48 protein-coding genes, 1 tRNA gene and 2 pseudogenes are annotated in these 57,671 nt (G+C 67.6%); 20 read left to right on the top strand and 31 right to left on the bottom strand.

What is annotated here, in order from left to right; translation table 11 throughout:
- Positions 1 to 157 precede the first annotated feature (157 nt).
- Positions 158 to 1,663: a glycosyltransferase family 2 protein gene (locus tag AB0I77_RS31230; protein ID WP_363286098.1), complete on the top strand. Its 1,506-nt coding sequence runs from the start codon at positions 158 to 160 to the stop codon at positions 1,661 to 1,663.
- Here the strand turns inward: AB0I77_RS31230 and AB0I77_RS31225 are convergent.
- From AB0I77_RS31225 to AB0I77_RS31215, 3 genes are all read right to left on the bottom strand, one after another.
- Complete coding sequence (locus tag AB0I77_RS31225) at positions 1,656 to 2,693, bottom strand: PQQ-dependent sugar dehydrogenase (RefSeq protein WP_363286073.1); 1,038 nt, start codon at positions 2,691 to 2,693, stop codon at positions 1,656 to 1,658. The genes AB0I77_RS31230 and AB0I77_RS31225 overlap by 8 nt on opposite strands.
- 77 nt (positions 2,694 to 2,770) lie before the next feature.
- Positions 2,771 to 3,853, bottom strand: coding sequence for a PQQ-dependent sugar dehydrogenase (locus AB0I77_RS31220; RefSeq protein WP_363286072.1), 1,083 nt, complete (start codon positions 3,851 to 3,853; stop codon positions 2,771 to 2,773).
- 58 nt (positions 3,854 to 3,911) lie between these two features.
- Positions 3,912 to 4,844, bottom strand: a complete 933-nt coding sequence (locus AB0I77_RS31215) for a glycoside hydrolase family 5 protein (RefSeq protein WP_363286071.1) — start codon at positions 4,842 to 4,844, stop codon at positions 3,912 to 3,914.
- A 337-nt stretch (positions 4,845 to 5,181) separates the two neighbouring features.
- Here AB0I77_RS31215 and AB0I77_RS31210 point away from each other — a divergent pair, with 337 nt between their 5' ends.
- Positions 5,182 to 5,883 (top strand): CDP-alcohol phosphatidyltransferase family protein, encoded by a 702-nt coding sequence (locus AB0I77_RS31210; RefSeq protein WP_363286097.1) that lies wholly within the window; start codon positions 5,182 to 5,184, stop codon positions 5,881 to 5,883.
- A 27-nt stretch (positions 5,884 to 5,910) separates the two neighbouring features.
- Here AB0I77_RS31210 and AB0I77_RS31205 read toward each other — a convergent pair.
- The 5 genes and pseudogenes from AB0I77_RS31205 to AB0I77_RS31185 form a co-directional block, all read right to left on the bottom strand.
- Positions 5,911 to 6,324, bottom strand: a pseudogene (locus AB0I77_RS31205) (adenylyltransferase/cytidyltransferase family protein); the annotation flags it as partial.
- The gene (locus tag AB0I77_RS31200; protein ID WP_363286070.1) at positions 6,324 to 7,865 is read right to left on the bottom strand and encodes a fibronectin type III domain-containing protein; all 1,542 of its coding nucleotides are present in this window, start codon (positions 7,863 to 7,865) and stop codon (positions 6,324 to 6,326) included. The pseudogene AB0I77_RS31205 and the gene AB0I77_RS31200, both read right to left, overlap by 1 nt.
- A gap of 75 nt (positions 7,866 to 7,940) precedes the next feature.
- A complete protein-coding gene (locus AB0I77_RS31195; RefSeq protein ID WP_363286069.1) occupies positions 7,941 to 9,488 on the bottom strand; it encodes an oligosaccharide flippase family protein in 1,548 nt (515 codons plus the stop codon).
- The gene (locus AB0I77_RS31190; RefSeq protein ID WP_363286068.1) at positions 9,485 to 11,080 is read right to left on the bottom strand and encodes a hypothetical protein; all 1,596 of its coding nucleotides are present in this window, start codon (positions 11,078 to 11,080) and stop codon (positions 9,485 to 9,487) included. The genes AB0I77_RS31195 and AB0I77_RS31190 overlap by 4 nt, the downstream gene beginning before the upstream one ends.
- Positions 11,064 to 12,530 carry a hypothetical protein gene (locus AB0I77_RS31185; RefSeq protein ID WP_363286067.1) on the bottom strand — a complete coding sequence of 489 codons (1,467 nt, stop codon included), beginning with the start codon at positions 12,528 to 12,530 and terminating at the stop codon, positions 11,064 to 11,066. The genes AB0I77_RS31190 and AB0I77_RS31185 overlap by 17 nt, the downstream gene beginning before the upstream one ends.
- Before the next feature lie 137 nt (positions 12,531 to 12,667).
- Here AB0I77_RS31185 and AB0I77_RS31180 point away from each other — a divergent pair, with 137 nt between their 5' ends.
- A complete protein-coding gene (locus AB0I77_RS31180) occupies positions 12,668 to 13,909 on the top strand; it encodes a glycosyltransferase (protein ID WP_363286066.1) in 1,242 nt (413 codons plus the stop codon).
- On the opposite strand, the pseudogene AB0I77_RS31175 reads toward AB0I77_RS31180, so the two are convergent.
- A pseudogene (locus AB0I77_RS31175) lies at positions 13,903 to 14,493 on the bottom strand (sugar transferase); the annotation flags it as partial. The gene AB0I77_RS31180 and the pseudogene AB0I77_RS31175 sit on opposite strands and share 7 nt — an antisense overlap.
- Before the next feature lie 205 nt (positions 14,494 to 14,698).
- On the opposite strand from AB0I77_RS31175, the gene AB0I77_RS31170 reads away from it, so the two are divergent.
- Positions 14,699 to 15,697: a UDP-glucuronic acid decarboxylase family protein gene (locus AB0I77_RS31170; protein ID WP_363286065.1), complete on the top strand. Its 999-nt coding sequence runs from the start codon at positions 14,699 to 14,701 to the stop codon at positions 15,695 to 15,697.
- 42 nt (positions 15,698 to 15,739) lie between these two features.
- On the opposite strand, the gene AB0I77_RS31165 is transcribed toward AB0I77_RS31170, so the two are convergent.
- The 4 genes from AB0I77_RS31165 to AB0I77_RS31150 form a co-directional block, all read right to left on the bottom strand.
- On the bottom strand, positions 15,740 to 16,762 hold the full coding sequence (locus tag AB0I77_RS31165; protein WP_363286064.1) for an NAD(P)-dependent oxidoreductase: 1,023 nt from the start codon (positions 16,760 to 16,762) through the stop codon (positions 15,740 to 15,742).
- A 44-nt stretch (positions 16,763 to 16,806) separates the two neighbouring features.
- On the bottom strand, positions 16,807 to 18,033 hold the full coding sequence (locus AB0I77_RS31160; RefSeq protein ID WP_363286063.1) for a nucleotide sugar dehydrogenase: 1,227 nt from the start codon (positions 18,031 to 18,033) through the stop codon (positions 16,807 to 16,809).
- A gap of 106 nt (positions 18,034 to 18,139) precedes the next feature.
- Positions 18,140 to 19,273, bottom strand: coding sequence for a glycosyltransferase (locus AB0I77_RS31155; protein ID WP_363286062.1), 1,134 nt, complete (start codon positions 19,271 to 19,273; stop codon positions 18,140 to 18,142).
- On the bottom strand, positions 19,270 to 19,857 hold the full coding sequence (locus tag AB0I77_RS31150; RefSeq protein WP_363286061.1) for a putative colanic acid biosynthesis acetyltransferase: 588 nt from the start codon (positions 19,855 to 19,857) through the stop codon (positions 19,270 to 19,272). Before AB0I77_RS31150 ends, AB0I77_RS31155 begins: the two co-directional genes overlap by 4 nt.
- Before the next feature lie 105 nt (positions 19,858 to 19,962).
- On the opposite strand from AB0I77_RS31150, the gene AB0I77_RS31145 reads away from it, so the two are divergent.
- The 8 genes from AB0I77_RS31145 (at position 19,963) to pqqE (ending at position 26,317) form a co-directional block, all read left to right on the top strand.
- Positions 19,963 to 20,946, top strand: a complete 984-nt coding sequence (locus AB0I77_RS31145; RefSeq protein WP_363286060.1) for a GDP-L-fucose synthase — start codon at positions 19,963 to 19,965, stop codon at positions 20,944 to 20,946.
- A 179-nt stretch (positions 20,947 to 21,125) separates the two neighbouring features.
- Positions 21,126 to 21,638 (top strand): hypothetical protein, encoded by a 513-nt coding sequence (locus AB0I77_RS31140; protein WP_363286059.1) that lies wholly within the window; start codon positions 21,126 to 21,128, stop codon positions 21,636 to 21,638.
- A 201-nt stretch (positions 21,639 to 21,839) separates the two neighbouring features.
- Complete coding sequence (locus tag AB0I77_RS31135) at positions 21,840 to 22,982, top strand: PQQ-dependent sugar dehydrogenase (protein WP_363286058.1); 1,143 nt, start codon at positions 21,840 to 21,842, stop codon at positions 22,980 to 22,982.
- Positions 22,983 to 23,034: 52 nt separating this feature from the next.
- A complete protein-coding gene (pqqA, locus tag AB0I77_RS31130) occupies positions 23,035 to 23,175 on the top strand; it encodes a pyrroloquinoline quinone precursor peptide PqqA (RefSeq protein ID WP_363286057.1) in 141 nt (46 codons plus the stop codon).
- A 16-nt stretch (positions 23,176 to 23,191) separates the two neighbouring features.
- Positions 23,192 to 24,100 (top strand): pyrroloquinoline quinone biosynthesis protein PqqB, encoded by a 909-nt coding sequence (gene pqqB / locus AB0I77_RS31125; protein WP_363286056.1) that lies wholly within the window; start codon positions 23,192 to 23,194, stop codon positions 24,098 to 24,100.
- Between the two features lie 11 nt (positions 24,101 to 24,111).
- On the top strand, positions 24,112 to 24,834 hold the full coding sequence (pqqC, locus tag AB0I77_RS31120) for a pyrroloquinoline-quinone synthase PqqC (protein WP_363286096.1): 723 nt from the start codon (positions 24,112 to 24,114) through the stop codon (positions 24,832 to 24,834).
- A complete protein-coding gene (gene pqqD / locus AB0I77_RS31115; protein WP_363286055.1) occupies positions 24,831 to 25,103 on the top strand; it encodes a pyrroloquinoline quinone biosynthesis peptide chaperone PqqD in 273 nt (90 codons plus the stop codon). The genes pqqC and pqqD overlap by 4 nt, the downstream gene beginning before the upstream one ends.
- Complete coding sequence (gene pqqE, locus AB0I77_RS31110) at positions 25,100 to 26,317, top strand: pyrroloquinoline quinone biosynthesis protein PqqE (protein WP_363286054.1); 1,218 nt, start codon at positions 25,100 to 25,102, stop codon at positions 26,315 to 26,317. The genes pqqD and pqqE overlap by 4 nt, the downstream gene beginning before the upstream one ends.
- A gap of 180 nt (positions 26,318 to 26,497) precedes the next feature.
- On the opposite strand, the gene AB0I77_RS31105 is transcribed toward pqqE, so the two are convergent.
- The 6 genes from AB0I77_RS31105 to AB0I77_RS31080 form a co-directional block, all read right to left on the bottom strand.
- The gene (locus tag AB0I77_RS31105) at positions 26,498 to 27,670 is read right to left on the bottom strand and encodes an acyltransferase (protein ID WP_363286053.1); all 1,173 of its coding nucleotides are present in this window, start codon (positions 27,668 to 27,670) and stop codon (positions 26,498 to 26,500) included.
- A 339-nt stretch (positions 27,671 to 28,009) separates the two neighbouring features.
- Positions 28,010 to 29,203 (bottom strand): elongation factor Tu, encoded by a 1,194-nt coding sequence (tuf, locus tag AB0I77_RS31100; protein WP_363286052.1) that lies wholly within the window; start codon positions 29,201 to 29,203, stop codon positions 28,010 to 28,012.
- A 157-nt stretch (positions 29,204 to 29,360) separates the two neighbouring features.
- The gene (gene fusA, locus AB0I77_RS31095) at positions 29,361 to 31,487 is read right to left on the bottom strand and encodes an elongation factor G (protein ID WP_363286051.1); all 2,127 of its coding nucleotides are present in this window, start codon (positions 31,485 to 31,487) and stop codon (positions 29,361 to 29,363) included.
- Between the two features lie 39 nt (positions 31,488 to 31,526).
- Entirely contained in the window at positions 31,527 to 31,997 is a 471-nt protein-coding gene (rpsG, locus tag AB0I77_RS31090) for a 30S ribosomal protein S7 (protein ID WP_007384059.1), read from the bottom strand.
- A 2-nt stretch (positions 31,998 to 31,999) separates the two neighbouring features.
- A complete protein-coding gene (gene rpsL, locus AB0I77_RS31085; protein ID WP_003948652.1) occupies positions 32,000 to 32,371 on the bottom strand; it encodes a 30S ribosomal protein S12 in 372 nt (123 codons plus the stop codon).
- 269 nt (positions 32,372 to 32,640) lie between these two features.
- Positions 32,641 to 33,105, bottom strand: coding sequence for a DUF1707 and DUF4190 domain-containing protein (locus tag AB0I77_RS31080; protein ID WP_363286050.1), 465 nt, complete (start codon positions 33,103 to 33,105; stop codon positions 32,641 to 32,643).
- A gap of 212 nt (positions 33,106 to 33,317) precedes the next feature.
- Here AB0I77_RS31080 and AB0I77_RS31075 point away from each other — a divergent pair, with 212 nt between their 5' ends.
- The 6 genes from AB0I77_RS31075 (at position 33,318) to AB0I77_RS31050 (ending at position 39,686) form a co-directional block, all read left to right on the top strand.
- Positions 33,318 to 34,034: a Crp/Fnr family transcriptional regulator gene (locus AB0I77_RS31075; protein ID WP_363286049.1), complete on the top strand. Its 717-nt coding sequence runs from the start codon at positions 33,318 to 33,320 to the stop codon at positions 34,032 to 34,034.
- A gap of 115 nt (positions 34,035 to 34,149) precedes the next feature.
- Positions 34,150 to 34,893 carry a hypothetical protein gene (locus AB0I77_RS31070; RefSeq protein ID WP_363286048.1) on the top strand — a complete coding sequence of 248 codons (744 nt, stop codon included), beginning with the start codon at positions 34,150 to 34,152 and terminating at the stop codon, positions 34,891 to 34,893.
- Positions 34,890 to 37,010, top strand: a complete 2,121-nt coding sequence (locus AB0I77_RS31065) for a hypothetical protein (RefSeq protein WP_363286047.1) — start codon at positions 34,890 to 34,892, stop codon at positions 37,008 to 37,010. The genes AB0I77_RS31070 and AB0I77_RS31065 overlap by 4 nt, the downstream gene beginning before the upstream one ends.
- 20 nt (positions 37,011 to 37,030) lie before the next feature.
- Entirely contained in the window at positions 37,031 to 38,110 is a 1,080-nt protein-coding gene (locus tag AB0I77_RS31060) for a hypothetical protein (protein ID WP_363286046.1), read from the top strand.
- The gene (locus tag AB0I77_RS31055; RefSeq protein ID WP_363286045.1) at positions 38,107 to 38,625 is read left to right on the top strand and encodes a Pycsar system effector family protein; all 519 of its coding nucleotides are present in this window, start codon (positions 38,107 to 38,109) and stop codon (positions 38,623 to 38,625) included. Before AB0I77_RS31060 ends, AB0I77_RS31055 begins: the two co-directional genes overlap by 4 nt.
- Before the next feature lie 68 nt (positions 38,626 to 38,693).
- Positions 38,694 to 39,686, top strand: coding sequence for a M48 family metalloprotease (locus tag AB0I77_RS31050; protein ID WP_363286095.1), 993 nt, complete (start codon positions 38,694 to 38,696; stop codon positions 39,684 to 39,686).
- Between the two features lie 59 nt (positions 39,687 to 39,745).
- On the opposite strand, the gene AB0I77_RS31045 is transcribed toward AB0I77_RS31050, so the two are convergent.
- The 11 genes from AB0I77_RS31045 to AB0I77_RS30995 all read right to left on the bottom strand — a co-directional run bounded on the left by AB0I77_RS31045 (position 39,746) and on the right by AB0I77_RS30995 (position 53,877).
- Positions 39,746 to 43,645 (bottom strand): DNA-directed RNA polymerase subunit beta', encoded by a 3,900-nt coding sequence (locus tag AB0I77_RS31045; RefSeq protein ID WP_363286044.1) that lies wholly within the window; start codon positions 43,643 to 43,645, stop codon positions 39,746 to 39,748.
- Positions 43,646 to 43,745: 100 nt separating this feature from the next.
- Complete coding sequence (gene rpoB / locus AB0I77_RS31040) at positions 43,746 to 47,231, bottom strand: DNA-directed RNA polymerase subunit beta (protein WP_363286043.1); 3,486 nt, start codon at positions 47,229 to 47,231, stop codon at positions 43,746 to 43,748.
- A 614-nt stretch (positions 47,232 to 47,845) separates the two neighbouring features.
- Complete coding sequence (rplL, locus tag AB0I77_RS31035; protein WP_363286042.1) at positions 47,846 to 48,229, bottom strand: 50S ribosomal protein L7/L12; 384 nt, start codon at positions 48,227 to 48,229, stop codon at positions 47,846 to 47,848.
- Positions 48,230 to 48,343: 114 nt separating this feature from the next.
- Positions 48,344 to 48,874, bottom strand: a complete 531-nt coding sequence (gene rplJ, locus AB0I77_RS31030; RefSeq protein ID WP_363286041.1) for a 50S ribosomal protein L10 — start codon at positions 48,872 to 48,874, stop codon at positions 48,344 to 48,346.
- Positions 48,875 to 49,157: 283 nt separating this feature from the next.
- The gene (locus AB0I77_RS31025; RefSeq protein ID WP_363286040.1) at positions 49,158 to 50,003 is read right to left on the bottom strand and encodes a DUF1396 domain-containing protein; all 846 of its coding nucleotides are present in this window, start codon (positions 50,001 to 50,003) and stop codon (positions 49,158 to 49,160) included.
- A 90-nt stretch (positions 50,004 to 50,093) separates the two neighbouring features.
- A complete protein-coding gene (locus AB0I77_RS31020; protein WP_363286039.1) occupies positions 50,094 to 50,951 on the bottom strand; it encodes a hypothetical protein in 858 nt (285 codons plus the stop codon).
- A gap of 124 nt (positions 50,952 to 51,075) precedes the next feature.
- Positions 51,076 to 51,801 carry a 50S ribosomal protein L1 gene (gene rplA, locus AB0I77_RS31015; RefSeq protein ID WP_363286038.1) on the bottom strand — a complete coding sequence of 242 codons (726 nt, stop codon included), beginning with the start codon at positions 51,799 to 51,801 and terminating at the stop codon, positions 51,076 to 51,078.
- A gap of 78 nt (positions 51,802 to 51,879) precedes the next feature.
- The gene (gene rplK / locus AB0I77_RS31010) at positions 51,880 to 52,314 is read right to left on the bottom strand and encodes a 50S ribosomal protein L11 (RefSeq protein ID WP_363286037.1); all 435 of its coding nucleotides are present in this window, start codon (positions 52,312 to 52,314) and stop codon (positions 51,880 to 51,882) included.
- A gap of 144 nt (positions 52,315 to 52,458) precedes the next feature.
- On the bottom strand, positions 52,459 to 53,334 hold the full coding sequence (nusG, locus tag AB0I77_RS31005; protein ID WP_363286036.1) for a transcription termination/antitermination protein NusG: 876 nt from the start codon (positions 53,332 to 53,334) through the stop codon (positions 52,459 to 52,461).
- A 77-nt stretch (positions 53,335 to 53,411) separates the two neighbouring features.
- Positions 53,412 to 53,699 (bottom strand): preprotein translocase subunit SecE, encoded by a 288-nt coding sequence (gene secE / locus AB0I77_RS31000; protein WP_363286035.1) that lies wholly within the window; start codon positions 53,697 to 53,699, stop codon positions 53,412 to 53,414.
- A gap of 105 nt (positions 53,700 to 53,804) precedes the next feature.
- Positions 53,805 to 53,877, bottom strand: a tRNA-Trp gene (locus AB0I77_RS30995).
- 249 nt (positions 53,878 to 54,126) lie between these two features.
- Here AB0I77_RS30995 and AB0I77_RS30990 point away from each other — a divergent pair.
- Both AB0I77_RS30990 and AB0I77_RS30985 read left to right on the top strand, forming a co-directional pair.
- The gene (locus AB0I77_RS30990) at positions 54,127 to 55,353 is read left to right on the top strand and encodes a pyridoxal phosphate-dependent aminotransferase (RefSeq protein WP_363286034.1); all 1,227 of its coding nucleotides are present in this window, start codon (positions 54,127 to 54,129) and stop codon (positions 55,351 to 55,353) included.
- A 123-nt stretch (positions 55,354 to 55,476) separates the two neighbouring features.
- Entirely contained in the window at positions 55,477 to 56,505 is a 1,029-nt protein-coding gene (locus tag AB0I77_RS30985) for an adenosine deaminase (RefSeq protein WP_363286033.1), read from the top strand.
- 81 nt (positions 56,506 to 56,586) lie between these two features.
- Here AB0I77_RS30985 and AB0I77_RS30980 read toward each other — a convergent pair whose 3' ends face one another.
- A complete protein-coding gene (locus AB0I77_RS30980; RefSeq protein ID WP_363286032.1) occupies positions 56,587 to 57,642 on the bottom strand; it encodes a UDP-N-acetylmuramate dehydrogenase in 1,056 nt (351 codons plus the stop codon).
- Positions 57,643 to 57,671 lie beyond the last annotated feature (29 nt).

Below are 57,671 nucleotides of genomic sequence, written 5' to 3'. Positions count from 1 at the left end.
GGCGATCCCTCCGACAGCCACCCCGACAGCCACTCGGCACATAGCCCGCCGGTCCGCGCAGACCACCTGCGTGCTCCCCGAGCCCCCGGACGACGAGGAGAAGTACTCCTACGTCAGACGTCACCTCTGGGTACTCACGGCCGCCTCGCTCATCAGCATGAGCTGTCTCGTGCTCAGCCAGTTCAGGCTGATCCAGTCGTCACCGTGGCTGATCGTCCTGCTGCCGTTCCTGGGCTTCACCGTCCTCTATTACGTCACCTCGCTACGGGTGAACGCCTTCACCGCCGACTTCGACCTGAAGGCCCACCGCCGGCTGGTCCAGGACTGGCGCCCGAAGGCGTACCCCACGGTCGCGGTCTTCCTGCCGGTGTGCGGGGAGCCCGCCGACGTCCTGCGGAACACCTGGACACATGTACGCCGGCTCGCCGACCGCTACCCCGGCAAGGCCACCCCTTATGTACTCGACGACTCCGCCAACCCGGAGCTCGCCGCCCTGGCCGAGGAATTCGGCTTCGTCTACGGGAGCCGGCCCAACCGCGGCTGGTACAAGAAAGCCGGCAACCTCCATTACGGGCTGAGCATCTCCGACGAGGAGTACGTCCTCATCCTCGACGCCGACTTCGCCCCCCGCGCTGATCTGCTGGACGAACTGCTGCCGTACATGGAGCGTGACCCGAACACCGGCATCGTCCAGTCGCCGCAGTATTTCCGCGTCCTCGACCGGCAGACGTGGATCGAGCGCGGTGCGGGCTCCGTCCAGGAGCTCTTCTACCGGGCGGTCCAGCTCTCCCGTCAGCGCCATGGTGGCGCCATCTGTGTGGGCAGCTGCGCGGTGTACCGACGAACAGCACTGGAGGCCAACGGCGGTACGACGCTGATCGAGCACTCGGAGGACGTGCACACGGGCTTCGACCTGCGTCGCCTGGGCTGGGACCTGCGCTATGTGCCGATCCCCCTCGCCACCGGCAACTGTCCCGACAACGTGAGCGCCTTCTATCACCAGCAATACCGCTGGTGCTCGGGTTCCATGAGCCTGCTGGGAAGCAGGAAGTTCTGGTCCACCAAACTCAGGCTCACCACCCGGCTCTGCTATTTTTCCGGTTTCTTCTATTACATCCACACGGCGCTCTTCACCTTCGTGGCACCGCTGATCCCGATCGTCCTGCTGGTGGCCATGCCCGAAAAGATCAAGGTCGAGTACATGCTGCTCGTCCTTCCCAGCGTCATCTACACGGCGCTGATCTTCCCGTGGTGGCACAGGTGCCCATATCGGCTCGAAGCCTGGGCCGTGCGCCTGATGTACGGCTGGGCGCACGCGTTCGCCATCTGGGACGTCGTATGCGGCAGGCGCCAGCCCTGGCGACCCACTGGCTCCGCGGCCGCCGGCCGGAACACGAACACGCGCTTCTGGATCGGCGTGTGGGGCTGGAGTGGCGGTACAGCTCTGGTGTGGGTGAGCGCCGCGATCTGGCGAACACTCACCCTGTACCCGCCGGATTTCGGCCTGGTCCTGGCCTGCGGCCTGTTCTACGCCGTGATCGTGGTCCGCATCCTCGTCCCGGCCCGGACCACCTCCGAAGCACCCGTTCCTGCCGCTCTCGCCCGCAGGAAGCTGCGGAGGAAGCTGATGGAGCCCGCCAAGAATCTCGGGGGGCTCAGCTGAGCTCGGCCTGGAGCACTCTGTCCGCGTTCTTACCGGCACGGTCGGTGGTGATCCACAGCTTGTTCTGGCCCGGCACCCTCTCCGCAAGGCGCATACGGCCGTATGTATGGGTGTAGAAGGCGACGGGGGTGCCGACGGTTGTACCGGTGACCGGAATACGCCACAGCCGCTGGCCGCGCAGCGCGGCGACGTACAGGGCGCCGTGGGCGTAGGTGAGGCCGCTCGGCACGCCCTCGGCGGGACGCCACTGATGCTTCGGGTTGGTCATGCCGGCGACGGAGCAGGCGCCCTCGCAGATGGGCCAGCCGTAGTTCGTCCCCGGCCGGATGAGGTTGACCTCGTCGTACGCCTTCTCCCCGATCTCGGTCTCCCACAGCCGGCCCTGTGCGTCCCAGGTGATGCCCTGGGGGTTGCGGTGGCCGTAGGAGTAGACGAGGTTGCCGAAGGGGTTGCCCGGCGCCGGTTTGCCGTCCGTGGTCATACGCAGGATCTTGCCGTTGAGGGAGTTCCTGTCCTGCGCGTCGCCGGGTGTCCAGGCGTCGCCGGTGGTGGCGTACAAGTAGCCGTCCGGGCCGAACTTGATCCGGCCGCCGTTCTTCCCACCCTTCTTGATGCCGGTGACGAGCGTCTTGTACCCGCTGAGTCTGGAGCCGTCGTAGGTCATCCGCGCGATCCGGTTGCCCTGCGTGGTCGCGTGGTAGACGTAGATGAAGTGGTCGCGGCTCCAGTTGGGCGACACGGTGATGCTGCGCAGACCACTCTCGGGCTTGGTGTTCACGGTGTTCGGCACGGTCCCGACCTTGGTCTTGACTCCGGACCGGGTGAGCCTGAAGACCTGGAACGAGTCGCGCTCATTGATCAGCGCGGAGCCATCGGGCAACCAGCTCAGTCCCCAAGGAATGTTCCACCCGGACGAGATGGACCCGATGGCTGAGGGGACCCTGGCGACGGGATCGGACGGGACCGGCACAGCATGGCCGGTCGTCGTCAGCGAAACCAGCAGTCCAGCGGCGGCGGTTACGGCTGCCACGGCGCGGACGGTGACTCTGCGACGGAGCTTGACGGTGTGCACTGGCGCATCCTCCTGGAAGCAGTTGATGCCCGGTGTCAGCCGAGCTCGACCTGGAGCACCCGGTCCGCGTTCTTACCGGCCCGGTCCGTGGTGATCCACAGGGCGCTCCTGCCCGGGACCTTCACCACGTCCCGCAACCGGCCGAAGCCGTTGGTGTAGTACGCGACCGGGGTGCCGGTGCTGGTGCCGGTGAGCGGAATACGCCACAGCCGCTGGCCCTTGAGGGCGGCGACGTACAGGGCGCCGTCGGCGTAGGCCATGCCGCTGGGCACGCCTCCATCGGCGGAGCGCCACTGATACCTGGGGTTGGTCATGCCGGCTGCGGAGCAGGCGCCCTCGCAGGCGGGCCACCCATAGTTCTTGCCGGGCTTGACGAGGTTCAGCTCGTCGTACCTGTCCTCGCCGATCTCCGTCTCCCACAGCCGGCCCTGATCGTCCCAGGCGAGGCCTTGCGGGTTGCGGTGGCCATAGGAGTAGACGAGGTTGCCGAAGGGGTTGCCCGGCGCCGGCTTTCCCGCCTTGGTCATGCGCAGGATCTTGCCGTTCAGGGAGTACTTGTCCTGGGCGGAGCTGCTGCCGTCTCCGTCGCCGGTGGTGGCGTACAGGTAGCCGTCCGGGCCGAACTTGATACGGCCACCGTCGTGCAAACCGCTCTTGATGCCGCTGACGAGTGTTTTGTGGCCGGTGAGCTTGGAGCCGTCGAACGTCAGCCGAACGATTCGGCTGCCCTCCTTCGCCGCGTGGTAGACGAAGACGTGGTGATCCTGACGCCAGTTGGGGGACACGGCGATCCCGAGCAGATGATCCCCGCCGTTGGCGGCGGCGATCCTCGGCTCGGCGGTGGCCTTGGTCCTGGCACCGGACTGGGCGACCCTGAAGACGTCCAGAGCGTCCCGTTCGTTGATCAGCGCCGAACCGTCCGGCAGCCAGCTCACACCCCAGGGGAAGTTCCACCCGGACGAGATGGTCCTGATGGCCGAGGGTGCCTTGGCCACGGGGACGGACGGGACGGGCGCCGCATTGCTGGTCGCGGTCAACGGAACCAGCAGTCCGGCAGCGGCGGACAGGGCGGCCGCGGCGCGGAACGCGGCTCTCCGGCGGGACTTGACGGTGTACACAGGCACATCCTCCTGGAGGAAGCTGGTGACGGCGTTTGGGCGGAGAACGGCCAGGTAATCAGCCTCTGATCCGCTCCCGGATCCAGATGCCGGCGGGCTTGAGAACGCCGGTGCCGGTGAATTTTCCGGCGCCGCAGGCGCCCTTTTTGAAGACCGAGAGATCGAGCCCGTTGTCGGCGATGACCCAGTGGGTCCAGCCGATCTTCTTCCTCGCCATGAGGTCGACGTATTTCTGCGCCATGGGGAAGTCGTTTTCATAGCCCGTCCACGACGCGGCGCTCCACTCCGTGACGAAAACCGGGAGCTTGGACGAGGCACGATCCAGGCGCATCACATAGTCGTCCCGCGACTTCTGCGCATAGAAGTGGAATGTGTACATGACATTCTTGGCGCGTACCGGGTTGTCGACGATCATCTGCTCGTTCTTGCCCTCGGCCCCGCCGAGTGTGGCCCAGCCTGGCGTGGGGACGAGGATCACGCTGTCGGCATCGCGGGAGCGGATCACCGGAATGACGGTTTCCGCGTAGCTCTTGATCCTCTCCCAGCTCACATGGTTGGGCTCATTGGCGATCTCATAGATCACATTGCTCTTGTGCTTGTGGCGCTCGGCGATCTGCTTGAAGAATGTGAGCGCGTTGTCGATGTCCGTGTGCGGATCGCCCGGTTGGATCGTGTGCCAGTCGACGATGACGTACATGCCACGGGCGGTCGCCCGGTCGATCAACTGGCTCGCCAGCTCGGTGTACTTCTTGGGATCCGCGTGGTACCCGCCCTGTCGGGCGTATGTCGAGACACGCAGAACGTTCATCTTCCAGTCGTAGGCGAACGCGTCCATCGCGGCCTCGGTCAGGCAATGGGCGTACCAATGCGTGCCGTGGGTGCTCATACCTTTCAGATGGACGGGCCGGCCGGATTCGGAGCACAGCTGCGTACCGCAGACGCGGATCTTTCCATGTGCCTGGACCGGAGTCATGGCCTTACCCTTGGCCACCGGTCGGACTTCCTCTCCGTGCGCCGTGGTCACGGAGAGAAGGCCGAGCGTCGCCGCGAAAGCCAGTGAGGTTCGAACGGCCCAACGGCTGCGGGGAGTTAGTGAGCGCACCTGTGCCTCCAGTTCCCTGAGATGGCGCTGTAAAGCAAATATGAGGAAAGGAAACGCGTAAGTAGTGCAGCGCCACCGCGCTTCGTCCGAGCAGCGGGGAATGTTCATCCCCATGGACCACGGTCACCCGCCGACACCGGGGTGCCGAGAAGCTTCTACGACCGGCACAGGCGCCCACCCATGCCACAATTACCCTGTTTCTATAGCCATACGTAATGAGGGTGAAGTGTCGGAATTCACTGATGTGTTCAGGCGCCTGTCAACAGCCCAGAAGTCATCTAAAGGGGTCTCGCTCTACAGCCGGTTCGTCAACCGGCCGGCCGGGCGCATGTTTGCGGCGATGGCCTACCGCAGCAATGTGACGCCGAATCAGGTGACCGTGCTGGGCGCCTTCTTCACCTTCCCGGCGCTGGCGGCCGTGGCACTGCTGCCACCGGGTCCGGTGATGTCGGTCGCCGTGTTCGCGGCTCTGGTGGTGGGCTTCGCCCTGGACGCGGCGGACGGACAGCTGGCACGGAGCCGGAAGACGGAGAGCGCCGCGGGCGAGTGGCTGGACCACGTGCTGGACTCCGCCAAGATCGTGGGGATTCACCTGGTCGTGCTGGTGTCGTTCTATCGCTTCTTCGACCTGCCCAGCGACGCCTTCCTCCTCGCACCGATGGTTTTCCAGCTCGCGGCCGTCGTCATCCTCTTCGCCGGGATTCTGTCCGACCAGCTGAAGCGGCAGACGGGAAGGGAAGCCTCGCCGGCGGCGCCCTCGGCGCTGCGGTCCGTGCTTCTTCTTCCCGTCGACTACGGCACGATCTGCGTCAGCTTTCTATTCCTGGCGAGTCAGGATCTCTTTCTCGGCGTGTACTGCACGCTGCTGGTAGCCCACGTTCTCTTCATGGGCGCCTTCCTGGTGAAGTGGTACCACGAGCTCTCCTGAAGGCGGCACCGGGGGATTCCGCGGGTCGAGGAGACTGAGGGCATGACGCAGAAGAGTGCTCGAGGTGTGCCTCGTGTAGGGGAAATAGACCACCTCCACACCAACCTTCGAGAATTCGGTCTCGAGGATCTTCCAGAGGTCCGTGCCGAGCCAGTCGTCACCTTTGAAGATGACGTCGAAACCCAACTCCTGCCAGATCGCGAGCTTGTCGTCCACGGCGGCGACAAAGGTCTCGTCCACGTAGCGAACGCTGCGGACGATCTCCAGCCGCTCGGAGAGGGGAACGACAGGCGGCCTGCCCTTCAGGCGCACCACCAGGTCGTCGGAGCAGACTCCCGCGATGAGGCGGTCGCAGTGCTCCCGGGCTCGGCGCAGGATGTTCAGGTGCCCCACGTGGAAAAGGTCGAAGGCTCCTGGCGCGTAACCGAGGCGTTCTCCCATCAACGCTCTTCCTTCGGCCGCTCATCGGCGGCCACGGTCACTTCGAGCGGTTCCGACCCGGGCGACGTGTTGTCGCCATCGGTGACGGCGATCGTGTACCGATGGCGAGAGCCGGGGGTGACGGAGTCCGTGTACGTCATTTCCGGGCGGTCCCACGAGGCCGACCGCTGCTTCTGCGTAGCCACGAGGACGCCGTCACGGTAGATCCGGTACGTCAGCTCCGCGTCGTCCCGGTCCCATGCGGCACGCCAGGTCAACGTGACCTTCCCGGCGCTTGAGTCCGCGGCCTTGAGCCGGGGAAGCTCCTCGGGGGCTCCGGTGTCAGGACCGGCCGAGAAGCGCGTCAGGCCTTGCTGGGGTTTGTCGTTGACCGCGGTGAACTCACCGCCCGCCCAGAGGGTGTCGCCCGCCATCACCAGCGCCCGGGGGCCGACTTGCTCACCGAGCCCTCCGTTCGTGTCGGGGAACCAGTGCAGGATGCGGCCGTCGCGGAGCGAGTTGGCCAGGAAATGCTGGCGGTTGTTGTGCTCGGGGAAGCCCCCCGGTGTCCGGCTGCAGTCGTGGGCGTGGGATCCGCTGTAAAGAACTCCGTTGTGCACGACAACGGATTGGGTGGCACCCAGACACATGTCCTTCCACAGCATCTCGTTCTTGGACAGGCCGCCGGCGAGGCGACCTTCGAAGATGCCCGTGCCCCTGCCCTCGGCTCCCACGTAGAAGTTGTCTTCGTGGCGTGCCAGTGACTTCACCGACGTTCTTTTCGGGACCCAGTGTGGGTACGTGGTCACCGTCGAGCCGGTCGAGGGATCCAGGGCGACCAGGGCATGCGCCTCAGCGTCGTTGACCTCGTGGAAGGAGCCACCGACCATGAGCTTTCCGTGATCGGGTGCGGCCAGGATGGCCCGGACCGGCTCGTCGATGTCGGCCGTGAACGGCAGCAGTGAGCCGCTGGGGGTGAGCGCCGCGATGTGCTTCCTGGTCTCGCCGTTGACGAGGGTGAAGTCGCCGCCCAGGTAGACCGCGTCGCGGGTGACCTCGATGGCCCGTACGTACGACGCCACAGCTGGGCGGAATTCCCTGCGCAGCGAGCAGTCGCCCGTATTGAGCGCGGCCGCACTGGCCGCCCCCCTCTCGCCGACCTTGTCGAACGAGCCGCCGACGAACAGCACCTTGCCGTCGCGTGACGCCTTCAGCGCTCTTACCGTGTCACCGCTGCCCGAGAAGGACGGGGCGCATGGCAGTAGTTCGCCGGTGGTGGCGTCGAACGCGGCGAAGTTCTTGCGGGCGACCTCCTTCTCGCCAGGCTTCGCGCCCGGCGGGCGGACGCTGTTGAAGGTGCCGCCGGCGTACACGACGCCGCGCGCGTATGCGACCGACCAGACGATGCCGTCCGTCTGCCATGTCGCCAAGGGGTCCGCGGTCAGGGTCTTTTCGTCGCCGTCGGCTGCCGAGGCGGAGGCGGTGATGAGCGAGGCGGCCGCGAGGAGGACCGCTGTGGAAGCCGTGGTGACCGCTCTTGTCGTGCGGTTTCTCAAGCGCATGCGTTGTCCTAGGGATGGAGGTGGTGTGGGTGGGGGCACGGGCAGTGGTACGGCGAATGCGTTTTCGCAGCCGTCCTACGAGGCGCGCTTGCGGAGCACGGTGACCAGTTCACCCACCGCCAATACGGTGCGAAAACGGCACAAACTTATACTGAGTGCACCGGCCCCCAGGACAATTCCTGCGGCGAGTCCCGTCGCCGTGTCGCCAGTCACGAGCCGGATGGGAACAACCAGAACCGCCGTGAAGCACAGGCCGACGCAGGCCGCGGCGCGGTATCCGCGGTCGACGGTCGTGAATCCCGGATAACGCCGCACCAGGGCCGCCGCCAGGAGGTTTTCGACGACGATGGCCGCTCCCGTGGACAGGGCGGCCCCGAGGACGCCTGCACGCGGAATGGTGAGGACCCCGACGGTCAGCTGCACCGCGAACGCCACGCCGGTGACCCCGAGATGCCATGAGCTCTTGCCGGCCATGAGCAGCATGGTCTGGGCATTGCCGACCCCGATGTTGATCGCCGAGGCGACACACAGGACGACCAGGGCAACGGCTCCCTGTCCGAACTCCGGTCCGAAGAGGGAGAGAACCGTACCGGGGAAACTCCCGAGGAGCACGAACAACGGCCAGGAGAACAGCACGATCCAGCGTGTCGAGACCCGATGCAGATGGCAGGCCTGCGTGGTCTCCCCCACGGCGAGCAGGCGGCTGATCTCCGGAGCGACGGCCAGGCGGATGGCGAGCTGGATCAGCGTCGCCGCGGCGATGACCCGGCCCACGGCGGTGTAGACGCCCGCCTCCTCGCTCGTGGCCAGGACCGACAGCAGGATGACCCCCATCCAGACCGAGCTGATGTCGAAGACCGAGGAGATCGCGCGAGGTGCGGAGAACGCCCAGAATCCCCGCCCGGCGGCGACCGCTTCAGGTGGGCCGGCACGTTCTGAGCACCTCGTACGACGGCACCGGCGCAGCGCGAACCAGGCAACGAGGCCACCGGCCAGGGAGGGGGCGAGCCAGGCGGCGGCAAGTCCCAGCGCGCCGGGAGCCAGCAGCGCGACCGGTACGGCGATCAGAACGCGCAGTACCGGTTTGCCGATCTGCTCGACGCCGACGAACGGAACGACCGTGCCGTAGCCCTGGGTGGCACCGAGCAGAATCAGGGTGATCGTGGCCACGGGGAGGAACAGCGCGAAGAGCCGGACCAGCGCGACCGCGTCCTCCTGGGCGAGATTCGGCAACAGCGCGGTGGCTGTCCAGGGCGACAGGAAGAGCAGCGCCGCTACCGCGGTACTCGCCGCGGTTCCTGGTACGACGGCGCTGCGCAGGAGGGCGCCCACCTCACGGCCACCGCCGGTGGCCACGTCGCGGGACACGAAGCGCACCAACCCCGTGTCGGCACCGAGCTTGCAGGTGTGACTGAGGATGGTGAAGGCGGCGACACCCGTGAACACCGCTCCCGCCCCGTACGCCCCAAGGGCGCGGGTGACCAGGGTGACGAGGAGATAGCCGAAGACGGCGTTGATCGTCGAACCCAGGAAGCCCCACCACCCGCCACGCGCGGTGGCGGCGATCCCGCTCCGGGCGACCGGCCCGCCGGTGGCGGGAACGGCCGTTCCGGATGCGCTCATCGGGAGGTGGTGAGTGTGTCGTCCGGCACGGGCGCGGACTGCTTTCCGACCACATCTTCGGCCGGCGCGGCAGGTGTCGTGGACGAGCCCCGCTCCCTCAGCCGGCGAGGCCGTCCACTGTCCATGGCACGGCGGAGCAGGCCGCGCCGGGTGCCCGTGTCGAGCACCGCGCCCACGATGTGTCCTCCCGCGCAACCGATCAGCTCGCGAATCCGCTTGAGGTCGTCGCGCCTGGTGTCGTCCAGGCCGCCCACCACGAGGACACCGTCCACGCGTTGGGCGACGCCGAGAGCGTCGGCGTGTTCGAGCAGAGGCCGGGTGAGGACGAACGCCGCCATGTCGGAATCGGCGCTCGACAGCGCACGCGTGACCGTGGCAGACGCCGGAAGGTCGTAGGGGGCGGTGCCACTCCTGTCGGGGAAGAGCATGAATCGCCCGGCCCTGCCCGCGTCGATGACGGCCCGGCCCTCCGGGGCGCCGGAGTCGTCCTCCACCAGCGGCAGTCGTACCGACAGGCCGGGTGTGCTCGCGGTGGCGTCCACCAGCAGTACCTCGTCACCGAACTCCGCGAAGGCGGCGGCGAGATTCACCGCGACGGCCTCGGCCTTGTGGTCCTGCTTCGACGCCACGACGAGGAGTGTGCCGGTGCCTGTACGGGCCTCGCCGTACCGGAGGCGGAAGGCGAGGCTCCGGTAGGTCTCCGCGCGGCTGCCGTCGATCCGACCGACCTCCAGCAGGTCCCCGTGGTCCGCGTCGGGGCCCGGCAGGATGCCCAGCACCGGAGCACCCAGTGCCCCCTGGACCTCTCCGACCGAGCGGGCCCTCGGCTCGAGCGCGGATCGCAGCCAGGCGAGCACGATGCCCAGGAGGAGACCGCTCAACAGGCCGAGGCCGATGAGCCAGGCAGGGCCCGGTCCCGAGGGCTGCGCCGGCGGCTCGGCCCCGCGCACGATGTCGCCGCCCTTGGTGTCGTAGGACGTGATGTCCGAGATCCGCTTCTGGAGTGCGCCGATCTGGTCCCGCCGGCTTGCCGCCGTGCCCGCGTCGGCCTTCTTGGTGTTCTGCTTGGTCAGCGCCGCGATGTGCTTTTCCAGCCCGCTCGTCATCCGCTTGACCGTGGCCTTCGTTCTGTCCTTGCGGTCGGCGAGATAGGCCTCGGCGAAAGCGTTGGACCCCCGGGCCGCCCCCTTCGGAGTGCCCGCTGAGTACTCGAACCGGAGCACTTGGGTTTCCGGCGGATTCGTGACGCGCAGGTTCTCCAGCAACGTGTCGGCTCGGGACGGTTGGTGCAGCGCCTTTGCCGCTCGGGCCGCGACTGTGGCGCTGAGCGCGATCTGCCGTTCCGTGCCCATGCTCACCTGGTTCTCGACGGACACGCCGAGCGTGCTGAACGGGTCGGTGGTCGGGCGGACGAGGACCTCACTGGTCGAGGTGTAACTGCCTGCGCGGAACACCACCAGCAGCAGTCCGCCGAGCAGCCCCAGAGCGATGCCCAGCGCGATGGTCGTGCGGTACCTCAGCAGTTGGCGCAGCTGGTCGCGGAGCCGGTCGGGTTCTTCATACCGGTCATCGAAGCTAGTGGGGCTGAACACGGATGCCTCCTGTTCCGGGGATGGGGACGTGAGCCGCGGTCGCGGTCGGCAGCGCCGGTGAAGGAGAGCGAGATGACCGGGCGGCACGGGTGGTGATGAACAGCGGAACGGTCAGCAGCAGCAGAAGCGGCCCCGCGATGGCCATGAGGCTGCCGCGCAGCAGGATCATCTGGTAGAAGGCGAAGGCCGGGACCAGCAGAAGCGCCAGCGTGGCCCGTTGCCCCCGAAGTCGCTCCCGGATGTCGTCCATACGGCGTCCGGCCGCACCCAGCAGGCAGAAGACGACGACCACAGACGGAACGCCGGCCCACAGGTAACTCTCGATCCACAGCGATGCCGACAGATTGTGGAAGTCGTAGCCCGCGTACTGGGCGAGGGTGATGCCGACGGGCTGCGGTTTGTCGGGCCACACGGAGCGCGGCACCATGACCAGAACGGGACCGAGCGCGGCCGACGGGGAGAAGCCGGTCTCCTCCACGTAATCGATACCGGTCTGCATCTGCTGAAAGGCCTCGTAGTCCATGTTCGTCGTGAGCTGCTCGGTCAGGCTCACCACGTGGACGGCTTCCCGTTGGCTGTAGCGGAAGTAGTCGCTGTAGGGGAAGACGAGCAGCACCGTCACCGTGATCGCCGCGGCGATGATGCGGAAGGCCCGGGGTTGGTTGAACCGGCGCGATGAGAACAGCAGGGCCAGAAGGACGGTTCCGGCCCAGAAGCGCGGCCTGCTGATGGGATTGTTGACGACCACGTTGAGCGCGAGCAGAAGCGGGAGCAGCATCCAGCGGACGCTGCGCAGCAACCGGTCGCCCTTCGTTCGCCGGGGCAGGTGGACCAGGGCCAGCAGCGCCCAGAAGGCCGGGACGGCCAGCAGCCAGTTGAGCAGGGACCGGGCCGAGTCCCGCACGGCGCCCGTCTGCCACAGGGCCTGTCTGCTGGTGAAGAAGGCCTCCCATCCTCCTTGCCGGGGGATGAGCACGGCCGCGAGAACGAGCCACAGGCCGCACAGCACGAGCACCCGCAGGGGTGCGACCCGGCGGGACAGCAACGGTTCGAGAACGACCGGGCGGTCGTGTGTGCGCCTGCCGGCGAGTGCCGCCCCGGCGCTGTAGGCGAGGAGTCCGACTTCGACCAGGGCGGCGACGGCAAAGGCGTTGGCTTCGTCGGTCCGGTAGTCGAGGGGGTAGGTGTCAGTGGCGATCATGGCGAGCGGTGCCAGTCCGAGCCACACGTAGGCGAAGAGCCAGAAACCGAGTGCGACGAGCCGCACCGATGTGGCGGTGAGCACCCGGGTGAGCGCCCCACCGGTGTGCGCCACGACGACACACTGTGCGGCGAGTGCCGCCCCGACGTGCAGGCCGGGCGTCTGCAGGATCAGCCCCGGCAGCAAGGCGACGAGAACGATGGCCCAACCGCACACCGCGGCCACGGAACGTTCTTGGCTGCCGTACACCTGCACCCCCCTCATCGGAATGGGCAATTAGCCTGAATCTCAATAAAGGGAGTTATAGCTTCTATAAAAGAGATATCAGCGATACCGGAAGGCGTGTCGCTTGAGCGATTGATTTACATATGTCGTATTTTGCGTAAATGACTGAACTGCTCGCGGGTCGCCGTGCACTCCTCGTGTCCACCCACTACGCGCCCGAGCACGCCGGGATCGCGCCCTACTCGACCCGGATCGCCGAGCACCTGGCCGCGTGCGGCGCCCAGGTCGAGGTCCTGGCGGCGATGCCGCACTATCCGGCCTGGCGGGTGCACGACGACTATCGCGGGCGCTGGCGGATGACCGAGGGGCGGGGAGGCGTGCGGGTCCACCGCCGCCGCACCTTCGTTCCGTCGCGTCAGACGGCGCTGCGCAGAGGGTTGTACGAACTCAGCTTCCTCGCTCACGGATCGCTCGGGCCGCCGGCCCCACGACCCGACCTGGTGATCAGCCAGATGCCGACGCTGGCAGGAGGCCTGATCGGCGGCCGGCTCGCGCGCCGCCACGGTGTGCCCCACGCGGTCGTGGTGCAGGACCTCATGGGAGCCGCGGCCGAGCAGAGCGGCATCAGGGGCGGCGGCCGCGTGGCGTCCCTCGTGGCCGGTATGGAGGCGAGGATTCTGCGCTCGGCCACCCTCGTCGGTGTGGTGCACGAGTCGTTCATGGACCGCGTCATCGCGACGGGCGTGCCGGCGGCGCGCGTCAGGGTCGTGCCCAACTGGACACATGTGACTCCCCCGACCGGCGACCGCGGGGCGGTACGGGCCCGGCTCGGCTGGAGACAGGAGGACTTCGTCGTACTGCACTCCGGGAACATGGGGCTCAAGCAGGGCCTGGAGGTGCTGGTGGACGCCGCTCGGATCGCGGTCCGTGACACCCCCCGCATGCGCGTCGTCATCATGGGAGACGGCAGCCAGAAGGAACACCTGGCGCGCCGTGCCGCGGACCTGCCGAACCTGGACCTGCTGCCGCCCGCGGCCGACGCGGACTTTCCCGACGTGCTCGCCGCCGCGGACGTACTCCTGGTCACCCAGCGGTCCTCCGTACGGGACATGAGTCTGCCTTCGAAGCTGACGTCCTACTTCGCGAGCGGACGCCCGGTCATCGCCTCGGTGGCCGCGGACGGGGGCACGGCACAGGAAGTGCGTCGCTCCGGAGCGGGAGTCGTCGTACGCGCCGAAGACCCCGAGGCGCTGCACAGGGCCGTCGGGGAGCTGATCCGGGACCCGGCCCGGGCCAAGGCCCTCGGCGCGCTCGGTCCCGCGTACGTTCAGGAGCGGCTGAGCCCGCAGGCCGGGCTGGGGCGGATCACCTCGATGCTGTCCGAGGCGCTGGCCCTTCAGTAGGCACCCTCGCCGCGCAACACGACGGTCGGTGTCCGCAGGAGGATGGCCAGGTCCAGCCAGACCGACCAGCTGTCGACGTACTGCAGGTCCAGCCGCAGCGCGTCCTCCCAGGCGAGGTCGGAGCGGCCGCTGATCTGCCACAGGCCGGTGAGGCCCGGACGGACCAGCAGACGGCGGCGAGCCTCGCCGGTGAACGCCGAGTCCTCCACGGGGAGCGGCCGGGGGCCGACCAGTGACATGTGCCCCATCAGCACGTTGACCAGCTGGGGCAGTTCGTCCAGCGAGTAGCGGCGCAGCAGGCGCCCGACGGCGGTGACGCGGGGATCCTCCCGGATCTTGAACAGGTGCCCGTCGCCCTCGTTCCGGGCCGCCAGCGACGCCCGCGCCTGCTCGGCACCGAGCCGCATGGTGCGCAACTTGAGTACGTCGAACTCCTCGCCGTCCCGGCCCATGCGCCGCTGCCGGAAGAGCACGGGCCCCGGGCTGTCCGCCTTCACCGCGACGGCCGCCACGAGCAGCATCGGCACCAGCAGCAGCAGGAGGACGGCCGCACCCACGAAGTCGACCACCCGCTTGACGGCCCGACTCGCGCGTCGCGAGGAAGCCATTCTTTACTCCTTTGCATCAAATGGGGGAAAAATAGGAGATCTTCAGTCGGACAAGCACATCCAACACCTCTCATGTCAATAACACTGATGGTGTGACCAAAAACCGGACACAGCGGAGATTCCTGCACTGACGCCTCGGATTGCCTCATTCGGCCCGCGGTGGACGATGGAGAGGACTTGCATGCGTGCAGTAGTGACAGGCGGCGCCGGATTCATCGGATCCCACCTTTGCGAACGCCTACTCGCCGCGGGCCACGCCGTGGTCTGCGTGGACAACTTCCTGACATCCAGCGTGAAGAACGTCGAGCATCTGACGGACCACTCACGGTTCCGGCTCGAGTGCCGGGACATCACACAGGGCCTGGATGTGTCCGGACCGGTCGACGCCGTGTTCCACCTGGCCTCGCCCGCCTCACCCGTGGATTACCTGAGGCTCCCCCTGGAAACGATGCGCGTGGGTTCGGCCGGCACCTGGAACGCGCTGGATCTGGCTGCCACCAAGGACGCCCGTTTCCTGCTGTCCTCCACCTCCGAGTCGTACGGAGACCCCCAGGTCCACCCGCAAACGGAGAGTTACTGGGGCCACGTCAACCCAGTCGGTCCGCGTTCGGTCTACGACGAGGCCAAGCGTTTCAGTGAGGCTCTGACGATGGCGTATCGCAGACATCGCGGTGTGGACGCCAAGATCGTGCGCATCTTCAACACCTTCGGACCGCGGATGCGTCCGGACGACGGGCGCGTCATCCCCACCTTCATCCGCCAGGCGTTGGCGGGAGCGCCGATCACGGTCACCGGTGACGGCAGCCAGACGCGCTCGCTCTGCTACGTCGACGACCTGGTCGACGGGCTGACGCGGATGCTGGACAGCGATCACGGCGGACCCGTCAACCTGGGCAACCCACACGAGGTCTCCGTGCTCGAGCTGGCGAGGTGGATCATCGAGCTCACTGGTTCTTCCTCCGAGATCACGCTCATTCCGCGGCCCGAGGACGACCCGGAGAGGCGGCGCCCGGACATCACCGCGGCTGGAGAACTGCTCGGATGGAAGCCCACGACCCCGGTGGAACAAGGACTCCGCGACACCATCACGGACTTCCGAAGCCGGCTGAACCTCGTCGACCGCGCCAAGCTCGTCCACCAACCCGCCACACCAGCACCCGGCGTCGTAGCGGTCTCATGACCGCGCCCCGCCGGACGCCCGGTCGGGCGTTCGGCGGGGCGGTCACAGACGGCCGTCGGCGATGGCCTGGCGTACCCATGGGATGAGTTTGTCGAGGATCTCGTCCAACGTGGTCGTCGCGGTGAAGCCGAGCGCGTCCCTGGCCTTGGACACATCGGGGGTCCGGCGTTGCACATCGTGCTCGAACGGCTCGTCGGTCGTGTAACGGAAGGGCTCGGCGTCGCCCTTGATCTTGTGCCAGATCCGCTCCGCCAGCTCCAGGACCGTGGTGGGCTCGGCGTTCGCCAGGTTGAAGTCCTCGTTGAGCGCGGCGGGGTGAAAGATCGCCGCACAAATGCCACGCGCCAGGTCCCCGCCGTAGGTGAAGTGCCGCACCTGAGCGCCGCTGCCGAGGATGTGCAGCGGATCCTGCCCCTTGAGCACCTTCTGCACCAGGTCGGGAACCACATGGGACATGCTGACCTTGATGTCGCCGGAACGCTCCTCTCCCTGGCCGACCGTCCGCTCCTCGCCCACGTCCACGCAGTTGAAGGGCCGCACGATCGTGAAGGGGAGGCTGTACTGGTCCCACGCCGCCCTGGCGAAGTACTCCACCGCCAGCTTCTGGAAGCCGTACGAGGACGACGGTGGCGGGATGCGGCGCTCGTCCCCCTCCCTCGACGGCCAGACGTCGGTGTTCTCGTACACCATCGAGGAGCTCAGATACGTCACCTTCCGCAGCGGCCCGGCGCCGTGGACCCGGATCGCCGCGTCACATGCGGCGGCGGTGATCCGCTCGTTGGTGGCGAGGAGGTCGTAGGCGTAGGTGTGGAAGTAGGAGATCCCCCCGATCATGGCCGCGCCGGCGACGAAGTGATCGCAGTCGGACAGCAGCTCCGCGAGGAGATCCGTGTCGCGGGCGTCTCCCTCGACCAGCCGGTAGCGGGGATCTTCCACAGTGTCGCGACGGGCCGCGCCGTACTTGGAGAAGTTGTCCAGACCGACCACGGTATGCCCTTGGTGGAGCAGTTCCCTGACGAGGTAACTGCCGATCAGACCGGATGCGCCGGTGACGAGAACCTTCACAGGAGACCTTTCTGGTGGTGGGGGGAAAGCCTTCGCGGTGCCGGTCAGACCCGGACGCCTCTGCCGGCGATACCCCAGAGGTCCACCACGGGCTTCTCCGTGGCCAGGTTCCGGTACTCGGGGTGCGGCGTGGCGACGACGAGCACATCGGCCCGGCTCATGACATCACTCAGTTCCACGAAGCGCGGGTCGCTGATGTACGGGTCCGTGCACAGGGTTTCCCGAGCCTTGGCCATCAAGATCCTGCGAAGCTTGAACGACAGACTTTCGCGCACGTCGTCACTGCCCGCCTTGAAGCCCATACCCAGAACTCCCACCCGCGTTTCCGCCAGCGGGAACCGGCGCTCCAGACGCGACACGAGATAGAGCGGCAGTCCCTCGTTGATGAGCATGGCCGCGTGCCCCAGGACGAAATTGTTCCCGGTGAATGCCGCCAACTGCAGGGTGTCCTTGAGCAGACACGGGCCGGCGGCGAATCCCGCTCCCGGCATGTCGGCTGCCCGCGGATAGTCGTAGGTGATGGCTTTGCGGATGCGCTCGAAGTCGAGCCCGAAGTCGTTCGCCATCATCCAGAACTGGTTGACTGTCGCGAATTTGACGTACCGCCAGGTGTTGGCGAAGAGTTTCGCGAGCTCCGCCTCCTCCGGCTCCATACGGACAATCTTGTCCGTGAGGGTGCGGAAAAACTTCTCCGCCCGGTCACCGGCCCGTTCGGAGCGAGCGGCCACAAGCTGCGGCAGCTCGAACAGCTCGGTCATGGCGGCGCCCTCGGCGATACGTTCCGGGCAGAAAGCCACATCGATGTTCTTGCCGAGCCGTTCGAGCAACCGCTCGGTCAGTGCCGTGACTCCAGGATGAACAGTGCTTCTGAGCATGACCAGTTGGCCGTCGCGCAAATGCTCCGCACAGCGCTCCATAGCCCGTGGAACTGCCCCGAGATCGGGATTGAGATGTTCGTCGACGGGCGTTCCCACCACCACGATGAGGTTCTCGGTCGTGGCGACGCACGCACCATCGGTCGTGGCGCGGAGCCGCCCCTCACGCACCACCTCGCGCAGCGGTTCGGCGGCCCCTCTTTCCGAAAACGGGAGTTCTCCCCTGCTGACTGTGTCGACCGCCGCGGCGTCAATGTCGTAGAGCGTCACCGAAAGCAGTCCGTGGGCGGCGAGCGCGATACCCATGGGAAGTCCCACTCGCCCGCATCCGCCGATGATGACCACATCCGTGGTCGGCCGTGAGCTGTCCGTTCCCATACTGGATTCCAGAGTCATGCGCGGGACTCATCTCCGTTGTTCGCCACCGTGGAGCCGTCGACGTGCGGAACCGTACCGGGCGGGCTCAGGCGGGAACGACGCATAAGGGGGACACGGGGAACAGTTAGTCCGAACAGCCCATGTGACAGAGATTTCGATAGATCTCTTCGAGCCGGTCCACCACCGCACTGATGGAAAACGCCTCTTCGACGGCACCGTGGCCGGCTTCCACCAATGCCGCGCGCTTCTCCTCATCGGTCAGCAGATCGCACACGGCGTCGGCCATGGCCCGCGGGCTCCCGTCGGTGACCATCGCCGCCCTCCGGCGAGCCAGTTCGTCCGCGATGCCGCAGGTGTCGGTGCACACCACGGGGGTGCCCGCGGAGAGAGCCTCGATCACGGTCATCCCGAACGGCTCGTCGACGCTGGGCAACACATAGACGGCCGCCCTCGCGTAGGCACGCACCGCCTCCGCGTGCTCCAGCGCCCCGCCGTAGGACACAATGCCCTCCAGTCCGCGGGCAGCGATGAGCCGACGCACTGCCGGCAGTGCCCCCTCGTCCGCTCCGTGGAGGGTGAACCGGGCGTCGGGCACCTTCTGGTGCACCAGGTCGGCCATCTCGACGAACGCCTCCGGACGCTTGCGCGGGTGCAGCCGGGCGAGGAAGAGCACCTCCCGGCCGCGCCGCCAGTGCTGCGCCTCGCCTCCCCGCTCCGGCCGCACCCCGTTGGGCAGGGTCAGCAACGGCGGACCGTCGACGCCGACGACCTCGGCCACAGCCCGACGTTCCTGCTCGGTGAGGACCAGGCAACCGCGCGCCCTGCGCAGCAAAGGCACGAACATACGATCGAAGAATTGGACGACAACCGCGCGCCGAAACTGCACCATGCCGTGTGTCTGAGCGACGAATCTCTTGCGCCGCAGCGCGGCGACGACAAGTGCGGTGAGCGAGACGAGGTCACGCCCGGCGTGGATATGGACCACATCGGCTCCGCCCATGCAGCGCCACATGTCCCTGACGAGCAGTGGGTGCATCAGCCCGGTGAAGCGCCCCGGAAGCATCGAACGCGCCGGACGCGTGCGCAACGGCACCGAGCCCATGCGTGCCGGTGCCCGCGATCCGCCCCGCCACAGGGAGACCAAGGCGACCTCGTGGCCACGCGCGGCGCACTCCTCGAGCTGCCCGGCCGCCACACTGGTGGGGCCGCCGTACGCTCCGTCGTCGCTGATGAGCGTCACCACGTGGACGATCCTCACGCCGCGGCTCCCGCCATGACGACGGCCCCCGGAGTGACGTCGCGGTGAGCGACCGCCGAGGCACCCACCACCGCGCCGCGCCCGACGGTGACGCCGCGCAGCACGACGGCTCTGGCCGCGACCCAGGATCCGGGCTCCAGACGGATGGGGCCGTTGTCGAACTCGAAAGTCGGGCTGCGGTGTTGGTGGCTCCCGGTACACAGCAACGCCCCCTGGGAGACGCACACGTCGCTGCCGATGGTGATCTGCTCCAGGTTCAGCAGCCAGGCACCCTCGCCGATCCACACGTCGTCGCCGACATCCAGCCGCCACGGCCAGTGCACCCGCACCCCACGACGGATCCGTACCCGCCGCCCGATCCGCGCGCCGAAGACCCTGAGCACGGCCGGCCGCCAGCGGGCGGGAAACCACCACTTGACGAAGACGAGATTCAGCACGGCGAACCAGGCCGCCTGAACGAACGGAGGACGCCCCTTGTCGTAACCGGCCCCCGTGAAACCTCGCAGGGAGCGTTCGAGGACGGCCCTGCACCCGGGCTCCGCCGCGTGGTTGCCGACATCGGGCGGCGCTGCCCTCGTTGCCATGCGGATACCCCTTCCGAGATGGAATGTATTTCCCTTTATGGGATTTACCACGACCATCAATAGCGAAGCGGTACATATAGGCGTGTTGCTGGCAGGCTGTGCCGCATGGAACATCTGCTCACCGCGCCCGCGCGCGTGTACGTCGCCGGTCACCGTGGTCTCGTCGGCTCCGCGATGGTTCGCCGCCTGAAGGCCGAGGGGTACGTGGTCCTCGGCCGAACCCGGTCCGAACTGGACCTCCGCGACGCGACCGCCACCGCCGCCTTTCTCCGCGACGCCCGTCCGGACGCCGTCGTCCTCGCCGCCGCCAGGGTCGGCGGCATCATGGCCAACAGCACCCGTCCCGTGGAGTTCCTCGAGGACAACCTGCGGATCCAGCTGAACGTCATCTCCGCGGCCCATGCCGCAGGCGTACGGCGCCTGCTGTTCCTCGGGTCGTCGTGCATCTATCCCAAGTTCGCGCCGCAGCCGATCCGTGAGGAGTCCCTGCTCACCGGCCCTCTCGAGCCCACCAATCAGCCGTACGCGCTGGCCAAGATCGCGGGCATCGTGCAGGTGCAGTCCTATCGGCGCCAGCACGGTTCCTCGTACATCTGCGCGATGCCGACCAACCTCTACGGGCCCGGCGACAACTTCGACCTGGAGTCCTCACACGTACTGCCGGCCCTCATCCGCCGCTTCCACGAGGCGAAACGGGACGGGCTCGACGAGATCGTGCTGTGGGGCAGCGGCACGCCGCGCCGGGAGTTCCTGCACGTCGACGACCTGGCCGAGGCCTGCCTGGCACTGCTGGGCCGCTACGACGGCGACGAACCGGTCAACGTGGGCTGCGGTGAGGATCTGACGATCCGCGAACTGGCCGAGATCGTCGGTGAGGTCGTCGGCTATCGGGGCCGGATCACCTTCGACACGACGAAGCCCGACGGCACCCCGCGCAAGCTGCTGGACGTCTCCCGCCTCACCGGCCTGGGCTGGCAGCCGAGGATCGCCCTGCGGGACGGCATCGCGGCCACCTACGCGTCGTGGCTGATTCTCGCGGGCCGCGACGGGACTGCGCCTTTCCGGTGCTCTGAATCCCAGATGGCCTAGTCAGAGACATGTTCGGAGAATAACGGCGGTCGGATTGTGCAACAAATGTGAGGTGCCCGGCGCGGACGGAGGTCGTCCCGCGAATCGTCGGAGAAAAGGCGCGAGAGTCCGCGAGGGCCCATTCCGGTACACCCAGATCCAAGGGGCCGGTACACCAAGAACAAGAAGGAGTACTCGTAATGCGAGTAACCACCCGAATGGCACAGTCCAAGAGAACGAGGCTGGCGGCGCTCAGTCTCGGCCTGACGTCGGCGCTGGCGCTCAGCATGGCCGGCCCCGCGTCGGCGCAGCAGGAGCGCTTGGCCACGGTGGAGCCCTACGTAATCGCAGGGAACCCGACCTGCGGCGACCTCGCGCAAAACGGGTTCGACCCCTTCGTGGGTTCCGAAGACGTGGATCCTCCCGTGGACGCGACGGACATCCCGGTGGAAAGCACCGACGGGACGCTCACCGGAACGCTCGATGTCGACTTCAGCGCCAACCTGCTCACCCTCAACTCGTTCAACTTCGAGGGTGAACTCGTCGCCGGCGCGGTGATCGTCAAGGGCGGAAACAACGGCAACGTCTACGACTACCGGGCCACCGGTGGTATCGCGGCGGACGAGAACCTCGTCGCTCCGCTCAATAATCCCGGAAACCAGCCCCAGATCAGCCACGTCACGTTCTGCTTCTACCCGGCGAACGGCAGCTGAGGCAGAACTGACCACGGTCGCGACCTCCTGAATGGAGGCACGACCTGCCTTTCCTGCGGCAACGGCGCCGAGTCTACCGACAATTGAAGGATCGTCATCGGGTCCGTAGCCTTGCTGTGGAGAAGTGGGGGCCTGGAATTCCAGGCCCCCACTCGCATGGGCCGTTCCTTCGAATTAACCGCGATAACGAAAGGCGCCGAAATGACACACTCAGGTCGCTCGGTACGGCACCCCGTCCGCCTGGGTGCCGCCGCGCTGACCGTCGTGGCCGCCTTGCTGACAGTCGGCCTGGACCAGCCGGCCTCGGCAACCTCAGTTCGGTCCACCGCTGTTCCCGCCCCGGACGGTTCCACCGACGGCGGGAGTCCCGCCGTCGTCACCTCGTACTCCACGAACTGGAACAAGCCCTGGGCCATCTCGTTCCTGCCCGACGGACGTTCGGCGCTGGTGACCGAACGCCACACCTACCGTGTCTTCCACGTCGGCCGCGACGGCTCCAAGAGCCCGATCGGCGAGGTGCCGTACACGGACGCCGGCCAACCAGAGCCCGGTTTCGGCAACGGCGGGCTGTTGGGTGTCGCCGCGTCACCGACGTGGAACGGCACGACGGACAAGCGCGTGTTCTTCGTCCACACCACGGCGGCCGACACCCGAGTGGCGAAGATGAACTACGACGGCAAGTCGCTCACCGGCTACACCACGGTACTCAGCGGCATCAAACGAGGCGGGGACCACAACGGCGGCCTGATCGCCTTCGGTCCCGACGGATACCTCTACGTCGCGACCGGCGACGGTCGGCACTCGAAACTCGCGCAGGACAAGAACTCGCTCAACGGAAAGATCCTCCGGCTCACCAAGACCGGCGCTCCCGCCCCCGGCAACCCGTTCGGCAACCACGTCTACAGCTACGGCCACCGCAACCCGCAGGGCCTGGCCTGGGACCGCAACGGCCGGCTGTGGTCGGTGGAGATCGGGGAGGCGAAGTACGACGAACTCAACCTGATCAAGCCCGGCGCCAATTACGGCTGGCCCACCTGCGAGGGCCAGTGCACCGTCGCCGGTATGACCAACCCGAAGGAGACCTGGACACCGGAGGAAGGCGTGCCCGCCCAGCTCGCCGTCGTCCGCAACGTCCTCTACGTCTCGTCGCTGCGCGGCCAGCGGCTCTGGCGCGTACCGATCGACGGGGACAGCGAACGGGTCGGCGCGAAAGCCGCCTTCTACCCCGCCAAGTACGGCCGCCTGCGCGCCATCGCCAAGGTCCCCGGCGTAGACGAACTGTGGGTGGGTACCAGCGACGGCGGGCTCGACAAGGACCGGATCCTCCGCGTGACCATCAAATAACCCTCCATCAAATAACCCTCGGTAACCCTCCAGAGAGAGGCAGGCACGACCGATGAACGAAACCACGGAACAGACGAAGCCGGCCGAACAGAACACCGCGCAGAAGACGGACACGACCGGCTGGCAGACCCCCGAGTTCACCGTCATCGACACCGCCCTGGAAGTAACCGCCTACTCCCTCAACTCCCGCTAGCCGAAAAGTAGGAGCCGTGCTGCTGCTGGTACTGGGCACCGCCGCCGGCGGCGGAATCCCCCAATGGAACTGTGCGTGCCCCGGATGCTCCGGGGCACGCGCGCACCCGCACAGGCGCCGCCGTCACGCATCACTCGCCGTACGGACGGGGGAAGGCCGCTGGCACCTCGTCAACGCGACCCCAGACATCGGCGACCAGATCGAGGACCGGCCCGAACTCCACCCGGGGCCCGGTCCCCGGCAGACGCCCGTCGCCGGGCTGATCCTCACCGACGCCGAACTCGACCACACTCTGGGTATCGCACGGCTGCGTGAAGCGGACGCGGTCCAGGTGATCGCGACGGCACCGGTCCGCCAGGCTCTCCTCGACCGCCTGCACCTCGGCGACACCCTCGCGCCGTACACCTCCGTGACCTGGCGGGAACTGCCGACGCGCGGCGCCGAGCCGCTGCACCGCGACGCCCACGACGCCCGCGGCCTCCAGATCAGCGGCATCCCCGTGTCGGCCAAGCGCCCGCGGTACGCCGCCGACGCGCCCGACGACGACGCATGGGTCGTCGCGCTGCGCCTGTACGACCCCGCCTCCGGCGCGTCCGCGCTCTACGCTCCCGCCCTGGCCGCCTGGCCGGACCGGCTCCAGCAGGCCGCCGAAGAGGCCGACTGCGTCATCGTGGACGGCACCTTCTGGGACGACGAGGAGCCCCGCCGCACCGGCATCTCCACCCGCACCGCCACCGGCATGGGTCACCTGCCCATCGAGGGAGAGAACGGCACCGCCGAACGCCTTGCCCGGCTCTACGCCCGGTGCCTCTACACGCACCTCAACAACACCAACCCCCTCGTCGACCCGGCGGCACCGCAGCACAAGCGGCTCGCACGGCTGGGCCTCGAGGTGGCACAGGACGGGATGGTGATCGAGCTGTGACCACAACAGCTGTGAACAGGGCATCCGCTCCGCTCGCGGAGCCCTGGAGCCCCGCGGAGTTCGAGTCCCGGCTGCGCGCGGTCGGAGCAGAGCGGTACCACGACCGCCATCCCTTCAACCTCCGCATGCACAGCGGCGACCTCAGCCCTCAGGAGCTCCGCCGCTGGATCGTCAACCGCTTCCACTACCAGCGCCACATCCCTGTCAAGGACGCGCTGATCATCGCCGAACTGGACACCCCCGCACTGCGCCGGATGTGGCTGCGCCGCATCCAGGACCACGACGGCCTGGAGGAGGGCGAGGGCGGCATCGAGCGGTGGCTGCGGCTCGGGGAGGCGGCCGGTCTGGACCGCGAGACGCTGCTGCGCGCCGACGAGGTACTGCCGGGCGTACGGCTGGCGGTCGACGGATACGTCAACTTCTGCCGCCTGCGCCCGCCCCTGGAAGCCGTCGCCGCGTCGCTGACCGAGCTGTCCGCCCCGGACCTGATGCGGACCCGCATCGACGCCTTCGAACGCCACTACCCGTGGATCGAACCCCACGGCCTCGCCTATTTCCGTACCCGCGTCTCCCAGGGCCGGCGCGACAGCCGCGAGGCACTCGACCTCGTACTGGACTGGGCCCGTACCCGGGACGACCAGGAACGTGCCGTTGCCGCGCTGAGCTTCAAGTGCGATGTCCTGTGGTCGCTGCTGGACGCCGTGGACCGGGCCGGCCACCGGGAGCGGGCGTGAGCGCGGCGCCCGGGACCGAGTGGCGCCCCGTCCTGGCCCCCTCCACCATGCGCCGGCACGACCCCGTACGCGACGCGGAACTGCTGGTCCTCCCCGAACGCGTCGGCGTCCTGACGGGCCGGGCGGAAACAGTCGTCGCCCTGTGCGACGGCAGCCGCAGCGTGCGCGAGATCGTCGACGAACTGGCCGCGCGCTTCCCCGGCGCTCCCGTGGTCACCGACGTTCCCCCCTTCCTCGAACGTCTGCGCAAGGAGGGCTGGCTCCGATGACCGCCACCGATCTGGCGCCCGCGAACGCGCACTCTCCCGTATCCGCCCCCTCCCGCCCCTGGGCCCTGCTCGCCGAACTCACCCACGCCTGCCCGCTCCACTGCGGATACTGCTCCAACCCCCTCGAACTGACCCGGCGCTCACGCGAGCTGACGACCGCCCAGTGGACGGACGTGATGCGACAGGCCGGCGAGTTCGGCGTCGTCCACACGCATCTGTCCGGCGGCGAGCCGCTCCTGCGCCCGGACCTGGAAGAGATCGTCACCGCAGCCGAGACCGCCGGCATCTACACCCAGCTGGTCACCAGCGGCGTCGGCCTCGACGAGGCCCGGCTGGCCGCGCTCGCCGAGGCCGGGCTGCGCAGCGTCCAGCTGTCCGTCCAGCACGCCGACCCGCGCGCCTCCGACCGCATCGCCGGACGCCGATCCTTCACCGAGAAGGAACGGGCCGCCGGGCTCGTACGGGCCGCCGGTCTCCCCCTCGGCCTCAATGTCGTCCTGCACCGCGAGAACCTCGACGCCATCGACGCCCTCATCGAACTGGGCCTGTCCTGGGGCGTGGACCGCGTCGAGCTGGCCAACGCCCAGTTCTACGGCTGGGGTCTGCTCAACCGCGCGGCCCTGCTCCCCACGCGCGACCAGCTCGCCCGTGCGCGGGACGCCGTCGAGCGGTGGCGAGGGCGGCTGTCGCCGGACGGCCCCGACCTGGTCTGGGTCGTTCCCGACTACTTCGACGGTGCCGCCAAGCCCTGCATGGGCGGGTGGGGAGCGGTCTCGCTCACCGTCACCCCGGACGGCACCGTCCTGCCCTGCCCGGCCGCGGCCTCCCTGCCGGACCTGGACCCGCCGAACATCCGCGAGCACCCGCTGGCCTGGATCTGGGACCGCTCCAAGGCCTTCACCCGCTACCGCGGCACCGACTGGATGGCCGAACCCTGCCGCAGCTGCTCCCACCGGGACGAGGACTTCGGCGGTTGCCGCTGCCAGGCATACGCCCTCACAGGCGACGCCACGCGCACGGACCCCGCCTGCCGGCTGTCCCCGGACCACGGGCTGATCCGGGCCCTCACCGACGACACCGACGACAACAGGGCCGGACCGAGGGCGAGTTCCCCGCTGCCCACCCCGGCCGGCGCATCCTCCCGAGCCGGCATCAGGCGGCGCACACCCGGTCGCCCCGAGCCCGAGCCCGAGCCCGATCCCGAGTCCGAGTGAGCACGCGGCGGCCGGCCGCATAGGCCTTCACAAACGCAGCGAGCCATCGAGGGCTCGTCACAGAAATCGCCACCGGGACCGCCGCAGCCGCCGTTCCCGACAAGCCCAGCACGGAGAGCTCGGCATGGCCGCCTGGCCACCTCCTACGCGGCTGAACCCGGCCGGAGGAAACCCCAACCCCTACCCCGCGTTCCGCAACCGCGCGAACGACGTGTCCAGCCCCCTCTTCAGCAAGCCCGCCACCGGCCGCTCCACAAACCGATGCACCAGCCAGCTCAGCACCATGAAGCCGACGATCACGACCGCGACCAGCAACCGTGCGTCCATCGTGTCGCGCAGGCGGTTGATGACCGCCGTACCGGCCGCGTAGTGCATCAGGTACAGCGGATACGTCAGGGCACCCGCCGTGACCAGCCACTTCCAGCGGATCCGGTCGGTCAGCCCGAGCGCCACACCCACCATCACCAGCAGGAACACGGTGAAGATCAGCACGCTGCCGCGCCAGCTGGAGACATGTTCGACCTCGTCGATCCGCACCCCCAGCTCCATCTGCCCCATCAGCCAGGCCATGGCGAGGATGCCCCACAGCAGCAGGTCCTGGCCGAACCGGTGCATGAGGTAGAGAGCCAGCCCCGCGATGAAGTACCAGGCGCCCTCGGGATTGGCCACCAGCTCCAGCAGCGGAAACCCGGACACCGGCGCCAGCATCGCCGCGGCGCCCCACACGCAGCAGAACACGACGACCTTGCGGTAGGTCAGCCCGGTGGCGACGACGGCCAGGAAGAGCAGGTAGAAGCGCAGCTCGGACCAGAGGGTCCAGTACACGCCGTCGACGTTCCCCACACCCGAACCGGACTGGAGCATCGTGAGGTTGAGCAGAATCTCCTGCGGTCGCAGCCGCTCCCACACACCCGGTACGGCCACCAGCACGGCCGTGGTGAAGAGGACGGCGAACCAGTACGCCGGGTAGAGCCGGATCACCCGCGAGACGAAGAACTGCCGCGGGGTACGGCCCCAGCACGACATGCAGATCACGAACCCACTGATCACGAAGAAGATCTCGACGCCGATCCAACCGTAGGTCGCCAGCCGGAACACGTTGGGCATGATGTCGGACACCGGCCGGTCCCAGATCGCGTTTCCCGGCCGGTCGGCCCGGTCGGTGCCTGCGAAGTGGTGCACGGCCACCATCAGGGCGGCGACCAGGCGGATGCCGTCGATGGCGTACAGCCGGGTGCCCACCCGCTCGCGTACGACGGCGTGGCGCACCCGCACGGGGCGCTGCGCCGGCTTCTGCTGCTCCGGTATGGCGAGCGGCGGGAGCGGCTGCTGCAATCCGCTCAAGACCCGCATCGGGATCGTCGATCTGCCGTCCGCACCACGCATCGGCACCTGTCAGTCCATCCTCACGAAATGAAATCCCGGCCCGGACTACCGGTACACCTACGCTACGGCCGCCCCAACCACCCCACGGGACAGACAAGGGCATTCCCCGCGCGGGCGGGCCGGAGTTGCCCGAACCCTCGACGAGACGCCCCGCACTGTTCTCCAACTCTTCACTTGACGACCAGCCATCGGGATCCCGGAAAAGGACGAGGAAAGGACGAGAAAAAGACGAAGGGACCCGTACGACCGAAGTCGTACGGGCCCCTTCAGGAGCTCGCGAGTGGAGCTACCGGGTCACACCCAAGATCACTTGTTGATCTTGGTGACCTGGCCGGCGCCCACGGTCCGGCCACCCTCACGGATGGCGAACTTCAGGCCCTCCTCCATGGCGATGGGCTGGATCAGCTCCACCTTCATGTCGGTGTTGTCGCCCGGCATGACCATCTCGGTGCCCTCGGGGAGGGTCACCACGCCGGTCACGTCAGTCGTACGGAAGTAGAACTGCGGGCGGTAGTTGTTGAAGAACGGCGTGTGACGGCCACCCTCGTCCTTGGACAGGATGTACGCCGTGGCCTCGAACTCGGTGTGCGGCGTGACCGAACCGGGCTTGATGATGACCTGGCCGCGCTCGACGTCCTCGCGCTTGATGCCACGAAGCAGCAGACCGACGTTCTCACCGGCCTGGCCCTCGTCGAGCAGCTTGCGGAACATCTCGATGCCGGTGACCGTGGTGGTGGTCTTCTCGGTCTTGATGCCGATGATGTCGACAGTCTCGTTGACCTTGAGGATGCCACGCTCGATACGGCCGGTGACGACCGTACCGCGACCGGTGATCGTGAAGACGTCCTCGATCGGCATGAGGAACGGCTTGTCGACGTCGCGCTCCGGCTCCGGAATCGACTCGTCGACGGCCTTCATCAGGTCCAGGACCGACTGGCCCCATTCCTTGTCGCCCTCGAGCGCCTTGAGCGCCGAGACCTTGACGACCGGCAGGTCGTCGCCCGGGAACTCGTACTCGGAGAGCAGCTCACGGACCTCGAGCTCGACGAGCTCCAGGATCTCCTCGTCGTCCACCATGTCGGCCTTGTTCAGGGCGACGACGATGTACGGAACGCCGACCTGGCGGGCCAGGAGCACGTGCTCCTTGGTCTGCGGCATCGGGCCGTCCGTGGCGGCGACAACGAGGATGGCGCCGTCCATCTGCGCCGCACCCGTGATCATGTTCTTGATGTAGTCCGCGTGACCGGGGCAGTCGACGTGGGCGTAGTGACGGGTCTCCGTCTGGTACTCGACGTGCGCGATGGAGATGGTGATACCGCGCTGGCGCTCTTCGGGAGCCTTGTCGATCTGGTCGAACGCCGATGCCTCGTTCAGGTCCGGGAACGCGTCGTGCAGCACCTTGGTAATGGCGGCCGTGAGGGTCGTCTTACCGTGGTCGATGTGACCGATGGTGCCGATGTTGACGTGCGGCTTAGTCCGCTCGAACTTCGCCTTCGCCACTGGGGTCCTCCTGTGGAGTGGTTCTGGTACGCCTTACTTCATCGGCGCCAGGTGATCTTTGCTGGAATGCCCGGGCCCGGGGACATTCGCACCATGATTGTGGCGGAATGCCCCGTGAGGCTCCGGAGTCAAGCCTACGGCGTGTGAACGCGGTGCGTTACTCGCCCTTGGCCTTCGCGATGATCTCCTCGGCGACGTTCCGCGGAACCTCGGCGTAGGAGTCGAACTGCATCGAGTAGCTTGCGCGACCCGATGTCTTGCTGCGGAGGTCTCCGACGTAGCCGAACATCTCCGAAAGAGGCACGAGGCCCTTCACGACGCGAGCGTTGGCCCGCTCCTCCATGGCCTGGATCTGGCCACGGCGGGAGTTGATGTCACCGATGACCTCACCCATGTAGTCCTCGGGCGTGGTGACCTCGACGGCCATCATCGGCTCCAGGAGCACGGGGCTGGCCTTGCGCGCGGCCTCCTTGAAGGCCTGCGAACCGGCGATCTTGAACGCGAGCTCGGAGGAGTCGACCTCGTGGTAGGCACCGTCGAGCAGCGTCACGCGGACACCGGTCATCTCGTAACCGGCGAGGATGCCGAACTGCATGGCCTCCTGCGCACCGGCGTCGACCGAAGGGATGTACTCCTTCGGGATACGACCACCGGTCACCTTGTTCACGAACTCGTACGACGCGTCGCCGCCCTCGAGGGGCTCGATCGCGATCTGCACCTTCGCGAACTGGCCGGTACCACCGGTCTGCTTCTTGTGCGTGAAGTCGACGCGGTCGACCGACTTGCGGATCGTCTCGCGGTACGCGACCTGCGGCTTGCCGACGTTGGCCTCGACCTTGAACTCACGGCGCATACGGTCGACCAGCACCTCGAGGTGCAGCTCGCCCATGCCACCGATGATGGTCTGGCCGGTCTCCTCGTCCGAGTGGACCTGGAAGGACGGGTCCTCCTCGGCCAGGCGCTGGATCGCGATGCCCAGCTTCTCCTGGTCACCCTTGGACTTGGGCTCGATGGCGACCTCGATGACCGGCGCCGGGAAGTCCATGGACTCCAGGATCACCGGCTGCTTGTCGTCGCACAGCGTCTCACCGGTCGTGGTCTGCTTCAGACCCATCACGGCGACGATGTCGCCGGCGCCCACCGCCGCGATCTCCTCACGCTTGTTCGCGTGCATACGGTAGATCTTGCCGATGCGCTCCTTCTTGCCCTTGACCGGGTTCAGCACGGCCGTGCCGGTCTCCAGGCGGCCCGAGTAGACCCGGACGAAGGTGAGCTTGCCCAGGTGCGGGTCGCTCATGATCTTGAACGCGAGGGCGGACAGCGGCTCGTCCTCGGACGGCTTGCGCTTGACGACCAGCTCCGGGTCCTTGACGTCGTGGCCCTCGATGGCCTCGACGTCGAGCGGAGAGGGCAGGTAGCGCACGACCGCGTCGAGCAGGGGCTGAACGCCCTTGTTCTTGAACGCGGTTCCGCAGAACACCGGGGTGACCGTGGTGTCCGAGGACTTGCCGGAGGCGATGGTGACACGACGGATCGCGGCGTACAGCTGCTCCTCGGAAGGCTCCTCGCCCTCCAGGTACAGCTCCATGATCTCTTCGTCGTTCTCGGCGACGGCCTCGATGAGCTTGCCGCGGTACTCCTCGGCAGCCTCGGCGTGCGTGGCCGGGATGTCGACGACGTCGTACATCTCGCCCTTGGTGGCCTCGGCGGACCACACGAACGCCTTCATCGTGACCAGGTCGACGACGCCCTTGAAGTCGGCCTCGGCACCGATGGGGAGCTGCATGACGATCGGCTGCGCGCCCAGGCGGTCGCTGATCATGTCGACGCAGCGGTGGAACTCGGCACCGGTCCGGTCGAGCTTGTTGACGAAGCAGATGCGCGGGACGCCGTAGCGGTCCGCCTGACGCCACACCGTCTCGGACTGGGGCTCGACGCCGGCGACGCCGTCGAACACCGTCACGGCACCGTCGAGCACACGCAGGGAACGCTCCACCTCGACCGTGAAGTCGACGTGGCCCGGGGTGTCGATGATGTTGATGGTGTGGTCGACGTCGGCCAGCGGCCAGTGACAGGTGGTGGCAGCGGACGTGATCGTGATGCCACGCTCCTGCTCCTGCTCCATCCAGTCCATGGTGGCAGCGCCGTCGTGGACCTCACCGATCTTGTAGGACACACCGGTGTAGAACAGGATCCGCTCGGTGGTGGTCGTCTTGCCCGCGTCGATGTGGGCCATGATCCCGATGTTGCGGACCTTGGCCAGGTCAAGTGAAGTGGTAGCCATAAGGCTTCGGTCTTCTCTCGGTCTCGATGTGGGTAGCGACTACCAGCGGTAGTGCGCGAAGGCCTTGTTGGACTCGGCCATCTTGTGGGTGTCCTCGCGCTTCTTCACAGCGGCACCGAGGCCGTTGGAGGCGTCGAGGAGCTCGTTGAGCAGACGCTCGGTCATGGTCTTCTCGCGACGGGCGCGGGAGTAACCGACCAGCCAGCGCAGCGCCAGGGTGTTGGCACGGCCGGGCTTGACCTCGACCGGGACCTGGTAGGTGGCGCCACCGACACGGCGGGACTTGACCTCGAGGGTCGGCTTGATGTTTTCCAGAGCGCGCTTCAGCGTGATGACCGGGTCGTTGCTGGTCTTCTCGCGCAGGCCCTCCATGGCGCCGTACACGATGCGCTCGGCGGTGGAGCGCTTGCCGTTCAGCAGCACCTTGTTGATGAGGGAGGTCACCAGAGGAGAACCGTAGACCGGGTCGATGATGACCGGGCGCTTCGGGGCGGGGCCCTTACGAGGCATTCTTACTTCTCCTTCTTGGCGCCGTAGCGGCTGCGGGCCTGCTTGCGGTTCTTGACACCCTGGGTGTCGAGCGAACCGCGGATGATCTTGTAACGAACACCGGGCAGGTCCTTCACACGGCCGCCACGCACGAGCACGATGGAGTGCTCCTGCAGGTTGTGTCCCTCACCCGGAATGTAAGCGGTGACCTCGATCCCGCTGGTCAGACGCACACGCGCGACCTTACGCAGGGCCGAGTTCGGCTTCTTCGGGGTGGTCGTGAACACACGCGTGCAGACGCCGCGACGCTGGGGCGAACCCTCGAGTGCGGGCGTCTTGTTCTTCTCGACCTTGTCCTGCCGGCCCTTCCGGACCAGCTGCTGGATCGTAGGCACTACTTCTCCGGTTTCTGTGTGCCGAATGGTAAAGCTAACCTGGAACGTCGCCGACCCACGCGGTCGGGTGTGTCGAATCCAGCAGATTCCCGCCGCCAGGCGGAAAGAGGCACGGATCACAGTGGCCGCTTCACGGCTCCCTCTGTGCGGTTTGAAGGCACGCACGAGAGCCAGGGCACACCCCAGGCACAAGGTCTGAGCGTACCTACCTCATTCGCTGCGGTCAAAACAAATGGGCCCGGCCGACCTCGCACTCCCGTAAACGCACGTCACCCGGCCGCGATTCCCACCACGAGCAGCAGGGTCAGGACGAGCGCCCAGCCCGCGGTGGACAGCCAGCCCAGGACGAGCCCGGTCATGGCCAGCCCCTCCCCGCCCTCGCCCGTGTGCTGGATCTCCGAGCGCGCCGTGTGCCCGAGGATCACCGCCGGGATCCCCGTGAGCCCCATGGTCGGCAGACACAGCAGGCCAAGAGCGGCGGCCCCCACCGCCTTCCCGTTCGTCCGCGGCCGGGACACCGCCAGGAACGTCCCCGGTACGGCCACAGCGGCCCCCTGCTGCGGTGTGGGCCCCTGCGGCAGGTCGGCGACAAGCAGCGCCAGCTCCCCCACCGTACGAGCCGCATACGCCCGCTCAACCCGCTTGTCGAACTCCACCTTCTCCAGCCGCCCCTCGCCGTACCCCGCTCTGAGCACGTCCACGGCCCGCTCACGGTCGGCGTGCGAGGCACGCATCGAGGGAGTGTTGTGTCCTTGCCACGGCTGCCACGACACAGGGGCACCTCCTGGACAGCGAGATGTCTCCATGATGCGCCAAGGCCCGTCGTTGCGCGGTGCGCGTCGGCCACAGCGGCCGATTGTCGCCCGTTTCTTGCATGGTCACTTCAAGTACGTTGACTGGTTGCGGTGCTGATCGCATCGGCACAGGTGAACACAGGGGCGGCAACATGGCTGGGGGACGTACACGCGCATGGGACGACGACGGCTTCGATGACGGCGTACCCTTCCTCGCCCGCCTGGAGAAGGACGACCGTGCCGCCCTGCTCGCCATCGGCAGGCCCCTGCGCTACCAGGCGCGCAGCGTGATCATGCACCAGGACGAGCCTTCGGCCCACGTCCTGCTCCTCCTCCACGGCTGGACCAAGGTCACGGCCATCGCCGCCAACGGCTACGAGGCCCTTCTCGCGCTGCGCGGCCCGGGCGACATCATCGGCGAGGGTGCGGCACTCACCGGACGCCACCGCTCGGCGACGGTGACGGCGCTGGAGCCGGTCGAGGCGGTCGCCATCGACGAGACCCGCTTCACCGCGTTCCTCACCGGCAGCCCACGCGTCGCCCTGCGACTGCTGAGCCTGACCACCGACCGACAGCGCTCGACCGACCGCCGCCGACTGGAATGGGCGGCGCTCACGGTGCGCGAGCGCCTGGCTGTCCTGCTGCTCGAACTGGTCCGCACGCACGGCCATCGCACGGACGAGGGCGTCGAACTCACCCTCCGACTCAGCCAGCAGGAGTTCGCCGGCTCCGTCGGCTCCTCCCGCGAGGCGGTCGCCCGGCTCCTGAGGGAACTGCGGGAGAAGCAGGTGGTCGTCACGCACCGCCGCCGCATCGTCGTCCGGCGCCCCGACGTCCTGCGCCGCATCATCGGCGAACGGCCTGCATAAAGCCCGCTGCCGTTCTGTGCACACGGTCACAGTTCATACGTGTCATCGGTCCTCTGCCGCGCCGCCGTGTCCCGCCATCGTGCTGGACAACGAAGGCGACCAGCGAGAGGCAGCCATGACCGACCCCGTGTACCGCACGATCCTCCTCTTCGACATCGAGCAGTACGGCTCACGCGACGACGTGGAGCAGGCATTCCTGCGACGGCTCCTCTACGACCTCGTCGACACCACGCTTCTCGCCGCCGACGTCGACGAGACCGCCCGCCTGCGCGCGGACCGCGGCGACTCCGTCATGGAGCTCATCGACACCCAGGTCTCCGTGCCGGCCCTGGTGAAAACCCTCCTGACCGAGACCATCGCCCTCCTCCACAACAAGAACCGCCTGATCGCGACCAGTGCCCAGATGCGCCTGCGCATCGTTGTCTCCTCCGGCTACGTCGCCGTCGACGAGCTCGACGGCTGGGTCGGCTCGGACCTAAATCACGCCGTACGTCTCCTGAACTCCGACCCTCTGCGCGACGCCCTCAAGCAACGGGACGGCGACTGTGTCCTGTGCGTGTCCGACGGCATCTATCAGGGAGTGGTGCGCCACGGCCCGCTGGGCGTACGCCCGGACGACTTCCACCGCATCACCGTGGAGACGAAGGAGGGGCCCACGGTGGCGTGGCTGCACGGGGATCCGGGCGGGGCGGGCTCGCCCGCGGGCTCGGCCGACCCCCGTGCGGCCTCGGACGCGCCCACGGCGGCCCAGCGCAGCGAGACCTGGGTCGGCGGCAATCTGTACGGCAACACCGGCGGCACGCACCACGGCGACCAGAAGTTCGATTTCGGCGGTTCCGAACAGGGCGAGAGCCGATGAGTCAGGAAGAGGCGACGGCCAAAGCGGCGAAGCCTGCCGACGAGGCCGCGCAGGACGGCGAGCAGAAGAAACAGGAAGAAACGGCCGAGGGTCAGGAACAGCCGCGGCAACCGGCGTGGGCCGCGCGAAGGGACCTGATCGCGCACGGCCCCGACTTCGTCTCCACCCTGGTCAACCGCGACCAGTTCGGCCAGACGGGAGGCGCCCACTACGGCGACACGATCTTCCACTTCGGGGGCGAGGCTGAGACATCCCGCTACGTCTCCGGGTCGATCCCGAGGTCGGACGTCGAAGCGCTGGAGGTCGTCTTCCATGAGTGCCCCAGTTACCACAAGGCGCTCGCGCGACTGCGGACCGACAAGATCGTCTTCCTGTCCGGCGGACGGGAGACGGGCCGCCGTTCCGCCGCTTTGATGCTGCTGCACCGGCTGGGCATCACCCGGATACGCGCCCTCGATCACCAGATCCCGCTCTCAGCACTGCCCGAGCAGTTGGACACCTCAGCCGGATACATCCTCCGTGATCTGGCCGTCAGCCGGAACCGCCCACTGCGCGAGCCCCATCTGCTGGCTCTTCGCGAGCGGTTGGAGCGCACCGACGCGCGCCTGGTGATCACCGTCGAACCCTCGGCAGCTTTGGGCAACATCCCGTCCGTACGGTGGGAGCCGCCGTCGGCCAAGGACATGTTGCACTCCCACGTCACCCCGACGACCGGGGAGTCCGCCTGGGCCGACCTGTGCGGGCTCGCGCCGGTGAAGGAGTTCCTCGCCCGGCATCACCGGCCGGACGAGATCAAGCAGTTCGCGGGGCGGCTGATCGCATGTCACCGCGGAGAGATCGACGAGGTACAGCTCGCTGCCTTCGGCGAGACCGCCGTGACCACCCAGGTGGCTCGCTGGCTCACCGAGGACAAACCTGAGCTGCGCGACAAGGCTTTCCTCGTCTCACTCGCCGTCTTCGACAAGGCTCCGTACGCGGTGACCGCCGAGCTCGGCGACGGCCTCTTCGTACGACTGCAGAAGATCGAGGATCCCGATGTGCCGCCCCGCATCCCCGTCTTCGGCAGCTCCCGCGAGGAACGCCTCCGGCTGGCTCGCGCCGACGGGTACCTGACCGCGGAGGTCACGGAGTGGGGTCCCCTCGAGGGCAAGTTCTGCGCTGCCTTCCGTGATGAACGTACGGCTCGGGTCCTGCTGGAGGAAGTGTGGAACCTCCACCCCTCCGCCCGCCCCGCCCTCGCCGAGTGGATCCGCAAGCTAGCCGAGGACCGCCGTCCGCTGGTGCGGACCCGGGCGGCCTCGGCCGCCGCGCTGCTCGCCACCGCCGACCTGTCGTCCGCCCTGGCCCACCTCATCGAGCCGTGGGCGGACGCCCGCAACTTCAACTCCTGGCTGACCGCGGCCAACGCCCTCACGATGGCCCAGCTGCTGAACGTGCCGGCCATCCTCCCGATCCTGCACGACTGGTGCACCGGAGAAAACAAGAGCCGCCGTTGGACGGCCATCCGCACCTACGGCCTGCTGGGGCCGGTGCACCACAAGAAGATCCTGGAAGCCCTCCTGGACGCCATCCACCAGCAGCCCCGTACCGAAAGCGACGGCGACGGCAACGAGGACGACGGCGTGACCGAGGAGGCACAGCAGTTCGCCGACGCCCTCGAACTCCTGCTCCTCGCCGTACGGGATCCCGTACTGACCGCCCTCGCCGAGCGCCTCCGCACCGACCGCTCGGTCCGCCCCCACGCTCTGCTCGCCTTCCTCCAGGCCTGCAAACAGTCGAAGGACGACGACAGCGACCGCCCGTTCGTCCTCGACTGGTACGCGCAGGCCGCGGCAGCCGACGACCCCCCGACCGCACGGCACCTCGCCTCGTTCTGGGACGCCCTGCTGGCCGATCGAAGGCACAACGCGCCTGCCCTCGGCATCCTGCGCCGCTGGGTGCGCGCGGCGGACCACGACCCGGAGTCCGAGTCGGCCCTCGCCTCACTGCTCCCCGCCCTCGCCAGCACGCCCATCAACCACCGGCGCGTCAGCCACCTCCTACGCATGGTCCGCGACTCCGGGAGAGCCCCCTCCCCCGCAGCCGACCGGCTGCTGAAGCGCCTTCCCCCCGACTGACCCGCTCACGGAGGCCAACCATGGAGCACACCGAACGAGCCGGACAGCCGGAGCAGCCCGAACAACTGGACTGGTTCCGGCAGCAACCCCTCCACCCCACCACTCCCCGTACCGATGCGGACCCTGTCCACACCGTCTGGCAGCTCCCGCGCTTCCGCCTCGGCAGCCGGCGCTTCACGGGACGCATCGACCACGCCCTGGTCTGCGTCACGAAGCAGGGATCGTACGAGACCTTCCCACCGCCCGAGAGGCCCACGTCCGTACGGCGCTACGTCGCCCTGTACGAGGTGGACATGGACCCCCACTCCTTCCAGCTGAACGTCCCCCTGCCCAGCCTGGTCGACAGCTTCGAGTTCGAGGTCACCGCCGATGTCACCTGGCGTGTCCTGCACCCGGCGCAGTTCGTCCGCAGCAAGGAGCGTGACGTTCCCGGCCTCCTCACCCGGGAGCTGCTGCCATTGATGCGGAAGGCCAGCCGCGGCCATTGCATCGAGGAGAGCGCCGGAGCCGAACAGGCCGTGCGGCTCGCGGTGGAAAACGCCTCATGGCTCGGCGAAGCACCAGGTCTGCGGGTCGGCTGCTCCGTACGCCTGCGCCGCGACGCCACCGAGCGCTCCCACCAGGCCCGGTTGCGGACCGCCCGGCACGAAGCGGAGGCGGCGGAGCCGGAACACGAGGCGTCCAGGCTCCGCGAGACGTTCGAGGCACAGCGCAGGGCCGAGCAGATCCAGTTCTACGAGTCCACCCTGGCCCGGGGCGGCACCGCCGCACTCGCCCTGCACCTGGCGGCGCATCCCGAAGAGACCCGGCTGGTCCTGGAACACCTTCAGTCCGGCCGGCACAAGCTGGTGGACACCCAGCTGCACCTGATCGACCAGGCCCTGGAGAGCAAGCGGCTGGAGGACCACCAGCTCGATGTGCCCCACCAGCTCATCGCCGAGCGCATGACGGCGATCCTGCGGGCAACGGCACCCTCCGAAGGCGACGAACCCGCGCCACCACACCCTGCGATTCCGCCCCAGTCGGCACCCGGCGGACGGCCGGCAGACGACTCTCCCCGATCCGCTCTGTTCAAGGACCCCCCGGAGTCCGGCACATGATCCCGGCGACGGTGGCGCCGGACGACCCACGGATACAGGTGGGCGTCCAGCTACTCGCCGACCTCCGGACCGAGATCGCTCGTGCCGATGCCAAGGCCACGGTCCTGGTCGGGGTGCTCGGCATCACGGCGGGCGGGCTGGGCACGCTGCTGAGCGACCGCCGCTGGAGCCCGGTCGGGCTCTCGACGCCGGCCGCCGTGCTCTGGTGGGTCGGATCGGCCACGTTGGTCGCCGCTCTCCTCGCGCTGTTGCTGGCCGTGATACCCCGCTATCGCACCAGCGGCTGGGCCCCCGGCCAACCGCTCACCTACTTCGGCGACATACACCGCGCCGCCCGGGTCGGCCACCTCACCACAGCCCTCGCGGAGACCGGCAGCGACCCCGTCCACGGCCTGTTCGTAGCCCTCGCCGAGACGAGCCGTATCGCCGCCCGTAAGCACTTCTGGATCCGGACCGGGGTCGTCGCATTCGGCTGCGCGGCGGTACTGCTCCCCGGATCACTGCTCCCCGCCTGAGGAGAGCCCCCTCACCCGAGGACAACCTCGTCCCCGCTCCACTCACATTCGAAGGAACCGCCATGCCCATGCCGTACGAGCCCGAGGAACCGGAGAAACCGCAAACGCCCGACCCCGACGACGGACTCCTCCGCCGTCCCGGCCGTATCCACATCGCCGCCCGCCAGCGCGGCGCGGATGCCACCACCCTCGGCAGCCTGGCGCTCCACTTCCCGCACGTGCTCGCCAGCCTGGCCGTCGTCTTCGCGGCGTCGTACGTGATCGACATCCTGCGCGGCCCGCCCTGGTGGATCCCGCTCGGTGCCTGGGCGCTCAGCGGGGTCCTGGCCTTCCATCGGCCCAGCGAGCGTCTCATCGCGCGGTGGCTGCTCGGTCTGCGCCACCCCGCCCCGGACGAGGCACGGAAGCTGCGGTCGGTCTGGCGTGAGGTCACCGCTCGTGCGGGTGTGGCCGGAGATGCTTACCAACTGTGGGTCGAGGACAGCCACGAGATCAACGCCATGGCAGCGGCCGGCCACATCGTCGGCGTGACCAGTCACTCGCTGAGCACGCTGCCGCCAGCCCAGCTCGCCGCCGTACTCGCCCACGAGCTGGGCCATCACACCCGGGGACACGCGTGGGCCTCGCTGCTGGTCTTCTGGTACGCGCTGCCGGGACGTCTCGCGTGGCGTCTGCTGCTCCGCCTGGCCGCGTGCATCGACCGCCTCTCCGTGGGCGCGGCGGCCGTGGTAGTCGGCCTTTTGGGCGCTGTCGTGATCGCGCTGGCGACGGCCACGTACGGTCTGGTGTTCCTCCCCTTCGCCACGCCGTATCTGGCGGCCGCTCTTTCCCGTCGCTCGGAGCTCCGGGCCGACGAGCACGCGGCAGGTCTCGGTTTCGCGCAGCAGCTGATGGCCGTACTGCACCTGGAACGCGAAAAGGAGCTGACAGAACGATCTGGCGCCGCGGCCATGGGTATCCCGTTCGCGAGGGAGGGGGTGATCTCGCGGCTGCTCGACTCGCACCCCGATGTGCACACCCGGCTCCATCACCTGCAGACCCACCTGGACAGCAGGCGCTGACACGCCGAAGGGCGGCCACCCCCGAGGGTGGCCGCCCTTCGACTCAGACAGGCGCTCGCTTACTGGTTGTACGGACCGTAGTCGTAGTCCTCCAGCGGAACGGCCTGGCCGGAGCCCGTGCCGAACGGCGAGTAGTCGATGTCGTCGTAGCCGACGGCCGAGTACATCGCGGCCTTGGCCTCTTCGGTCGGCTCGACCCGGATGTTGCGGTAGCGGGACAGGCCCGTACCGGCCGGGATGAGCTTACCGATGATGACGTTCTCCTTGAGGCCGATCAGGGAGTCGGACTTGGCGTTGATCGCCGCGTCCGTCAGGACCCTGGTCGTCTCCTGGAAGGACGCCGCCGACAGCCAGGACTCCGTGGCCAGCGAGGCCTTGGTGATGCCCATGAGCTGCGGACGACCGGAGGCCGGGTGACCGCCCTCCTGGACCACACGACGGTTCTCCTGCTCGAACTTCGAGCGCTCGACCAGCTCGCCGGGCAGCAGCTCGGCGTCGCCGGACTCGATGATCGTCACGCGGCGCAGCATCTGCCGGATGATGATCTCGATGTGCTTGTCGTGGATCGACACACCCTGCGAGTTGTAGACCTTCTGGACCTCGCCGACCAGGTGGACCTGGACGGCACGCTGGCCCAGAATGCGCAGCACGTCGTGCGGGTTGGTGGCACCCACGGTGAGCTTCTGGCCCACCTCGACGTGCTCGCCCTCGCTGACCAGGAGTCGGGCGCGCTTCGAGATCGGGAACGCCGTCTCGTCGCTGCCGTCGTCCGGCGTGATGACGATCTTCTTGGTCTTCTCGGTCTCCTCGATCCGCACGCGGCCCTGGGCCTCGGAGATCGGGGCGACACCCTTGGGCGTACGGGCTTCGAAGAGCTCGACGACTCGGGGCAGACCCTGGGTGATGTCGTCACCGGCCACACCACCGGTGTGGAAGGTACGCATCGTCAGCTGGGTACCGGGCTCACCGATGGACTGGGCGGCGATGATGCCGACCGCCTCACCGATGTCGACCAGCTTGCCGGTGGCCAGCGAACGGCCGTAGCACATGGCGCAGGTACCGACGGTCGACTCGCAGGTCAGGATCGAACGGGTCTTGACCTCCTCGACGCCGTGGTGCACCAGCTGGTCGATGAGCACATCGCCGAGGTCCACGTTGGCCGGCGCGATCACCTTGCCGTCGATGACGACGTCCTCGGCGAGCATGCGGGCGTAGACGCTGGTCTCGACGTCCTCGGTCTTGCGCAGCACGCCGTCGGCGCCGCGCGAGGCGATCTTCAGCTTCAGACCGCGCTCGGTGCCGCAGTCCTCCTCGCGGATGATCACGTCCTGCGAGACGTCCACCAGCCGACGGGTCAGGTAACCCGAGTCGGCGGTACGCAGGGCGGTGTCCGCGAGACCCTTACGGGCACCGTGGGTGGAGATGAAGTACTCCAGCACGGACAGGCCCTCACGGAACGAGGCCTTGATCGGACGCGGGATCGTCTCGTTCTTGGCGTTCGACACCAGACCACGCATACCGGCGATCTGACGCATCTGCATCATGTTGCCTCGTGCACCCGAGTTCACCATCATGAAGATCGGGTTGGTCTTCGGGAAGTTCTCGTTCATGGCCTCGGCGACTTCGTTCGTCGCCTTCGTCCAGATCGCGATGAGTTCCTGGGTGCGCTCGTCCTTGGTGATCAGACCGCGCTCGTACTGCTTCTGGACCTTCTCGTCCTGCGCCTCGTACCCCTTGACGATCGCCTTCTTCGCCTCGGGAACGACGACGTCGGAGATGGCCACGGTGACGCCGGAACGGGTCGCCCAGTAGAAGCCGGACGCCTTCAGGTTGTCGAGCGTCGCCGCCACGATGACCTTCGGGTAGCGCTCGGCGAGGTCGTTGACGATCTCCGAGAGCTGCTTCTTGCCGACCTCGTAGTCGACGAACGGGTAGTCCTCGGGCAGCAGCTCGTTGAAGAGCGCACGGCCCAGGGTCGTCCGCAGGCGGAAGGTGTCACCCTGCTGCCACTCCGGCTCGCCCTCCTCCTGCGCCGGCGGGGTCCAGCCGCGCGGCGGGATGGTGCCCACCGGGAAGCGGATGTCCACGCGCGACTGGAGAGAGAGCTCGCCGGCGTCGAACGCCATGATCGCCTCGGCCACGGACGAGAAGGAGCGGTCCTCGCCCTTGACGTTGCGCATCTCGCCGTCGGTGGTGAGGAAGAACAGACCGAGGACCATGTCCTGGGTCGGCATCGTCACCGGACGGCCGTCGGCCGGCTTGAGGATGTTGTTCGAGGACAGCATCAGGATGCGGGCCTCGGCCTGCGCCTCCGCGGACAGCGGCAGGTGTACGGCCATCTGGTCGCCGTCGAAGTCCGCGTTGAACGCGGTGCAGACGAGCGGGTGGATCTGGATGGCCTTGCCCTCGACCAGCTGCGGCTCGAAGGCCTGGATGCCGAGGCGGTGCAGCGTGGGCGCACGGTTCAGCAGAACCGGGTGCTCCGCGATGACCTCTTCCAGGACGTCGTACACGACCGTGCGGCCGCGCTCGACCATCCGCTTGGCGCTCTTGATGTTCTGCGCGTGGTTCAGGTCGACCAGGCGCTTCATCACGAACGGCTTGAAGAGCTCCAGCGCCATCGCCTTCGGCAGACCGCACTGGTGCAGCTTCAGCTGCGGACCGACGACGATCACGGAACGCGCGGAGTAGTCCACACGCTTGCCGAGCAGGTTCTGACGGAAGCGGCCCTGCTTGCCCTTGAGCATGTCGGACAGCGACTTCAGCGGACGGTTGCCGGGGCCCGTGACCGGGCGACCACGACGGCCGTTGTCGAAGAGCGCGTCGACGGCCTCCTGAAGCATGCGCTTCTCGTTGTTCACGATGATCTCGGGCGCACCGAGGTCAAGGAGTCGCTTCAGGCGGTTGTTCCGGTTGATCACACGGCGGTACAGGTCGTTCAGGTCGGAGGTCGCGAAGCGGCCACCGTCCAGCTGCACCATCGGGCGAAGGTCCGGCGGGATGACCGGCACGCAGTCGAGGACCATGCCCTTGGGGCTGTTGGTCGTCGACAGGAACGCCGAGACGACCTTGAGCCGCTTGAGAGCACGGGTCTTCTTCTGGCCCTTGCCGGTACGGATGATCTCGCGAAGCCGCTCGGCCTCTTCGTCCAGGTCGAAGGACTCCAGGCGCTTCTGCAGCGCCGCGGCACCCATCGAACCGTCGAAGTACGTGCCGAAGCGGTCACGCAGCTCGCGGTAGAGGAGCTCGTCGCCCTCCAGGTCCTGGACCTTGAGGTTCTTGAACCGGGTCCACACCTCGTCGAGCCGGTCGATCTCGCGCTGCGCACGGTCGCGCAGCTGCTTCATCTCCCGCTCGGCACCTTCGCGCACCTTGCGGCGTACGTCGGCCTTGGCGCCCTCGGCCTCCAGCTCGGCCAGGTCGGTCTCGAGCTTCTTGGCGCGGGCCTCCAGGTCGGAGTCGCGACGGTTCTCGACCTGCTGCCGCTCGACGGAGACGTGCGCCTCCAGGGAGGGCAGGTCGCGGGTGCGGCGCTCCTCGTCGACGAACGTGATCATGTACGCCGCGAAGTAGATGACCTTTTCCAGGTCCTTCGGGGCGAGGTCGAGCAGGTAGCCCAGCCGCGACGGAACGCCCTTGAAGTACCAGATGTGCGTGACGGGCGCGGCCAGCTCAATGTGGCCCATCCGCTCACGGCGCACCTTGGCGCGAGTCACCTCGACGCCGCAGCGCTCACAGATGATGCCCTTGAACCGGACACGCTTGTACTTGCCGCAGTAGCACTCCCAGTCCCGGGTCGGACCGAAGATCTTCTCGCAGAAGAGTCCGTCCTTTTCGGGCTTGAGCGTGCGGTAGTTGATCGTCTCGGGCTTCTTGACCTCGCCGTGGCTCCACTGACGGATGTCGTCAGCGGTGGCCAGACCGATCCGGAGCTCGTCGAAGAAGTTGACGTCGAGCACTATGCGTCAATCCCTCTCAGGGTTGTAAGTCTTTTGGGTCTGATACGGGGGTCCAGGGGCCGGCCGGAGTTCCTCACCAGGTTCTCCGGCCGGACTCCCGTCAGACCTCTTCGACGCTGCTCGGCTCGCGCCGGGACAGGTCGATGCCAAGCTCCTCCGCTGCGCGGAAGACGTCCTCGTCCGTGTCGCGCATCTCGATGGACATGCCGTCCGAGGACAGCACCTCCACGTTGAGGCAGAGCGACTGCATTTCCTTGATGAGGACCTTGAAGGACTCGGGAATGCCGGGCTCAGGGATGTTCTCGCCCTTGACGATGGCCTCGTAGACCTTCACGCGGCCGGTGACGTCGTCGGACTTGATGGTCAGCAGTTCCTGGAGGGCGTATGCGGCGCCATAAGCCTCCAGCGCCCACACCTCCATCTCACCGAAGCGCTGGCCACCGAACTGGGCCTTACCACCCAGCGGCTGCTGGGTGATCATCGAGTACGGACCGGTCGAGCGGGCGTGCAGCTTGTCGTCGACCAGGTGGTGGAGCTTCAGGATGTACATGTAGCCGACCGAGATCGGCTCCGGGAACGGCTCGCCGGAGCGGCCGTCGTACAGCGGTGCCTTACCGGTGGGGAGCACCATGCGCTCGCCGTCGCGGTTCGGGATCGTGTGCTGCAGCAGACCCGCGAGCTCGTCCTCGCGCGCACCGTCGAAGACGGGGGTTGCGACGTTCGTGCCCGGGTCGACCCGGTCGGCCTCGATGGCCTGCAGGCGCTGCGCCCAGTCGTCCCCGAGCCCGGAGACGTCCCAGCCGCGGCTGGCGAGCCAGCCGAGGTGGATCTCCAGGACCTGTCCCGGGTTCATCCGGGACGGGACGCCGAGCGGGTTGAGGATGATGTCGACCGGGGTGCCGTCCTCCAGGAACGGCATGTCCTCGATCGGCAGGATCTTGGAGATGACACCCTTGTTGCCGTGCCGGCCGGCCAGCTTGTCGCCGTCCGTGATCTTGCGCTTCTGCGCCACGTAGACACGAACCAGCTGGTTCACGCCCGGCGGCAGCTCGTCGCCCTCTTCACGGTCGAAGACGCGGACGCCGATGACCTTGCCGATCTCGCCGTGCGGCACCTTCAGCGAGGTGTCGCGCACCTCGCGCGCCTTCTCGCCGAAGATCGCACGAAGCAGGCGCTCCTCCGGGGTCAGCTCGGTCTCACCCTTGGGCGTGACCTTGCCGACCAGGATGTCGCCGGCGACGACCTCGGCACCGATACGGATGATGCCGCGCTCGTCGAGGTCGGCGAGGACCTCCTCGGAGACGTTCGGGATGTCCCGGGTGATCTCCTCGGGGCCGAGCTTGGTGTCACGGGCGTCGACCTCGTGCTCCTCGATGTGGATCGAGGAGAGGACGTCGTCCTGCACGAGGCGCTGCGACAGGATGATCGCGTCCTCGTAGTTGTGACCCTCCCACGGCATGAACGCGACGAGCAGGTTCTTGCCGAGCGCCATCTCGCCGTTCTCGGTGGCCGGGCCGTCGGCCAGGATCTGGCTCTCGATGACCCGGTCGCCCTCGTTGACGATGACCTTCTGGTTGACCGAGGTGCCCTGGTTGGAACGGGCGAACTTGGCCAGGCGGTACGTGATGTACGTGCCGTCGTCGTTGGCGGTGGTGATGTAGTCCGCGGAGACCTCCTGGACGACACCCGCCTTCTCGGCCTTGACCACGTCGCCGGCGTCGGCGGCGGAGCGGTACTCCATGCCGGTGCCGACGAGCGGGGACTCGCTCTTGATCAGCGGCACGGCCTGACGCATCATGTTCGCGCCCATGAGGGCACGGTTGGCGTCGTCGTGCTCCAGGAACGGGATCATCGCGGTCGCGACCGACACCATCTGGCGCGGCGAGACGTCCATGTAGTCGACGTCGTCGCCCGGGATGTAGTCGACCTCGCCGCCACGACGGCGGACCAGGACGCGGGCCTCGGTGAAGCGCATGTCGTCGGACAGCGTCGCGTTGGCCTGCGCGATGACGAACCGGTCCTCTTCGTCGGCCGTCAGGTAGTCGACGTCGTCGGTGACGACACCCTCGACGACCTTGCGGTACGGCGTCTCGATGAAGCCGAACGCGTTGACCCGGCCGTAGGAGGCGAGCGAGCCGATCAGACCGATGTTCGGGCCTTCAGGCGTCTCGATCGGGCACATGCGGCCGTAGTGCGAGGGGTGAACGTCACGGACCTCGAAGCCGGCCCGCTCACGGGAGAGACCACCCGGGCCGAGGGCGTTGAGACGACGCTTGTGCGTCAGGCCCGACAGCGGGTTGTTCTGGTCCATGAACTGGGACAGCTGGCTGGTGCCGAAGAACTCCTTGATGGAGGCGACGACCGGCCGGATGTTGATCAGGGTCTGCGGCGTGATCGCCTCGACGTCCTGCGTGGTCATGCGCTCACGCACGACGCGCTCCATACGGGCGAGACCCGTACGGACCTGGTTCTGGATCAGCTCGCCGACGTTGCGGATACGACGGTTGCCGAAGTGGTCGATGTCATCGGTCTCGACCATGATCGAGCGACCGGACTCGCCGACCGTCTCGGTCTCACCGGCGTGCAGCTTCACCAGGTACTTGATGGTCGCGATGATGTCCTCGACCGTCAGGATGCCCGCGTCGAGCGGAGCCTCCCCACCCAGCTTCTTGTTGACCTTGTAGCGGCCGACCTTGGCGAGGTCGTAACGCTTCGGGTTGAAGTAGAGGTTCTCGAGCAGGGTCTGCGCGGCCTCACGCGTCGGGGGCTCGCCCGGACGCAGCTTGCGGTAGATGTCGAGCAGCGCGTCGTCCTGGCCCTGGGTGTGGTCCTTCTCCAGGGTGGCGCGCATGGACTCGTACTCGCCGAACTCCTCGAGGATCTGCTCGGTGGTCCAGCCGAGAGCCTTGAGCAGGACGGTGACGGACTGCTTGCGCTTGCGGTCGATGCGGACACCGACCATGTCGCGCTTGTCGATCTCCATCTCCAGCCAGGCACCCCGGGACGGGATGACCTTCGAGGAGAAGATGTCCTTGTCGGACGTCTTGTCGATGGAGGAGTCGAAGTAGACACCCGGCGAGCGGACCAGCTGGGACACCACGACACGCTCGGTGCCGTTGATGACGAAGGTGCCCTTGTTCGTCATGAGCGGGAAGTCGCCCATGAAGACGGTCTGGGACTTGATCTCGCCGGTCTCGTTGTTGGTGAACTCGGCGGTGACGAAGAGCGGGGCCGCGTACGTGAAGTCGCGCTCCTTGCACTCGTCGATGCTGTTCTTGGGAGGCTCGAAGCGGTGGTCGCGGAAGGTCAGCGACATCGACCCGGAGAAGTCCTCGATCGGCGAGATCTCCTCGAAGATCTCTTCCAGACCGGACTTGGTGGGGACGTCCTGACCGGACTCCAGAGCCGCCTCGACTCGAGCCTTCCAAGCGTCGTTGCCGAGCAGCCAGTCGAAGCTCTCGGTTTGGAGCGCGAGAAGGTTCGGAACCTCAAGGGGCTCCTTGATCTTTGCAAAGGAGATGCGCAGCGGGGCGGTGCTGGCGCCGTTGTTCGTATTCGCGGTCGAGGCAGTGCGCGAGGCGGCCAAGAGGGGGTCCTTCCGAGGGCTCGGACTCACTACGCGCGTACCGGTCCCTCTCCCGGACACCACGACAGGCGTTTCCTTCTCCAGCTCAAAAAGCCAGGTCAGGGACGGTCTGTTCGTCGGTGCTCAAGTGAGGGCATGCCCCTGGTGACGGGCAGGGGACAGCTAACAGGCAGCGCAAAGGGTCAGTGTAGCCATTCGGCACACTGATGTCCAGTCCGGGTTTTTTGAGACCCTCGTTGTTCTCGCCACCTGCTCAAGCCCACGCCCTCAATGCACGTTGATACTGCCCTCTTCGTCACCGATCCATGCCTCGGATTCGGATCGTTGTGACGACGCGTCCTGAGAATTGCGCGCTGCGTGCGGTTCGTCAAGGCCCCCTTGCCCGAACCACGTGCCGCGCTCGTCACTTGCAGTCCGCACCGGGGCCGTCCGGAGACACGGTGAAGATCACCATACTCCGCACGAACACAGGTGCAAGGCAGCCGTCGCCGGGTTGCCCGGAACGCCGAAGAGCGACCACCCGGATGGATGATCGCTCTTCGGTGCGTCAGCGTTACAGCCCCTTCGACAGGGCCGTGTCGGCTAGCAAGGGAGTCCTGCGGGACTCCGTGGGGTCACTTGACCTCGACGGAGGCGCCGGCGCCCTTGAGGGACTCGGCGGCCTTCTCGGCGGCGTCCTTGGCGACCTTCTCGAGGACCGGCTTCGGAGCGCCGTCCACGAGGTCCTTGGCCTCCTTCAGACCCAGCGAGGTCAGCTCACGCACGACCTTGATGACCTGGATCTTCTTCTCGCCGGCACCGGTGAGGATGACGTCGAACTCGTCCTGCTCCTCCGGGGCCTCGGCAACGGCGGCCGGGCCGGCCGGGCCGGCGACGGCGACCGCGGCGGCGGCGGTGACGTCGAACTTCTCCTCGAACGCCTTCACGAACTCGGAGAGCTCGATGAGGGTCATCTCTTCGAACTGCGCGAGCAGGTCATCCTGGCTGAGCTTCGCCATGAGGGGCGATCCTTCCACTAATTCGGCTGGTGCCGTGTGTACATGTCTGGCGGGCGTACGTTCGGCCCGCTACGACCGTCGCCTCAGGCGGCGTCGGTCACTGCGCGAGCCGAATTACTCGGCACCGCCCTGCTCGGCCTGCTTGGCACGAAGCGCGTCCACGGTGCGGACGAGCTTCGAGGGGAGCGCCTGGAAGAGCTGAGCAGCCTGGGACTGCTTGCCCTTGAACGCACCGGCCAGCTTGCTGAGCAGAACCTCGCGGGACTCGAGGTCCGCAAGCTTCTTGATCTCGTCGGCGGACAGCACCTTGCCGTCAAGGACACCGCCCTTGATGACGAGGTTCGGGTTGTCCTTGGCGAAGTCACGAAGACCCTTCGCCGACTCCACCGGGTCACCGGTGACGAAGGCAACTGCCGTCGGACCGTTGAACAGGTCGTCGAGCGTCGAGATCCCGGCCTCGTTGGCCGCAATCTTGGTCAGCGTGTTCTTCACCACGGCGTACTGGGCGTTCTCACCGAGCGACCGGCGCAGCGTCTTGAGCTGCGCCACAGTGAGACCCCGGTACTCGGTCAGCACGGCGGCATTCGAGCTACGGAACTGCTCCGTGAGCTCGGCCACCGCGGCAGCCTTGTCGGGCCTTGCCATAGAGCGTCGGCCTCCTTCCGGGTGATGACGACCGCTCGGAAGGGGCTGGGACAAACGAAACGCCCCGGCGCAGGCGCACGGGGCGTAGCTCGACCGTTTTTCGCGGCGTGAGCAGCGAACTCCGGGAGCACTTCCACAGTCACCTACGCGGGTCGTCCGCAGTTCAGCGGATCCTTCGGCCACCGCGCCCTCTTACGAGCACACGGCAACGACCAGCGGTCTTTGGCTTCTGTAGGAGAGTACGCGACCGAATCGCCGGCAGGCAAATCCGGTCGTACGACGCTCAGCTCTGGGCGTCCTTCATCATTTCGGCGAGGTCGACGGTGTCCTTGGCGGGCGGGGCAGTGACGGTCACCGGCTCGTTGACACCGAGGAAGGTGATGGTCATGTCCATCGGGCCCTTGTCGGCCTCGCCGCGCATGCGGAACTGCTTGGTGTGGTCGTCGCCGTCGACCCACATGTCCATCGTGAGCTTGTCGACGCCCTGCTTCTCGTACTGTTCGATGCTCTTCTCGCGCCGCTCGCGGGTGGCCTTGTCCTCGTCCTTGAGGGCGGTCTGGAGTTCGTCGAGGGTGACGGTGCCCGAGTAGCGGGTCGTCTTGACGCCGTCGACGGTCTCCGTGCCGACCTTCTTCACGTCCTTGGCGCCGGTGAGGAAGGTGGACTCGGCCGCCGGGTTCTGGCTGGCCTGGCTCCCCATCCCGCCACTGCCCAGGGCGTTGCCCGCAGCCCCGGAGAGATCGAACTTCATCCACTTCTTGCCGTCCATCTCCTTGGCGACGGCACCCCCGCCCAAGTACATGGCCTGGTCCACGAGCCTGATCTCGACCTTGCCGTCCGCCCCCTGGTCCAGCGCGTTCATCTTCATGCTCATGGCGACCGAGGGCTTCAGGCTCATCGAGGCCTCGGCCTCGACCCGACCCTCCACCGGGACCTTGCCGGTCATCCGGTAGCGGAAGGAGGTGATGTCCTCCGTGTTCTTCGCCGCCTTGGCGACGGCCGCCGCCGGTGTCATCCTCGGCGACTCGTCGCCCTTCGCACATCCCACCGCGCCCGCGGCGAGGAGCAGAGCGGCCAGCCCGGCGCCGGTCGCTGTACGGCGCACGGAGCTACGTAAAGAAGTAACCATCGATTCCCCCCAAGGAACACATGGAATATTCACAACAAGGCATTGAGCGTATCCCAGGAGGTGTGAAGGGGCCTCAGATTTGCCTGGGGCTCAAGAGGTGCCCCCGGCCCCGCCCTGCCTCTCCAGCAGGTCCCTGAAGTCCTCGGTGTCGTCGGCCGGGGGCTCCTTCGCCGAGACCTTCAGTCCGTAGTCGCTGTAGTAGGCGGTCTGGGTCAGCTCGCCGGTCGCCATACGGGCCTTCTCGACCTTCTTGACCAGCAGGTCCTGCCCGTCGACCCAGATGTCGACGGTCTCGGTGGTGACGCCGGCCTGTTCGAGCTGCTTCCTCAGCTCCGCGTCGGAGACGTCCCCCACCTCCACCGTGCCGGAGTAGTGCGTCGTGGGCCGTCCGTCCACCGTGTCCTCGCCGATGGCCCGCACGTCCGCGGAGTCCAGCAGCAGCTTCACCGACTGGTTCGGCGTGGTGTTGAGCAGCTGGTCCCCGAAGTTCACACCGCCGCCGAGGGCCTCCAGGTCGTCGTACGCGTACTTGAGCCAGTGCTTGCCACCGGCCTTCGCGGCGAACTGGTCGCCCATCCGCGCGTAGTAGGCGTCGGACAGATAGCGGGCCTCCATCGACGTGATGCCGAGGCCGCGCATCGCCTCGGCGGTCGTGCCGCCGGTGTACGTGATCGTCAGCGTGCCGGTGAGGCCGTGGCGCCAGCCGAGGGCGCCGTCGGCCTCGAGGGACAGCTCGGTGCCCATGACCGTCGTGGACCTCACCCGGGCCGACTCGGCCCGGTCGGTGGAGCGCTCCACGGAACGCAGGGCCGTCAGGGAGGCGGAGGTCCCCTCGCGGTCCCCCTCGGGCGGTCCGGAGGACCGGGCGGAGGTACAGGAGGCCGTCCCCGTCAGCGCGGCCGCCACCGTGACCAGGAGCGCCAAGCGGCGCCTCGTCGTGCACTTCATTCGTCCCCCCGGTGCCATGTCCCCTGTCCGCACGCTAGCCCAGGGCACGGCGCCCACACACGGGAACGGGCCCCGCACCTCGGAAGGTGCGGGGCCCGTCGCCGACTGGGGCGAGCCGTGGGGCTCAGACCGCGGCCGGGTCCTCCTCGACGAGGAGGTTGCGGGTGCGGTTCGAGTCGAGCTGAATGCCGGGGCCGATCGTGGTGCTGATCGTGGCCTTCTTGATGTAGCGCCCCTTGGCGGCCGACGGCTTCAGACGAAGGATCTCGTCCAGCGCGGCGCCGTAGTTCTCCACCAGCTTGGTGTCCTCGAAGGACGTCTTGCCGATGATGAAGTGCAGGTTCGAGTGCTTGTCGACGCGGAACTCGATCTTGCCGCCCTTGATCTCGTTGACGGCCTTGACGACGTCCGGGGTCACGGTGCCGGTCTTCGGGTTCGGCATCAGACCACGCGGGCCGAGGACCCGGCCGAGGCGGCCGACCTTGCCCATCAGGTCCGGGGTGGCGACGACGGCGTCGAAGTCCAGACGGCCCTTCGACACCTCGTCGATCAGCTCGTCGGAGCCGACGATGTCGGCGCCCGCGGCGAGTGCGGCCTCGGCACGGTCACCGGTCGCGAAGACCAGGACCCGGGCGGTCTTACCGGTGCCGTGCGGGAGGTTCACGGTGCCACGGACCATCTGGTCGGCCTTGCGCGGGTCGACACCCAGGCGGAAGGCGACCTCGACGGTGCCGTCGAACTTGCTCGTGGAGGTCTCCTTGGCGAGACGGACGGCCTCGAGCGGGGCGTACTGCTTCTCCCGGTCGATCTTGGCGTCCGCAGCGCGGAGAGACTTGCTGCGCTTGCTCACTACTGCTCCTGGTGTTCTGAGGAGTCGTGGTGCGGGCCGAGCAGGCCCTGCCACGGGTTTAGTCGTACGAAGTTGAGGTCAGCCCTCGACCGTGATGCCCATGGAACGGGCGGTGCCGGCGATGATCTTCGACGCGGCGTCGAGGTTCTCGGCGTTGAGGTCGGGCATCTTGGTGGTGGCGATCTCACGGACCTGCGCCTGGGTGATCTTGGCGACCTTGGTCTTGTGCGGCTCGCCGGAGCCCTTCTCCACGCCCGCGGCCTTGAGGATCATCTTCGCGGCCGGCGGCGTCTTGGTGATGAAGGTGAAGGAACGGTCCTCGTAGACCGTGATCTCCACCGGGATGACCCAACCGCGCTGCGACTCGGTCGCGGCGTTGTAGGCCTTGCAGAACTCCATGATGTTGACGCCGTGCTGACCCAGCGCGGGGCCGACCGGCGGAGCCGGGTTCGCGGCACCGGCCTGGATCTGGAGCTTGATAAGCCCCGTGACCTTCTTCTTCTTGGGAGGCATTCCGGGTCCTCTTCCTACTTCCTGGATTCCTGTTGCCCAAGGGCAACCGCACCACGATAAGCGACATCGCGGTGAGGCACGAAACCGAGCAGGTCAGGCCAGCTCCGGGAGCCGACCTGACCTGGACGGAAAATGTGCGGCGAGCTAGTTCTTCTGAATCTGGTCGAAGGACAGCTCGACGGGGGTCTCGCGGCCGAAGATCTCGACGAGGCCCTTGACCTTCTTCGAGTCGGCGTTGATCTCGTTGATGGTCGCCTGAAGGGTGGCGAAGGGGCCGTCGGTGACGGTGACCGAGTCGCCGACCTCGAAGTCCAGCACCTGGACCTCGACCTTGCGCTGCGGAGCCGGCTTGCCCTCGGCCTCGGCGGCCTCGCGGGCGGCCTTCTCCTCGGCCTCCGGGGCGAGCATCTTGACGATCTCGTCCAGGGTCAGCGGATACGGGTCGTAGGCGTTGCCCACGAAGCCGGTGACACCGGGGGTGTTGCGGACGACGCCCCAGGACTCGTTCGTCAGATCCATGCGCACCAGCACGTAGCCGGGGAGCTTGTTCTGACGGATGGTCTTGCGCTCGCCGTTCTTGATCTGCGCGACCTCTTCCTGCGGCACCTCGGCCTGGAAGATGTAGTCCTCGACGTTCAGCGAGACGGCGCGCTGCTCGAGGTTGGTCTTCACGCGGTTCTCGTAGCCGGCGTACGTGTGGATGACGTACCACTCGCCGGGGAGCGTGCGCAGTTCCTCGCGCAGGGCGGTGACGGGGTCGACCGGCTCGGCCTCGGCCTCTTCTTCGGCCTCGGTCTCTTCCGTCGCTTCAGCGTCGGCCTCTTCGGCTTCCGCCTCGACCTCGGTCTGAGCCTCGTCCTCGTCCTCGACGTGCAGAGCGGCTTCCTCGGCGGGCTCGCCCGCCTCGGCGTCGGCAGCCTCGGCCGCGTCCAGGTCTTCGTCCGCGCCCTCGACGACGTCGAGCTCGTCTTCAACGGACTCGTCCGGTTCGACGGTCTCGTTCAGGTTCGGGTCAGACACTGTGGCTGCTTCTTCCTGGATACATGGGGGTGGAACATGCGAAAGGGGCGCCGGTGACGGCGCCCTTCGCTCTCGGCTCAGCCGAAGACGTACTTGGCTGCGTGGTCGAGCCCATAGTCAATCACGGTCACCAGGCCGATCATGATGATGACGAATACGATCACCACGGTCGTGTACGTCATCAGCTGGCTGCGCGAAGGCCAGACGACCTTGCGAAGCTCGGCGACGATCTGGCGGTAGAACAGCGCAAGACGCTTCAGCGGGCCCTTCTTGGCGCGCTTGCCGCCCTTACGAGTCTTCTTCTGGGACTCCGGCGCCTCGTCCTGGGCATCAGGCATGTCGATGGAGCCCACGGCGTCCGTCACTCGTCCTCACCTGATTCCGGGTCGTGGCCGTGCCGCGCCCGGTCTGAGCCGCACGGCGATACATTACTGAACGTACATGCGCACACCTGGCGAAGGTGTGTGTAGCAGGGCCGGAGGGACTTGAACCCCCAACCGCTGGTTTTGGAGACCAGTGCTCTACCAATTGAGCTACGACCCTTTGCGTGTCCACCAACGTACCGCATCCGACCGAGTGCTCGGAGTGCACCGGTTGAGCGCAGCCCACTGAAGGCCAACGAGGTGTGAGTGTACGTGTTCCGGGGCCGGTCGTCGAACAGAAAGCGCCCGCCCGGGCCCTGGCCACGGAAGATCGGCCAGCTTGGCGGCCGGATCCGGATGGTTGTTCAGTTGTTGTTCAGTCTGTGAAACCCGCGTGCCGGGGGAGTTTCCGGTCTGAAACGATGGGCCCATGAGCGCTGCAACCCCTCCCACCGAGCGCCGGGTCTCCGCCCGAGTCGGCGCGATCTCCGAATCCGCCACTCTCGCCGTGGACGCCAAGGCCAAGGCTCTCAAGGCCGCCGGGCGTCCGGTGATCGGCTTCGGCGCCGGCGAGCCCGACTTCCCGACCCCGGACTACATCGTCGAGGCCGCCATTGAGGCCTGCAAGAACCCGAAGTACCACCGCTACACCCCGGCCGGCGGTCTGCCCGAGCTGAAGTCCGCGATCGCTGCGAAGACGCTGCGCGACTCCGGCTACGAGCCGGACGCCTCGCAGATCCTGGTGACCAACGGCGGCAAGCAGGCCATCTACGAGGCCTTCGCCGCGATCCTCGACCCGGGCGACGAGGTCATCGTCCCGGCGCCGTACTGGACGACGTACCCGGAGTCGATCCGTCTCGCCGGCGGCGTCCCGGTGGAGGTCGTCGCCGACGAGACCACCGGCTACCGCGCCTCGGTCGAGCAGCTGGAGGCGGCGCGCACCGAGAAGACGAAGGTCGTCCTCTTCGTGTCGCCGTCCAACCCGACGGGCGCTGTCTACACGGAGCCGGAGACCGAGGCCATCGGCCGCTGGGCCGTCGAGCACGGCCTGTGGGTGATGACCGACGAGATCTACGAGCACCTGGTCTACGGCGACGCGGTCTCGGTGTCGCTGCCCGCGCTCCTGCCCGAGCTGCGCGACAAGTGCATCGTCGTCAACGGTGTGGCCAAGACCTACGCCATGACCGGTTGGCGGGTGGGCTGGATCATCGGCCCGAAGGACGTCGTCAAGGCCGCGACCAACCTTCAGTCGCACGCCACGTCCAACGTGTCGAACGTGGCCCAGGTCGCCGCGCTCGCCGCGGTCTCCGGCAGCCTGGACGCCGTCGCCACGATGCGCGAGGCCTTCGACCGGCGCCGCAAGACCATCGTGCGGATGCTCAACGAGATCGACGGCGTGCTCTGCCCGGAGCCCGAGGGCGCCTTCTACGCGTACCCGTCGGTGAAGGGGCTGCTGGGCAAGGAGATCCGCGGCAAGCGCTCGCAGGACACGGTCGAGCTGGCCGCGCTGATCCTGGAGGAGGCCGAGGTCGCTGTGGTGCCGGGTGAGGCCTTCGGTACGCCGGGGTACCTGCGGCTGTCGTACGCGCTGGGGGACGAGGACCTCGTCGAGGGTGTCAGCCGGATTCAGAAGTTGCTGGCGGAGGCCAGGGACTGAGTCTCGTCTCAGGGCATCCACTGACGAACTTTCGTCAGTGGATGCCCTGTTTCTTTGTGCGAGCAAGACCACGAACGGGGAAAGCGCTACCGGGACAGCCGTGACGTACGGCAGGATCCTGGAATGGAGCGTGTACGTGATGTCTCTGAGCTGCCCAAAGCCCATCTGCACCTGCACTTCACCGGGTCGATGCGGGCCGCCACCGTGCTGGAACTGGCCGACAAGTACGGTGTGCGACTGCCCGACGCGCTGACCGAAGCGCTGACCAGCGGGGAGCCGCCGAGACTGCGGGCGACGGACGAGCGGGGCTGGTTCCGCTTCCAGCGGCTGTACGACGCGGCGCGCTCGTGCCTGCGGGAGCCCGAGGACATACAGCGACTGGTGCGGGAGGCCGCGGAGGAGGACCTCAGGGACGGCTCGGGCTGGCTGGAAATCCAGGTGGACCCGACGTCGTACGCCCCTCGGCTGGGCGGTCTGATCCCGGCCTTGGAGATCATCCTGGACGCCGTGGACACGACGATGCGGGAGACCGGCCTGGGGATGCGCGTCCTGGTCGCCGCGAACCGTATGAAGCACCCGCTGGACGCCCGGACGCTGGCCCGGCTGGCGGTGCGGTACGCGGACCGGGGTGTGATCGGTTTCGGCCTCTCGAACGACGAGCGCCGGGGCATGGCGAGGGACTTCGACCGCGCCTTCGCCATCGCGCGGGAGGGCGGTCTGCTGTCGGCGCCGCACGGCGGCGAGCTGTCCGGCCCGTCGTCGATCCGGGACTGTCTGGACGACCTGCACGCGAACCGGCTGGGGCACGGGGTGCGGGCGGCGGAGGATCCGTGGCTGCTCAAGCGCCTGGCGGAGCGGGGTGTGACGTGCGAGGTGTGCCCGGCGTCGAACGTGGCCCTGGGCGTGTACGAGAAGCCGGAGGACGTTCCTCTGCGGACCTTGTTCGAGGCGGGCGTCCCGATGGCCCTGGGCGCCGACGACCCGCTGCTCTTCGGTGCCCGCCTCGCGGCCCAGTACGAGATCGCCCGCCGGCACCACGCCTTCACGGACGCGGAACTGGCCGAGCTGGCCCGCCAGTCGATCCGCGCTTCAGCGGCCCCTGAGGACACGAGGGAGAAGCTGCTGGCGGGGGTGGACGGCTGGCTGGCTTAGTTCTGGCTCTGGCTGGCTCTGGCCTGTGTTCTGGCCGGCCTATTAGGGCATGGGCTTTCAGGACCTGGCGGTTGTTGGTGCCTACAGGCTGACGCCCACCGTCACCGGCTCGTTGACCAGCGTGACGCCGAAGACGTCACGGACGCCGGCGACTACCTCGCGGGCCAGCGCGAGCAGGTCTTCCGTGGTCGCTTCGCCCCGGTTGGTGAGGGCGAGGGTGTGCTTGGTGGAGATGCGGGCGGGGCCGGTGCCGTAGCCCTTGGTGAAGCCCGCCTTGTCGATCAGCCAGGCGGCGGAGGTCTTGGTGTGGCCCTCCCCCGCCGGGTACGCGGGCGGCTCCACGCCGTCGCCGAGCCTGTCCCGCACGCGCGCGTGGAACGCGGCGAACTCGTCGTCGGTGAGGATCGGGTTCGTGAAGAAGGAGCCTGCCGACCAGGTGTCGTGGTCCTCGGGGTCCAGGACCATGCCCTTGCCGGAGCGCAGCTTCAGGACGGTCTCGCGGGCGGCTTCGAGTGGGACCCGGTCGCCGGGCTCCACGCCGAGGGCGCGGGCCGTCTCGGCGTACTTGAGGGGAGCGGAGAGTCCGTCCGCGTCTTCCAGCTCGAAGCGGACGCGCAGGACGATGTACCGGTCGGGGTCCGCCTTGAAGCGGCTGTGGCGGTAGGAGAAGCCGCACTCCGGAGTGGTCAGCGTGACCGTTTCCCCTGTCTCGCGGTCGTACGCGATCACCTCGGTGATCGTCGACGAGACCTCCTGGCCGTACGCCCCGACGTTCTGGATGGGGGTCGCGCCCGCCGAGCCGGGGATGCCGGCGAGGCATTCGATGCCGGCGAGTCCGGCCTCTACGGTGCGGGCCACGGCGTCGGTCCAGACCTCGCCGGCGGCCAGCTCCAGGCGGGTGCCGTCGAGTGCGAAGCCCTTCGTGGCGATGACGAGGGCGGTGCCGGCGAAGCCCTTGTCGCCGATGACCAGGTTCGAACCGCCGCCGATGAGCAGCAGGGGCGTCCCGGCATCGTCGGCCTCGCGGACGACGTCGATCACCTCGGCGTCGGTCGTGGCGGTGACAAGGCGGGTGGCGGGGCCGCCCAGCCGGAAGGTGGTCAGCGGGGCGAGGGGGGCGTCGTGGAGTTCCTGCACGCGCCCAAGACTACGAGACGGCACTGACA

Origin of the sequence: Streptomyces sp. NPDC050619 (genome assembly GCF_040654815.1) — a bacterium.
Taxonomy (GTDB): domain Bacteria; phylum Actinomycetota; class Actinomycetes; order Streptomycetales; family Streptomycetaceae; genus Streptomyces.
The sequence above is the reverse complement of the archived record's forward strand: the minus strand, read 5'-3'. Positions and strand labels throughout refer to the sequence as shown.

What these genes read in the sequence shown, in the direction of transcription:
- AB0I77_RS31150 (WP_363286061.1), bottom strand. Translation starts at nt 19,857, where the DNA reads ATGGCAACGAGGGCAGCGCCGCCCGATGTCGGCAACCACGCGGCGGAG.
- rplK (WP_363286037.1), bottom strand. Translation starts at nt 52,314, where the DNA reads ATGCCTCCCAAGAAGAAGAAGGTCACGGGGCTTATCAAGCTCCAGATC.
- pqqA (WP_363286057.1), top strand. Translation starts at nt 23,035, where the DNA reads ATGAACGAAACCACGGAACAGACGAAGCCGGCCGAACAGAACACCGCG.
- fusA (WP_363286051.1), bottom strand. Translation starts at nt 31,487, where the DNA reads ATGGCTACCACTTCACTTGACCTGGCCAAGGTCCGCAACATCGGGATC.
- AB0I77_RS31050 (WP_363286095.1), top strand. Translation starts at nt 38,694, where the DNA reads ATGCCGTACGAGCCCGAGGAACCGGAGAAACCGCAAACGCCCGACCCC.
- rpsG (WP_007384059.1), bottom strand. Translation starts at nt 31,997, where the DNA reads ATGCCTCGTAAGGGCCCCGCCCCGAAGCGCCCGGTCATCATCGACCCG.
- pqqE (WP_363286054.1), top strand. Translation starts at nt 25,100, where the DNA reads ATGACCGCCACCGATCTGGCGCCCGCGAACGCGCACTCTCCCGTATCC.
- AB0I77_RS31230 (WP_363286098.1), top strand. Translation starts at nt 158, where the DNA reads ATGAGCTGTCTCGTGCTCAGCCAGTTCAGGCTGATCCAGTCGTCACCG.
- AB0I77_RS31160 (WP_363286063.1), bottom strand. Translation starts at nt 18,033, where the DNA reads ATGACTCTGGAATCCAGTATGGGAACGGACAGCTCACGGCCGACCACG.
- AB0I77_RS31070 (WP_363286048.1), top strand. Translation starts at nt 34,150, where the DNA reads ATGACCGACCCCGTGTACCGCACGATCCTCCTCTTCGACATCGAGCAG.
- AB0I77_RS31170 (WP_363286065.1), top strand. Translation starts at nt 14,699, where the DNA reads ATGCGTGCAGTAGTGACAGGCGGCGCCGGATTCATCGGATCCCACCTT.
- rplL (WP_363286042.1), bottom strand. Translation starts at nt 48,229, where the DNA reads ATGGCGAAGCTCAGCCAGGATGACCTGCTCGCGCAGTTCGAAGAGATG.
- AB0I77_RS31075 (WP_363286049.1), top strand. Translation starts at nt 33,318, where the DNA reads ATGGCTGGGGGACGTACACGCGCATGGGACGACGACGGCTTCGATGAC.
- AB0I77_RS31065 (WP_363286047.1), top strand. Translation starts at nt 34,890, where the DNA reads ATGAGTCAGGAAGAGGCGACGGCCAAAGCGGCGAAGCCTGCCGACGAG.
- AB0I77_RS30990 (WP_363286034.1), top strand. Translation starts at nt 54,127, where the DNA reads ATGAGCGCTGCAACCCCTCCCACCGAGCGCCGGGTCTCCGCCCGAGTC.
- AB0I77_RS31060 (WP_363286046.1), top strand. Translation starts at nt 37,031, where the DNA reads ATGGAGCACACCGAACGAGCCGGACAGCCGGAGCAGCCCGAACAACTG.
- AB0I77_RS31020 (WP_363286039.1), bottom strand. Translation starts at nt 50,951, where the DNA reads ATGAAGTGCACGACGAGGCGCCGCTTGGCGCTCCTGGTCACGGTGGCG.
- AB0I77_RS31145 (WP_363286060.1), top strand. Translation starts at nt 19,963, where the DNA reads ATGGAACATCTGCTCACCGCGCCCGCGCGCGTGTACGTCGCCGGTCAC.
- AB0I77_RS31025 (WP_363286040.1), bottom strand. Translation starts at nt 50,003, where the DNA reads ATGGTTACTTCTTTACGTAGCTCCGTGCGCCGTACAGCGACCGGCGCC.
- AB0I77_RS31180 (WP_363286066.1), top strand. Translation starts at nt 12,668, where the DNA reads ATGACTGAACTGCTCGCGGGTCGCCGTGCACTCCTCGTGTCCACCCAC.
- AB0I77_RS31055 (WP_363286045.1), top strand. Translation starts at nt 38,107, where the DNA reads ATGATCCCGGCGACGGTGGCGCCGGACGACCCACGGATACAGGTGGGC.
- AB0I77_RS31135 (WP_363286058.1), top strand. Translation starts at nt 21,840, where the DNA reads ATGACACACTCAGGTCGCTCGGTACGGCACCCCGTCCGCCTGGGTGCC.
- rplJ (WP_363286041.1), bottom strand. Translation starts at nt 48,874, where the DNA reads ATGGCAAGGCCCGACAAGGCTGCCGCGGTGGCCGAGCTCACGGAGCAG.
- AB0I77_RS31080 (WP_363286050.1), bottom strand. Translation starts at nt 33,105, where the DNA reads ATGCGTGCCTCGCACGCCGACCGTGAGCGGGCCGTGGACGTGCTCAGA.
- AB0I77_RS31105 (WP_363286053.1), bottom strand. Translation starts at nt 27,670, where the DNA reads ATGCGGGTCTTGAGCGGATTGCAGCAGCCGCTCCCGCCGCTCGCCATA.
- AB0I77_RS31140 (WP_363286059.1), top strand. Translation starts at nt 21,126, where the DNA reads ATGCGAGTAACCACCCGAATGGCACAGTCCAAGAGAACGAGGCTGGCG.
- AB0I77_RS31200 (WP_363286070.1), bottom strand. Translation starts at nt 7,865, where the DNA reads ATGCGCTTGAGAAACCGCACGACAAGAGCGGTCACCACGGCTTCCACA.
- AB0I77_RS30985 (WP_363286033.1), top strand. Translation starts at nt 55,477, where the DNA reads ATGGAGCGTGTACGTGATGTCTCTGAGCTGCCCAAAGCCCATCTGCAC.
- AB0I77_RS31195 (WP_363286069.1), bottom strand. Translation starts at nt 9,488, where the DNA reads ATGAGCGCATCCGGAACGGCCGTTCCCGCCACCGGCGGGCCGGTCGCC.